This window comes from Teichococcus oryzae, assembly GCF_008386565.1.
In the GTDB taxonomy this organism is placed as follows: domain Bacteria; phylum Pseudomonadota; class Alphaproteobacteria; order Acetobacterales; family Acetobacteraceae; genus Pseudoroseomonas; species Pseudoroseomonas oryzae.
Genome location: NZ_VUKA01000003.1, coordinates 55261 through 112931, shown reverse-complemented (window position 1 = coordinate 112931; position 57671 = coordinate 55261). Strand labels below are relative to the sequence as shown.

The 57671-nt window shown below is 70.0% G+C and carries 48 protein-coding genes (2 of these 48 only partly in view); 22 read left to right on the top strand and 26 right to left on the bottom strand.

The window, feature by feature from the left end:
- From F0Q34_RS09230 to F0Q34_RS09215, 4 genes are all read left to right on the top strand, one after another.
- Positions 1-367, top strand: partial view of an NAD(P)/FAD-dependent oxidoreductase gene (locus tag F0Q34_RS09230; RefSeq protein WP_149811919.1) — the final stretch only. 527 nt of this gene lie to the left of the window's left edge; only the last 367 of its 894 coding nucleotides appear in the window; its start codon lies off the left edge, out of view; the stop codon is at positions 365-367.
- 164 nt (positions 368-531) lie between these two features.
- Positions 532-1815 (top strand): glucose-1-phosphate adenylyltransferase, encoded by a 1284-nt coding sequence (glgC, locus tag F0Q34_RS09225; protein WP_149811918.1) that lies wholly within the window; start codon positions 532-534, stop codon positions 1813-1815.
- Between the two features lie 12 nt (positions 1816-1827).
- On the top strand, positions 1828-3270 hold the full coding sequence (gene glgA / locus F0Q34_RS09220) for a glycogen synthase GlgA (protein WP_149811917.1): 1443 nt from the start codon (positions 1828-1830) through the stop codon (positions 3268-3270).
- Between the two features lie 52 nt (positions 3271-3322).
- The gene (locus tag F0Q34_RS09215; protein WP_149811916.1) at positions 3323-5761 is read left to right on the top strand and encodes a glycogen/starch/alpha-glucan phosphorylase; all 2439 of its coding nucleotides are present in this window, start codon (positions 3323-3325) and stop codon (positions 5759-5761) included.
- 33 nt (positions 5762-5794) lie between these two features.
- Here the strand turns inward: F0Q34_RS09215 and uvsE are convergent, their stop codons facing one another.
- From uvsE to F0Q34_RS09160, 11 genes are all read right to left on the bottom strand, one after another.
- On the bottom strand, positions 5795-6838 hold the full coding sequence (uvsE, locus tag F0Q34_RS09210) for a UV DNA damage repair endonuclease UvsE (RefSeq protein ID WP_149811915.1): 1044 nt from the start codon (positions 6836-6838) through the stop codon (positions 5795-5797).
- The gene (locus tag F0Q34_RS09205) at positions 6835-7902 is read right to left on the bottom strand and encodes a DHH family phosphoesterase (protein WP_206667983.1); all 1068 of its coding nucleotides are present in this window, start codon (positions 7900-7902) and stop codon (positions 6835-6837) included. Before F0Q34_RS09205 ends, uvsE begins: the two co-directional genes overlap by 4 nt.
- Positions 7899-8708: an inositol monophosphatase family protein gene (locus F0Q34_RS09200; RefSeq protein WP_149811914.1), complete on the bottom strand. Its 810-nt coding sequence runs from the start codon at positions 8706-8708 to the stop codon at positions 7899-7901. Before F0Q34_RS09200 ends, F0Q34_RS09205 begins: the two co-directional genes overlap by 4 nt.
- Entirely contained in the window at positions 8705-9580 is an 876-nt protein-coding gene (locus F0Q34_RS09195) for a diacylglycerol/lipid kinase family protein (RefSeq protein WP_149811913.1), read from the bottom strand. The genes F0Q34_RS09200 and F0Q34_RS09195 overlap by 4 nt, the downstream gene beginning before the upstream one ends.
- Positions 9581-9673: 93 nt before the next feature.
- Positions 9674-10783 (bottom strand): c-type cytochrome, encoded by a 1110-nt coding sequence (locus F0Q34_RS09190; protein WP_149811912.1) that lies wholly within the window; start codon positions 10781-10783, stop codon positions 9674-9676.
- Positions 10780-11382: a cytochrome c oxidase assembly protein gene (locus F0Q34_RS09185; protein WP_241665406.1), complete on the bottom strand. Its 603-nt coding sequence runs from the start codon at positions 11380-11382 to the stop codon at positions 10780-10782. Before F0Q34_RS09185 ends, F0Q34_RS09190 begins: the two co-directional genes overlap by 4 nt.
- Positions 11382-11789, bottom strand: coding sequence for a hypothetical protein (locus F0Q34_RS09180; RefSeq protein ID WP_149811911.1), 408 nt, complete (start codon positions 11787-11789; stop codon positions 11382-11384). The genes F0Q34_RS09185 and F0Q34_RS09180 overlap by 1 nt, the downstream gene beginning before the upstream one ends.
- Positions 11790-11798: 9 nt before the next feature.
- Positions 11799-14324 (bottom strand): cytochrome c oxidase subunit I, encoded by a 2526-nt coding sequence (gene ctaD / locus F0Q34_RS09175; protein ID WP_149811910.1) that lies wholly within the window; start codon positions 14322-14324, stop codon positions 11799-11801.
- On the bottom strand, positions 14321-15343 hold the full coding sequence (gene coxB / locus F0Q34_RS09170; protein ID WP_149811909.1) for a cytochrome c oxidase subunit II: 1023 nt from the start codon (positions 15341-15343) through the stop codon (positions 14321-14323). The genes ctaD and coxB overlap by 4 nt, the downstream gene beginning before the upstream one ends.
- An 82-nt stretch (positions 15344-15425) precedes the next feature.
- Positions 15426-15650 (bottom strand): hypothetical protein, encoded by a 225-nt coding sequence (locus F0Q34_RS09165; protein WP_149811908.1) that lies wholly within the window; start codon positions 15648-15650, stop codon positions 15426-15428.
- A 22-nt stretch (positions 15651-15672) separates the two neighbouring features.
- Positions 15673-16542 carry an SDR family oxidoreductase gene (locus tag F0Q34_RS09160; protein ID WP_149811907.1) on the bottom strand — a complete coding sequence of 290 codons (870 nt, stop codon included), beginning with the start codon at positions 16540-16542 and terminating at the stop codon, positions 15673-15675.
- Between the two features lie 211 nt (positions 16543-16753).
- Between F0Q34_RS09160 and thiM the strand changes: the two genes are divergently transcribed.
- Positions 16754-17545 carry a hydroxyethylthiazole kinase gene (thiM, locus tag F0Q34_RS09155; RefSeq protein WP_149811906.1) on the top strand — a complete coding sequence of 264 codons (792 nt, stop codon included), beginning with the start codon at positions 16754-16756 and terminating at the stop codon, positions 17543-17545.
- 15 nt (positions 17546-17560) lie between these two features.
- Here thiM and F0Q34_RS09150 read toward each other — a convergent pair whose 3' ends face one another.
- Genes F0Q34_RS09150 through F0Q34_RS09140 form a run of 3 tightly spaced genes read right to left on the bottom strand, consistent with a single transcriptional unit; the run spans position 17561 to position 20271 of the window.
- Positions 17561-17890 (bottom strand): AtuA-related protein, encoded by a 330-nt coding sequence (locus F0Q34_RS09150; protein WP_149811905.1) that lies wholly within the window; start codon positions 17888-17890, stop codon positions 17561-17563.
- A complete protein-coding gene (locus tag F0Q34_RS09145) occupies positions 17887-19281 on the bottom strand; it encodes an acyclic terpene utilization AtuA family protein (protein ID WP_149811904.1) in 1395 nt (464 codons plus the stop codon). The genes F0Q34_RS09150 and F0Q34_RS09145 overlap by 4 nt, the downstream gene beginning before the upstream one ends.
- 6 nt (positions 19282-19287) lie before the next feature.
- The gene (locus F0Q34_RS09140) at positions 19288-20271 is read right to left on the bottom strand and encodes a Bug family tripartite tricarboxylate transporter substrate binding protein (RefSeq protein WP_149811903.1); all 984 of its coding nucleotides are present in this window, start codon (positions 20269-20271) and stop codon (positions 19288-19290) included.
- A 113-nt stretch (positions 20272-20384) separates the two neighbouring features.
- Here F0Q34_RS09140 and F0Q34_RS09135 point away from each other — a divergent pair, with 113 nt between their 5' ends.
- From F0Q34_RS09135 to F0Q34_RS09110, 6 genes are all read left to right on the top strand, one after another.
- Positions 20385-21290, top strand: a complete 906-nt coding sequence (locus F0Q34_RS09135) for a LysR family transcriptional regulator (RefSeq protein ID WP_149811902.1) — start codon at positions 20385-20387, stop codon at positions 21288-21290.
- Positions 21291-21620: 330 nt separating this feature from the next.
- Positions 21621-22658, top strand: coding sequence for a ubiquinol oxidase subunit II (gene cyoA / locus F0Q34_RS09130; protein WP_370751147.1), 1038 nt, complete (start codon positions 21621-21623; stop codon positions 22656-22658).
- A 3-nt stretch (positions 22659-22661) separates the two neighbouring features.
- A complete protein-coding gene (gene cyoB, locus F0Q34_RS09125; protein WP_149811900.1) occupies positions 22662-24662 on the top strand; it encodes a cytochrome o ubiquinol oxidase subunit I in 2001 nt (666 codons plus the stop codon).
- Positions 24663-24666: 4 nt separating this feature from the next.
- Positions 24667-25287 carry a cytochrome o ubiquinol oxidase subunit III gene (gene cyoC, locus F0Q34_RS09120; protein ID WP_206667982.1) on the top strand — a complete coding sequence of 207 codons (621 nt, stop codon included), beginning with the start codon at positions 24667-24669 and terminating at the stop codon, positions 25285-25287.
- Positions 25288-25289: 2 nt separating this feature from the next.
- The gene (gene cyoD / locus F0Q34_RS09115; RefSeq protein ID WP_149811899.1) at positions 25290-25673 is read left to right on the top strand and encodes a cytochrome o ubiquinol oxidase subunit IV; all 384 of its coding nucleotides are present in this window, start codon (positions 25290-25292) and stop codon (positions 25671-25673) included.
- A gap of 178 nt (positions 25674-25851) precedes the next feature.
- On the top strand, positions 25852-26850 hold the full coding sequence (locus F0Q34_RS09110) for a siderophore ABC transporter substrate-binding protein (RefSeq protein WP_161600810.1): 999 nt from the start codon (positions 25852-25854) through the stop codon (positions 26848-26850).
- 51 nt (positions 26851-26901) lie between these two features.
- On the opposite strand, the gene F0Q34_RS09105 is transcribed toward F0Q34_RS09110, so the two are convergent.
- Together F0Q34_RS09105 and F0Q34_RS09100 are read right to left on the bottom strand one after the other, a co-directional pair.
- Positions 26902-27888, bottom strand: a complete 987-nt coding sequence (locus F0Q34_RS09105; RefSeq protein WP_149811897.1) for a Bug family tripartite tricarboxylate transporter substrate binding protein — start codon at positions 27886-27888, stop codon at positions 26902-26904.
- Between the two features lie 109 nt (positions 27889-27997).
- Entirely contained in the window at positions 27998-28642 is a 645-nt protein-coding gene (locus F0Q34_RS09100) for a TetR/AcrR family transcriptional regulator (protein ID WP_149811896.1), read from the bottom strand.
- 130 nt (positions 28643-28772) lie between these two features.
- Between F0Q34_RS09100 and F0Q34_RS09095 the strand changes: the two genes are divergently transcribed.
- The 8 genes from F0Q34_RS09095 to F0Q34_RS09060 all read left to right on the top strand — a co-directional run bounded on the left by F0Q34_RS09095 (position 28773) and on the right by F0Q34_RS09060 (position 40283).
- Entirely contained in the window at positions 28773-29939 is a 1167-nt protein-coding gene (locus F0Q34_RS09095; RefSeq protein WP_161600809.1) for an efflux RND transporter periplasmic adaptor subunit, read from the top strand.
- A 28-nt stretch (positions 29940-29967) separates the two neighbouring features.
- Entirely contained in the window at positions 29968-33072 is a 3105-nt protein-coding gene (locus tag F0Q34_RS09090; protein ID WP_149811894.1) for an efflux RND transporter permease subunit, read from the top strand.
- Positions 33073-33150: 78 nt separating this feature from the next.
- Entirely contained in the window at positions 33151-34626 is a 1476-nt protein-coding gene (locus tag F0Q34_RS09085; protein WP_149811893.1) for a protein adenylyltransferase SelO, read from the top strand.
- Positions 34627-34843: 217 nt separating this feature from the next.
- Positions 34844-36124 (top strand): D-amino acid dehydrogenase, encoded by a 1281-nt coding sequence (locus tag F0Q34_RS09080; protein ID WP_149811892.1) that lies wholly within the window; start codon positions 34844-34846, stop codon positions 36122-36124.
- 54 nt (positions 36125-36178) lie between these two features.
- Positions 36179-37195: a threonine ammonia-lyase gene (locus tag F0Q34_RS09075; protein ID WP_149811891.1), complete on the top strand. Its 1017-nt coding sequence runs from the start codon at positions 36179-36181 to the stop codon at positions 37193-37195.
- 222 nt (positions 37196-37417) lie between these two features.
- Complete coding sequence (locus F0Q34_RS09070; protein WP_149811890.1) at positions 37418-38590, top strand: hypothetical protein; 1173 nt, start codon at positions 37418-37420, stop codon at positions 38588-38590.
- Between the two features lie 105 nt (positions 38591-38695).
- Complete coding sequence (locus tag F0Q34_RS09065; RefSeq protein WP_149811889.1) at positions 38696-39322, top strand: LysE family translocator; 627 nt, start codon at positions 38696-38698, stop codon at positions 39320-39322.
- Positions 39323-39350: 28 nt separating this feature from the next.
- Positions 39351-40283 carry an alpha/beta fold hydrolase gene (locus tag F0Q34_RS09060; RefSeq protein ID WP_241665404.1) on the top strand — a complete coding sequence of 311 codons (933 nt, stop codon included), beginning with the start codon at positions 39351-39353 and terminating at the stop codon, positions 40281-40283.
- Positions 40284-40305: 22 nt separating this feature from the next.
- Here F0Q34_RS09060 and glpK read toward each other — a convergent pair whose 3' ends face one another.
- The 9 genes from glpK to F0Q34_RS09015 form a co-directional block, all read right to left on the bottom strand.
- A complete protein-coding gene (gene glpK / locus F0Q34_RS09055) occupies positions 40306-41805 on the bottom strand; it encodes a glycerol kinase GlpK (protein WP_149811888.1) in 1500 nt (499 codons plus the stop codon).
- 58 nt (positions 41806-41863) lie between these two features.
- On the bottom strand, positions 41864-43636 hold the full coding sequence (locus F0Q34_RS09050; protein WP_456316240.1) for an ABC transporter substrate-binding protein: 1773 nt from the start codon (positions 43634-43636) through the stop codon (positions 41864-41866).
- A gap of 53 nt (positions 43637-43689) precedes the next feature.
- A complete protein-coding gene (locus tag F0Q34_RS09045) occupies positions 43690-43971 on the bottom strand; it encodes a DUF2160 domain-containing protein (RefSeq protein ID WP_149811886.1) in 282 nt (93 codons plus the stop codon).
- Between the two features lie 4 nt (positions 43972-43975).
- Positions 43976-44857 (bottom strand): carbohydrate ABC transporter permease, encoded by an 882-nt coding sequence (locus F0Q34_RS09040; RefSeq protein WP_149811885.1) that lies wholly within the window; start codon positions 44855-44857, stop codon positions 43976-43978.
- Entirely contained in the window at positions 44854-45762 is a 909-nt protein-coding gene (locus F0Q34_RS09035) for a carbohydrate ABC transporter permease (protein WP_149811884.1), read from the bottom strand. Before F0Q34_RS09035 ends, F0Q34_RS09040 begins: the two co-directional genes overlap by 4 nt.
- On the bottom strand, positions 45759-46847 hold the full coding sequence (locus tag F0Q34_RS09030; protein ID WP_149811883.1) for an ABC transporter ATP-binding protein: 1089 nt from the start codon (positions 46845-46847) through the stop codon (positions 45759-45761). The genes F0Q34_RS09035 and F0Q34_RS09030 overlap by 4 nt, the downstream gene beginning before the upstream one ends.
- Entirely contained in the window at positions 46847-47929 is a 1083-nt protein-coding gene (locus tag F0Q34_RS09025) for an ABC transporter ATP-binding protein (RefSeq protein WP_149811882.1), read from the bottom strand. Before F0Q34_RS09025 ends, F0Q34_RS09030 begins: the two co-directional genes overlap by 1 nt.
- Positions 47930-48485: 556 nt before the next feature.
- Positions 48486-49619 (bottom strand): ribonucleotide-diphosphate reductase subunit beta, encoded by a 1134-nt coding sequence (locus tag F0Q34_RS09020; protein ID WP_277755272.1) that lies wholly within the window; start codon positions 49617-49619, stop codon positions 48486-48488.
- Between the two features lie 10 nt (positions 49620-49629).
- Positions 49630-52518, bottom strand: a complete 2889-nt coding sequence (locus tag F0Q34_RS09015; RefSeq protein WP_149811881.1) for a ribonucleoside-diphosphate reductase subunit alpha — start codon at positions 52516-52518, stop codon at positions 49630-49632.
- Between the two features lie 372 nt (positions 52519-52890).
- Between F0Q34_RS09015 and F0Q34_RS09010 the strand changes: the two genes are divergently transcribed.
- From F0Q34_RS09010 to pdxA, 3 genes are all read left to right on the top strand, one after another.
- A complete protein-coding gene (locus tag F0Q34_RS09010; protein ID WP_149811880.1) occupies positions 52891-54474 on the top strand; it encodes an aldehyde dehydrogenase (NADP(+)) in 1584 nt (527 codons plus the stop codon).
- A 121-nt stretch (positions 54475-54595) separates the two neighbouring features.
- On the top strand, positions 54596-55903 hold the full coding sequence (locus tag F0Q34_RS09005) for a four-carbon acid sugar kinase family protein (RefSeq protein WP_149811879.1): 1308 nt from the start codon (positions 54596-54598) through the stop codon (positions 55901-55903).
- The gene (gene pdxA, locus F0Q34_RS09000) at positions 55900-56937 is read left to right on the top strand and encodes a 4-hydroxythreonine-4-phosphate dehydrogenase PdxA (RefSeq protein WP_149811878.1); all 1038 of its coding nucleotides are present in this window, start codon (positions 55900-55902) and stop codon (positions 56935-56937) included. The genes F0Q34_RS09005 and pdxA overlap by 4 nt, the downstream gene beginning before the upstream one ends.
- Before the next feature lie 46 nt (positions 56938-56983).
- Here the strand turns inward: pdxA and F0Q34_RS08995 are convergent, their stop codons facing one another.
- Positions 56984-57671: the 3' portion of a tellurite resistance TerB family protein gene (locus F0Q34_RS08995; protein WP_149811877.1), read on the bottom strand. It continues 143 nt past the right edge of the window; only the last 688 of its 831 coding nucleotides appear in the window; its start codon lies beyond the right edge, outside the window; the stop codon is at positions 56984-56986.

Genomic DNA, 57671 nt, shown 5'->3' with positions numbered 1-57671 from the left:
CGACCGGCGGCGCCTCGCCGCCCTCGGCATCGGGCTGCGGGAGGAGCGCGTGGCCCGGTTGCGGGTGGAGGAAGGGCGGCTGCGGGCCCTGGTTTTCGCTGATGGCAGCGAGCTGCCGCGCCAGGGCCTGTTCCTGGCGATCGCGCAGAAGCCGCGCTCGGCGCTGGCGGAAAGCCTGGGCTGCCGCCTGACCGCGGCGGGGCAGGTGCGGACCGACCGGCATGGCGCCACTGGCATCCCCGGCCTGTTCGTGGCGGGGGACGCGGCGCCGGGGCTGCAGATGGCCATGGTGGCGGCGGCGCAGGGCAGCGTCGCGGCCTTCCACCTCAACGCCACCCTGCTGCGGCAGGAAACCCGGCCGGCTTAGCGATGGCTTGGCATTTTTATCGCAACTTTTCCCTTACCTTGTTCGTCTGTTTCCTGTGTCGTGCCGTTTCGTTGGCGGTCCGGTCCGCGCGCGGTCGCGCGGGCCGGGCCGGCCTCCGCTCGGGGAGCGGTTGGTGAGGCAGGGCGGGGAGGAGAGAGTTTATCATGACGACGCGACAGCCGATCCAGGCGCCCTTGGCGCGCCATGCCATGGCCTATGTTCTGGCAGGCGGCCGCGGCACCCGGCTGATGGAGCTGACCGAGCGCCGGGTGAAGCCCGCCGTGTTCTTCGGCGCCAAGGCCCGCATCATCGACTTCGCCCTGTCCAACGCGCTGAACTCCGGCATCCGCCGGATCGGTGTCGCCACCCAGTACAAGGCGCACAGCCTGATCCGGCACCTGCAGCGCGGCTGGAACTTCATGCGCGCCGAGCGCAACGAAAGCTTCGACATCCTGCCCGCCAGCCAGCGGGTGGAGGGCAGCGGCTGGTATTCCGGCACCGCCGACGCGGTGTACCAGAACCTCGACATCATCGAGGCGCATGGTTCGCGCTACATGGTCATCCTGGCCGGCGACCATGTGTACAAGATGGATTACGAGGTGATGCTGCAGCAGCACGAGGCCTCGGGCGCCGATGTCACCGTGGCCTGCGTCGAGGTGCCGCGCCTGGAGGCAAGCGCCTTCGGCGTCATGGCGGTGGATGATGCGGGCCGCATCCAGTCCTTCCTGGAAAAGCCGGCCGACCCGCCGGCCATGCCGGGCAAGCCCGACAAGGCGCTGGCCAGCATGGGCATCTATGTCTTCAACACCGACTTCCTGGCCGAGGCGCTGCGCCAGGACGCGGCCGATCCGGACTCCGAGCATGATTTCGGCAAGAACATCGTGCCCCGCATCGTGACCCATGGCCGCGCCGTGGCGCACCGCTTCACCGATTCCTGCGTCACCTCGGGGGAGGAGGCGGAGCATTACTGGCGCGATGTTGGCACGGTGGATGCCTATTGGCAGGCCAATATCGACCTGACCGACGTGGTGCCCTCCCTCGACCTGTATGACCGCGACTGGCCGATCTGGACCTATAGCGAGGTCACGCCCCCGGCCAAGTTCGTCTTCAACGATGAGGGGCGGCGCGGCACGGCGCTCGATTCCCTGGTGTCCGGCGGCTGCATCGTGTCCGGCTCGCGGGTGAACCGCTCGGTGCTGTGCAGCAATGTGCGGGTGAATTCCTTCTGCCAGGTGGAAGGCGCGGTGTTGCTGCCGGGCGTGGTGGTGCGGCGGCACAGCCGGCTGCGCGATGTGGTGGTGGATAGCGGGGTGGAATTGCCGGAAGGGCTGGTGGTCGGCGAGGATGCGGCGGAGGATGCGCGCCGCTTCCGCCGCACGGAGCGCGGCATCACCCTGATCACCCAGCCCATGGTGGAGGCCCTGAAGCAGGCTTCGCCGGGCGCCTGAGACTGGCCTTGCATGACCCTTTCCGTTTTGTCCGTAGCCTCGGAACTGTATCCGCTGATCAAGACGGGGGGGCTGGCCGATGTGGCGGGGGCGCTGCCCCGCGCGCTCGCGGCCGAGGGCGTTTCGGTCCGCAGCCTGCTGCCCGGCTACCCCGCCGTGCTGCGGCAGGTGCCGGGAGCGGAGGCCGTGCTCGACCTCGGCTGGATGTTCGGCGGCCCGGCGCGCCTGCTGGCGGCCGAGGCGGCGGGGCTTGCCTTGTTCGTGCTGGACGCGCCGCACCTGTTCGCGCGGGAAGGCGGCCCCTATGCCGGGCCGGAGGGCGACTGGCCCGACAACCCGCAGCGCTTCGCCGCCCTGGCGCAGGTGGCGGCGAGGCTGGGGCGCGGCGCGCTGGAGGGCTTCCGCCCGGCGGTGGTGCACGCGCATGACTGGCAGGCCGGGCTGGTGCCCGCCTATCTCCATTACGGGGAGGGGCCGCGCCCCGGCACGCTGATGACGGTGCACAACCTGGCCTTCCAGGGCCAGTGCGCGCCGGAATTGCTGGGCGAGCTGGGCCTGCCGCCGGAATCCTATTCCATCCACGGGGTCGAATATTACGGCGCCATCGGCTTCCTGAAGGCCGGGCTGCACCTGGCCGACCGGGTGACCACCGTTTCCCCCACCTATGCCGCCGAGATCCGCACGGAGGCCGGCGGCATGGGCCTCGCGGGCCTGCTGCGGGACCGTGGCACCAGCCTTTCCGGCATCCTGAACGGCATCGACATGGCGGTGTGGAACCCGGCATCCGACGCCGCGCTGGAGCAGCCCTTCTCCATCGACGACATGGCGCCGCGCGAGGCCAGCCGCGCCGCCCTGCGGCGGCATTTCCGGCTGGACGACGACCCGGCCGCGCCCGTGCTGGGCATCATCAGCCGGCTGTCCTGGCAGAAGGGCATGGACGCGGTGGTGGAGGCCTTGCCGGCGCTGCTCGGGCACAACATGCGGCTGGTGGTGCTGGGCACCGGGGACCGCGCCATCGAGGCGGGCCTCACCCGGGCGGCCGAGGCGCATCCGGGCCGGGTCGGCCTGCATCTCGGCTATGACGAGGCGCTGGCGCACCGCATCCAGGCCGGCTGCGACGCCCTGCTGGTGCCGTCCCGCTTCGAGCCCTGCGGCCTGACGCAGCTTTGCGCGTTGCGCTACGGCGCGCTGCCGGTGGTCGCGCGGGTGGGGGGCCTTGCGGATACGGTGATTGACGCCAATGAGATGGCACTGGCCACGGGCGTCGCCACCGGCGTGCAGTTCGCCAGCGCGGAGCGCGATTTTCTGGAAGCGGCACTCAACCGGCTTGCGCTGCTGTGGAGCGATCAGGCAGGCTGGCGCAGCATCCAGCGCAACGCCATGGCCTGCGATGTCAGCTGGGCCCGCCCGGCGGCGCAATACGCGGCGCTCTACAGGGCGATCGCATCGCGCTGACATGGCCAAGCCACGGCCCAGCGCGCCATACGGAACTGCAAGGAGCCGGCGCATGAATGATTCTGGCCAGACGGTGGCACCTGTTGACGATGCCGTGCTGCATGAACTGATTGTCAACAAGCTGATCTATTCCGTCATGGCGCGCGAGGAACGGGCCGGGCCGCGGGATTGGTTCCTGGCCACCACCCTCGCCGTGCGCGACCGCATCATCGACCGTTGGCGGCTGAGCAACGCCGCCATCGCGGAGCAAGGCCGCAAGCAGGTCTGCTACCTGTCGATGGAGTTCCTGATCGGCCGCCTGCTGGGCGACGCGCTGGGCAATCTCGGCATGACCGAGCAGGTGCGCCGTGTTCTGGCCGGGCTTGACGTCAATCTGGACGAGGTGCTGGGGCAGGAACCGGATGCGGCGCTGGGCAATGGCGGCCTCGGGCGGCTGGCGGCCTGCTTCATGGACAGCATGGCAAGCCTCGGCATTCCCGCCATCGGCTATGGCATCCGCTACGAGCACGGCCTGTTCCGCCAGCTGATCCGCGACGGCCAGCAGCAGGAGGTGCCGGAAGACTGGCTGTCCCTCGGCAATCCCTGGGAGTTCGAGCGCTCCGGCGTCACCTATGACATCGGCTTCGGCGGCCATGTGACGCAGGATGCGGAAGGGCGGCTGGAATGGGTGCCCGGGGAAACGGTGCGCGCCATCGCCTATGACACGCCCGTGGTGGGCTGGCGCGGCCGCTGGGTGAACACGCTTCGTCTGTGGTCGGCGCGCTCCACCGATCCGTTGCACCTGGATGCCTTCAACAGCGGCGACCATGTGGGCGCGCAGCTGGCGCGGGTGCGGGCGGAAGCGATCTCCCGCGTGCTATATCCCGGGGACGACACGGCATCGGGGCAGGAATTGCGGCTGCGGCAGGAATATTTCTTCGCCTCCGCCTCCCTGCAGGACATGATCCGCCGGCATCTGCGGCTGCATGGCGACCTGCTGACCCTGGCGGAAAAGACCTCCGTGCAGCTCAACGACACCCATCCGGCGGTGGGCGTGGCCGAGCTGATGCGGCTGCTGGTCGATGTGCATGGGCTGGACTGGGACCAGGCGTGGGAGATCAGCCGCGCCACCTTCTCCTACACCAACCACACGCTGATGCCCGAGGCGCTGGAAACCTGGGCGGTGTCGCTGATGGAGCGGCTGCTGCCGCGCAACATGCAGATCATCTATCTGATCAACGCCCGGCACCTGGAGGCGGCGCGCCTCGGCGGGGCGGGGGATGCGCTGCTGTCCGCCGTGTCGGTGATCGACGAGCATCATGGCCGCCGCGTCCGCATGGGGCACCTGGCCTTTGTGGGCTCGCACCATGTCAACGGCGTTTCGGCGCTGCACACGGCGCTGATGAAGACCACCGTCTTCACCGAGCTGAACCGCGTCCTTCCCGGCCGCATCACCAACAAGACCAACGGCATCACCTTCCGCCGCTGGCTGCTGCGGGCCAATCCCGGCCTGACGCAACTGATCGTGGACACCATTGGCCCGCGCGTGCTGGACGATCCGGAGCGGCTGGCGGATCTCGTGCCCCATGCGCGCGACGCCGGATTCCAGCAGGCCTTCGCGCAGCAGCGCCAGGTGGCGAAGCAGGCCCTGGCGCGGCTGGTGCAGGAACGCACCGGCGTACAGCTCGACCCGCAATCCCTGTTCGACGTGCAGATCAAGCGCATCCACGAATACAAGCGCCAGTTGCTGAACATCCTGCACACGGTGTGGCTGTACAACGCCATGCGCGCGCAGCCGACCTTCCCCTGGGTGCCGCGCGCCAAGATCTTCGCCGGCAAGGCGGCGCCGAGCTACCGCCAGGCCAAGCTGATCATCCAGCTGGCGAATGACGTGGCGCGGGTGGTCAACAGCGATCCCACGGTGCGCGGCCTGCTGAAGGTGGTGTTCCTGCCGAACTACAACGTCACCCTGGCGGAAAGCATCATCCCGGCCGCCGACCTGTCCGAGCAGATCTCCACCGCGGGGCTGGAGGCCTCGGGCACCGGCAACATGAAGTTCGCCCTCAACGGCGCGCTGACCATCGGCACGCTGGACGGCGCCAATGTGGAGATCGGCGAGCGCGTCGGCCCCGACAACATCTTCATCTTCGGGCTGGAAGCCGGGCCCGCCTCGCTGCTGCGCCGGGAGGGCTATGACGCGCGCGCCGCCATGTCCGACGATCTGGACGGCGTGCTGGAGGCGATCAGCTCCGGCGTCTTCTCACCCGGGGCGCCGGATCGCTACCGCGGCCTGGTGGAAGGACTGCTGGCGCATGACAGCTTCCTGGTCACCGCCGATTTCGACAGCTATGTGCGGGCGCAGCGCCATGTCGAGACGCGCTGGGCCAGCCCGTCCGACTGGTGGCGCAGCGCGGTGATGAACACGGCGAATGTGGCCTGGTTCTCCTCCGACCGCACCATCCTCGATTATGCGGAGGAGATCTGGCAGGTGAAGGCGGCACCGCTCGGCTGAGGGGAGGGGGCGGGCGCCGTTCCGCCCACCGCCTCAGGCCTCGGCTTCCTCCTCCAGCAGCGCATCCTCCTCCGCTTCCAGGGAAGGCGCCGCGGAAGGCTCCAGCCCGAAGCGGCGCGCCACGTCGGGCGCGTAGCGCAGCAGGTCGGGGCGCAGGCGGATCAGCGCCAGGTCCTTGACCTTGGCTTCCAGCATCACGTCGAATTCCAGCCCCTCGGCGATGCGCATGAAGGTGATGAACTCGAACGGGTTGCAGAAATCGGCGTGGCCCGTGTTGACCGGTGCGACCAGCACCGTTTTCAGCTTCCGCGTGCCCTTTTCCTTGCGCTTCAGTTCCCGCATCTCGGTGCGGGGGGAGGAGAAATGCACCTTGGGCCGCTGCCCTTCCGGCCAGCTCCGCAGCACCTTTTCCAGCGCCTGCCGCATGTCGAGCCGGTCGGGGTTCAGGCACCAGAAATGCTGGTGGTCGAAGATCAGCCGCACCCCGGTGTGCTCGTGGATCCACAGGATGTCGGACACCGAGAAGCGGAGGTCGTCATGCTCCAGCACCAGGCGGCGCTTCACATGCTCGGGCAGCTTGTTGTGCCAGGTTTCCACCCAGCGGGCATTGGCGGAAGGGCGGTCGCCATAGGTGCCGCCGACATGGATCACCATCACCGCCTCGGGGCCCAGCTCCATGCGGTCCAGCATCTCCGCCTGGGAGGACAGGTCCCAGATGCTTTTCTCCACCAGCACTGGGTCGGGGCTGTTCAGCACCACGAATTGCGAGGGATGGAAGGAAAGCCGGATGCCGAGCCGCCGCGCCTTGGCGCCGAAGGCCCGCAGTTCCGCATCGCTGTCGCGCACCATGGAATGGAATTGCGGCATGTCCGGATGGGTGGCGTAGGGCGCCAGGTCGGAGGACATGCGATACATGCGGATGTCGTGCCGGTCGAGATAGTCCAGCGCCCGGTCCATGTATTCCAGCGACACCTTGAGGTGCGGGTTCTGCTGCCAGCGCCGCGTGTCGTTGCTCTTGATCGTGGGGTCGCCCATCAGCTTCACGGGAAAGCCGAGGCGCAGCGGCATGGCGGTCATGCCATCCCCCGCGCCTCACGGCCGAAGCCGAGTCCGGACAGGAAGCGGTTCCAGGCCTCCGGCCGGAGCGCGCCGCCTGAGGCCGCGGCGTGGCCGTTGCCGTATTGCTCCGGATCGGCGCCCTCCGGACGGTGGTCGCGGAAGAACGCGATCAGGTCATGGTTCCGGTCCGAGCGCGCGGCGAAATGCACCCAGCCGGGGCGGTAGCCGGTGTTGGCTGCGATCACGATCTTGTCCTTCAACCGGCTTCTCCATTGCTGCGCCACCAGGGGATGGATCTGGCAGGGCGAGTGCAGCGCGATCAGCGCCACTTCGCCCTGGATGCGCGGGGCGGCGCGGCGGCCTTCGGCCAGGGCCTGCTGCACCTCCTCGCGCGCCGCCAGCAGCAGCGCCGTTTCCGGATGCGCGCCGGACAGGACGTCCTTGGGGCCATCGGCCTTCATCAGCAGCGCCAGGGCGGGGGTGGCGTCACCCGCGCTGGCGCGGCGCGGGGCGTTGACCAGGGCGGTGGCGTTGCGCAGCGCGGTGATGCCCCAGCGCCGCCGCGCGGCGTCCAGCTCGGCGAAGCCGGATTTCTCCGCCATGTCCCCGATCAGCCCGATGGCCGCCAGCCAGAGCAGGTCCTCCGCATCGGCCACGGCCCCGGCGCACCACCAGGCGAGCAGCGAGGTGGTCGGCACCGGCTCCAGCCCGTGGCCGCTGAGGAGCAGGGCGCCTTCGGGCCGGCCAGTGGGGACATGGTGATCCAGCACGATGGTCGGCGTCCCGGGGTGCGGCAGGCCGGCGCGGGTGCCGAGATCGGCCAGGATCAGCCCGCCCATCTCGCGGCCCGCCAACTCCGCCGCCATGTCGGGGGACCAGGGATTCTCGCCCCGCCCGAGGATGCGGCATTCCACGGCGCGCCCGGCGGATCGCAGCGCCCGCGCCAGAAGGGCGGTGGCGGACAGCCCGTCGGCGTCGTGGTGGCCCAGGATCAGCAGCGGGCGCGCGGCATCGAAGCCGCCCAGCGCCGCACGGAAGCTGTCCCGGCATCGGTCGATCCAGCCCTGGTCCGGATCGCTCATGCGTCCAGCGAGCAGAGCCGCTCCACCGCCTCCGCCCGCCCGAGGATGACGGGGTGGCGCCATTCGCCCGGATCGCCCTCGGCATCGAAGCGGGTGAAATCCTGCCAGCCCTTCTCGCCCAGGATGCGGATGATGCCGCCGGTCGCCCGCACCAGGGCGAAGCCGCCCGCGACATCCCAGACATTCGGCCGCTCGAACCGCGCCACCTCCATGAGGCCGGCGGCGATGAAGGCGCATTCGATGGCGGCCGAGCCGGTGCGCCGCGCTTCCCAGCCTTCCGGGGAGCGGGGGGAGGCATCGACGAAGCCGCCGATGCGGCGCCGCACATCGGGGTTGAAGACCGGCCGCACCGGCTCCCCATCGAAGAACAGGCCGCCGCCTTCCGCCGCGTGGTACACGCCGGCCCTCAGGGCGTGGCTGGAGGCGCACCATACCGCCCCCGCGACCGGCACGCCGTCCCGCAACAGGCCCACCGACCCGGAGAACAACGGAAAGCCATTGATGTAGTTGGCGGTGCCGTCCACCGGATCGACCGCCCAAAGATAGCGGCTGCCGCGTGCCGGGCGCCCGGCCAGTTCCTCGCCCAGAACGTCATGGTCCGGGAAGGCGCCGGACAGCCGCTCGCGGATCATCACCTCCACCGCCTGGTCCACCTCCGAGACGGGGTCGCGCAGGCTTTCGCCGCCGCCGGCGCCCGGCTTGTAGCTGACGGCGGGGTTGCGCCGCAGGCCTTCGGCCATTTCCCGCCCGGCCAGATCGGCCAGTTCGCGGGCCATGGCGGCGATGGCGGAAAGATCCTCGGTCATGCGTTCCACCTCCTGGAATGCGGGGGGGACAGAACCCGCACCCTGGCGCCATTGGCGCCGATGCGGACGGGGCCGCCGAGATCGGGTGACAAGGGTTCGTCATCCAGCCGGATGGGGCCGCCGGGCCAGTTGAACGCCACATGCTGCGCCGGGCGGCAATCGCAAGGGGGCGGGCCGGATTCCGGCTGTTCCAGCCAGTCCAGCATGGCGGCGCGGCAGGCCGGGGCCAGCGTCACCACGGCCAGCCGGCCATCGCCGGGCGCGATGCAGGGCGCCAGCCGCAATTGCGGTCCGAAGCCGGGCATGGTGCTGACTTCCAGCAACAGGGTTTCCACCTCCGTGGCGGCGCCATCCACCTGCAGGGAAAGGCGCAGCACCGGCGCGCTTGCGAGGCTTTCGCGGAAGGCGGCGCGGCCTTTATCCACGCCCTTGATCCCGATGCGGTCGGCGCGGCGCACCCCATGGGCGAAGGCGCCGAAGCCCGCCGCCTCGACGATCCGCTGTTTTCCCCATGGTCCATCGGCGTCGGCCAGGTCCAGCCCGCGATGCGAGCCTTCGCGCCAGCCTTCGGCCAGGGCGGCGGCATCGGCCCAGCCCCCGACCGCGCCGGCCAGGTTGTTGGCGGTGCCGAATGGCAGCACGGCGAGGGGCGGCGCGTCAGGCGGCAGCGTCAGCGCCACCTGCGCCACGGTGCCGTCGCCACCCGCGACCACCACAAGCTCGGTCGGCTCGCGCAGGGCATCGGACCAGTTCTCGGGCACGGTCAGGTGGGGCTCCACGATGAAGCCGCCCTGGCGCAATGCGTCCGCCACATGTTCGGGAGTGTGGTCGGCATCGCCGGATTTGGGATTCAGGATCAGGATCGCGCGCATGTCCGGTGATGAACACCCGAGCTGGCTTCCCGTTCCAACAGGCGGCGCCGGTCCGGCCGCCTTTCAGGCCCGGAAAGGTCCGTCCGGGTGGCGTCAGCGAACGCCCCGGGCGGCGAACCAGGCCGACACCGCCCCGACCTGATCGGGCGTCAGCCGGTCGGCCACGGTCTGCATCAGGATGTGGCGCGACCCGCCGCCCCGCGCCCCGGCCTGCCAAGCTTCGAGCTGGCGCCGCAGATAGCCGGCATGCTGGCCATCGAGGCGCGGCCAGGACGGGTTGCGGCGCAGCGCGTCGTCACCGTGGCAGGACAGGCAGGCTGGAACCTGCTGGGCCGGTATGCCCTCGCGCGCGATGCGCTCGCCCTGTGCCAGCAGCTCCGGATCGGCCGGGGCGGGGGCCGGGGCCCGCGGCTGCGCGGCGTAATGCGCCGCCACGGCGCGCAAGGCCTCGTCGCCCGCCCGCGCCGCGGGGGGCTGCATGATGCCGCTGTGCCGCCGGCCATCGGCGAAGGCACGGAGCGTGTCGAGCAGATAGGCCTCGGATTGCCCGGCGATGATGGGAAAAGCGTCCCCGTCGCGCCCCAGCCCGTCGCGGTTGTGGCAGCGCGCGCAATCCGCCAGCACCGGCCCCGCCGGATCGGACAGCCCGCCCAGGGCGGCGCTGCCGCCCGGCGCCGAACGGGCGGCTTCCTCGCCATGGGCCAGCCGGCGGTATTCCCCGGGCGAAAGGGAAGGCAGCGCCTCCAGAAGCGCGACAAGGCTCCACACCTCGTCCCGCCGCTCCGGCTTCGGCCAGGCGGGCATGCCGGAATAGCGCACGCCATGCTGCACGATCTGGAAGAATTGCTGCGGGCTCCAGTCATCCAGCCGCTCGGAGAAATCCGGCGGCGCCGGCAGGCTGTGCGCCACCACGGGGTTCTGCTTCTCGCCCGGGGCGCCATGGCAGGGGGCGCAGCCCGTGGCGTAATGCCCCGCGCCCCGCGCCAGCAGCGCCGGATCGCCAAGGTCCGGCGGCGCTTCCACCTGCAAAGCATAGGTGCGGACCGAGTTCTGCATCACCCAGTGCAGGAACCAGTTGGTGACGCCCCAATGGCCTCCTGTCGCGCCGATGTAGAACAACCCCGACCAGGCAAACAGCAGGCCGCCCAGGATCAGGGCCGCCACCGCGATCCCGATGCGGCGCCAGGTCAGGCGGATGGTCATGCGGCATCTCCCTGCCGGTTCATGAGGCGGGCGGCGAGCGCCACGCCGCCCGCCAGATAGGCGGTGCCGCCCACCAGCAGCATCACCACGCCGCCGAGCGCCTGATCATCCTGCGCGGACAGCCACAGGCCATGGCCATGGCCATGGTCGTAGAGCGGGCGGGGCGCCAGGGTCAGCAGCACGCCCAGCAGCGTCATGTGCATGGAGGTCAGCAGCAGCCCGATGATGCCGGCGGCCTGCCGCCCCGGCTGCAGGCAGGCGAGCCAGAGCAGCAGCCCGGCGACCAGGAAGCTGAACTGCTCCAGCACCGCGAAGCCGGCATGGTGCCTAGCGAGGTTGTGCGGCACCGGCAGGTGCCATCCCCAGACCGCCACGAATTCCAGCAACGAGGCGCCAAGTGGGCCGATCCAGATCAGGCGCCGCAGCGGATCGGCCGCCGTGCCGAGGATCGCCACCGCCAGGAGCGGCGCCGCCACCGCCACCACCGCCATATGAGTAGTCATGCCGGCGGTGAAGCCATGGCCGAACAGCATGTTCACAGGCCCGCCCCAGGCCAGCGCCAGCACCAGCACGCCCCCGCCGAGCATCATGCCGCGCATCAGCGGCAATCCAGGATCAGATAGGCCGGCAAGGCGATGAAGATGACGCTGACAAAGGACAGGGCGGACAGCAGCAGCGTGGCATAGCCCAGGAAGCGCTGCCGGTCCTCCGGCGTCGCGGCGTCATGCGGCGGATCTTCCAAACCGAAGCCCCAGTGGCGCCAGGCCTGCCGGGCGGAGATCGCGATCAGCAGCAGGGCGACGGCCGTGCCGCCCGTCACCCAGATCTGCAATCCTTCCAGCGTGGCGAAGCTGACGCCGGGATTGGGCTTGGTCAGGATCACGCCGCCCCGCTTGGCGCAGGTCACGGCGGCCACGAGGTAGCAGAACAGGAAATGCAGCGCCCAGATGGTGGGCGGCATCATCAGGGTCCAGAGATCGGCGCGCTTGCGCAGGCGGAGGACCATGGCGTTCCCTCAGGCCAGCAGCGGAACCAGGGTGACGACGGCGATGGTCGTCAGCCCGGTCAGCGCCGCGAAATGCCAGAACAGCACCACATTGTGGATGTCGATGTCCCAGCGCGTGGTCAGCTTGCCGGCGAAGGAACGCGCCAGGCAGTAGAACTGCATCAGCACGCCCAGCGCCAGGTGCAGCGCGGTCCAGATCAGCAGCACCCAGACGATGCCGTCATAGGCATGGTCGGTGGGTTGCAGCCCGGCCTGCCACGGCGCCCAAAGCATGCAGGCGCCGCTGCCCAGCGCCAGCAGCACCGAGGCCGCCAGCGAAAGCCGCAGGCCGGCGGCGCTGCCGGCGGCGTTGCGCGCCCGCGCCAGCAGCATGGCGCCCCAGGCCGCGGCCACCAGCAGAAGCGCGAGCGCCGGCCAGAGCAGGCCGGGGCCGCGCGGCAGGCCGTCCATGCCGAGTGGGGGAAACTGCTCGTGGATCGTCCAGTAGTAGAAATAGCTGAAGACCAGGCTGACAAAGGCCGTCATGTCGCCGAACATGGTGATGAACATGGCCCACCAGCCGACGGATTTCGTGCCCGACACGTAAAGCGGCAGCACGACGCCGCGGCCGATATCCTTGGCTTCGGCTTCCGGAATGACCGCCGTGCCGCGCCACAGCCACACCATGATGGCGAACACGCCAAGCAGGCCCAGAACCAGCGACGTCCAGTAAAGATGGAAGGCCGTGCCGATGAAGCTGGCGCCGATCAGGATCGCGCAGATCATCGGCATGAAGCTGTTGCCCGGCACCCGCAGGCATTGCAGCGGACGGGAATCGAGCACCGATGTCACCAGGGTCTCGCGCTTTCCTTCCTCCGCATCGGGGAGGTACCAGCGGCCTTCCGCCACTTCGCGCGCCAGATCGGGCTGGTCCCAGAGGGGATAGCGGGAGGCGACCTCTGGCACGGAGCGGATGCCGTAATTCTGCGCCGGCAGGGGTGAGATCCATTCCATGGTGCCGGCGTTCCAGGGATTGGTTTCGCAGGTCTTGCGGCGGCGCACGCCGAACAGGCAGTCCCAGGTGAACAGCAGCACGCCCGCGGCGAAGATGAACGCACCAACCGTGGAGACCAGGTTCAGCCAGTCCAGGCCGATGCCGCCCGGATAGGTGAAGACCCGGCGCGGCATGCCCCGCAGCCCGGTGAAATGCATGGGCAGGAAGCCGATGTTGAAGCCGGTGAACATCAGCCAGAAGACCCAGCGCCCGAGCCGCGCGGAAAGCGGCTTCGCCGTCACCAGCGGCATGTAGTAATATGCGCCGGCGAAAAGCGGCATCAGCATGCCGCCGATCAGCACGTAATGCAGGTGGGCCACCACGAAATGCGTGTCATGCGCCTGCCAGTCGAAAGGCGCGATCGCCACCATCACGCCGGTCAGCCCGCCGATCACGAAGATGGCGAGCGAGCCGGACGCGAACAGCATCGGCACGGAAAAGGTGACCCGGCCGGCCAGCATGGTGGCCAGGAACACGAAGATCTGCACCCCGGTGGGGATCGCCACCGCCTCCGACGCGGCGGAGAAGAAGCCGAGCGAGATCGCCGGCAGGCCGGTGGTAAACATGTGGTGGACCCAGAGCCCGAAGCTCAGGAAGCCGGTTCCCACCGCCGCCAGCACGATCCAGGAATAGCCGATGATGGGCCGCCGCGCGAAGGTCGGCACGATCATCGCCATCAGCGCGATGGAGGGCAGGAAGATGATGTAGACCTCCGGATGGCCGAAGATCCAGAACAGGTGCTGCCACAGCAGCGGGTCGCCGCCGCGCGCCGGATCAAAGAATGGCCAATCCGCGAGCCGCTCCAGCTCGAACAGGATGTCACCGGCGATGAGCGGCGGAAAGGCGAACAGGATCATCCCGCCCACGATCAGCACGTACCAGCAGTAGAGCGGGATGGTGTTGATGCGCATGCCCGGTGGGCGGCATTTCAGCACGCCGACGATAAGCTCCACCGCCGCGGCGATCGACGCCACCTCGATAAAGGACAGGCCAAGCAGCCAGATGTCGGCGCCGATGCCGGTCAGCTTCGGATCGGTGGTGAGCGGCGGGTACATGAACCAGCCGCCATCCGGCGCCGCGTTGAAGAAGATGGAGCCGCAAACGAACACGCCGCCGATCAGGAAGCACCAGTAGCCGAAGGCCGAAAGGCGCGGAAAAGGCAGGTCGCGCGCGCCGAGCATGGTGGGCAGCAGCAGGATCGCCACCGCCTCAAAGATCGGCACGGCGAACAGGAACATCATCGCCGTGCCATGCAGCGTGAAGGCCTGGTTGTAGAGGCTGGGGGAAAGCAGATCGTTGTCCGGCACGGCAAGCTGCGCGCGCACCATCAGCGCCAGCGCGCCGGCGAACAGGAAGAAGGCGAAGGAGGTGACCGTGTACCACACGCCCACCTCCGTGTTGTTCACGGCCGACCAGTAGCGCCATCCCTTGTCGCTGTCCCAGACCTTGTTGAGCCGCTCTTCCTGGGCCTCGCGGCGGGTCTGGCTGTCGGTCTGGCTCATGGCGTTTCCATCCGCGTCCCGGCGGGGGCACTCAGCCAGCGGGCGATGCTGGCGCTGTCCTCCGGCGACAGCATGGCGAAGGAGGGCATGCGGGCGCCAGGCTTGATGTCCCGCGTGTGGCGGATGAAGCGGGCGATGTTGTCCACGTCATTGGGCAGGATGCCCGCGGCGATCGAGGGCCGCTCCGACAGATGGGTGAGGTCCGGGCCGATGCGCCCGGCGGCGGGCGTCCCGGCCACGGTGTGGCAGGCGCCGCAGCCATTGGCCAGAAACAGCGTGGCCCCTTCCTGCGCCCCTGGTGGTGGTGGCGCCGGGTCGCGGCGGGACCGCAGCCACGCCTCGAAGGCGTCCGGCTCCATGACTTCCACATCCAGGGCCATCAGGGCATGGGAGGCGCCACAGAACTCGGCGCAGGCGCCACGGAAGCGGCCGGTGCGCTCCGGCTCCAGCACCAGGCGGTTGGTCATGCCGGGGATCATGTCCATCTTGCCGCCGAGCGGCGGCACCCAGAAGGAATGGATCACGTCCTGCGCGGTGAGCACGAATTCGGTGCGGCGGCCGCGCGGCAAGCGGACCTCGTTGGCGCTGCTGACGCGGCTGCCATCCGGCAGCTCATAGGTGACGCGCCACCAGAATTGCTGGCCTTCAACGGCGATGCGCAGGTCTTCGCCTGGCGCGCGCAGGACCGGCATCAGCCGCAGGCCGAACACCAGCAGCACGGCCAGGGCGATTGTAGGCAGGATGGCGCCGCAGATCAGGATCAGGCGGGCGGCGGCGCGGCCGCTCCAGGGCTCGCGGCGCCGCCGGGTGGCGTAAAGCGAGAGTGCCATCACCAGCACCCAGATCACCACCGAGGCTGCGAGCATCCACCAGAAAAGCTCGCCCACCACCCGGGCTTCGTAGCCCGCGGTATCGAGCGCGGATTGCCGGCCCGAGCAACCGGCGAGCGCAAGCGCGGACCCTGCCGCAGCCAGCCCGCCCCAGGGGCGGGAGGCACTGAAACCTGGCAAAACCGTCATGTCGCTCCCCGTCCTGCCGGGAACGTCAGGCTTCAGCCAGGGTTTCGCGAAAACATCCCTGGCCCAGGGATTAACACGGGCGTTATTCCTTGCCCTTCACCGGGATGTTCACCGGCCCGCCCGGGCCAGGGGAATCCTTGGTGCGGTTGTTGTTGTCGCCGGGGCGCAGATTGTATTCCGCAGGGTCGATGCCTGGATCATTGGGATCGATCTGCCCTTCCAGCGGATCATGCTGCCCGACGCTCTTGGGGCGCGCCGTGGGCGGGCCGCTGCCGACATCCTTCAGTTCCTCGTGCTTATCCGCCATGGCGGTTCTCCTTTTCCGGGTGTCAGAGCATCGGCCTTCCGCCGGTGACGGGGATCAACGCGCCGGTGATGTAACTGGCTTCATCCGAGGCCAGCATGACATAGGCCGCCGCCAGCTCGGCGGGCTGGCCGGCGCGCCCGATGGGCGTGTTCTCGCCAAAGGTCTTCACCGCCTCCTCCGGCATGGTGGAGGGGATCAGCGGCGTCCAGATCGGGCCGGGCGCGACGCAGTTCACGCGAATGCCTTTTTCCGCCACCATCTGCGCCAGCCCGGCGGTGAAATTGGCGATGGCGCCCTTGGTGGTGGCATAGGCCAGCAGGCTCGGGCTCGGGCTCTTGGCATTGATGGAGGTGGTGTTCACGATGGAGGCGCCCGCCTTCATCACCTTCAGCGCCGCCTTCGACAGGTAGAACTGCGAGTAGATGTTGGTGCGGAAGGTGAGGTCCCATTCCTCGGCGCTGATGTCCTGGATGTCCTCGTGGCTGCGCTGCATCGCCGCGTTGTTTACCAGGATGTCAAGCTTGCCGAACTGGTCCACAGCCTTCTGCACCAGGGACCGGCAATGCGCCTCGGAGGTGATGTCACCAGGCAGCACCACGGCCTTGCGGCCGGCCTCCTCCACCCAGCGGGCGGTTTCCCTGGCGTCCTCATGCTCCTCCGAATAGGAGATCAGCACATCGGCGCCTTCCCGCGCGAAGGCGATGGCCACGGCGCGGCCGATGCCGGAATCGCCGCCGGTGATCAGCGCGACCTTGTCCTTCAGCCGGCCGCTGCCCTTGTAGCTTTGTTCCCCGTGATCGGGGGTGGGAGACATGGCCCTGGTTTCGCCCGGCGGGTTTTGCTGTTGTTCGGGCTGGGGCGGCTTGGGGTAGCGGCTGGCGTCGTGATCCATGGCGAAAAGCCCTCCATTCTGGCGGAAGCTGGGGCGTAAGCTGCGGAAAATCCTCGGCTTCCCCTGCGCAGGGAAAGCGCGGCGCGGCCACGGGATGCCTTTCCTCCGATCACAAGGACCGTGAGCAGGAGCGCCAGGATGGCTGGCGGGGGTCAACGGAGGCATGGGCAGCGGCTATGCCCGATGATCCGTCCACCCGTGGAGGCGCCGCATGAACCCCACCGAGCTGTCCACCGCCCTGGCGATGCTGCGGGACGCGGCGCCACTGGTGCACAACATCACCAACCAGGTGGTGGCCAACCTCACCGCCAATGCCCTGCTGGCCATCGGTGCCTCGCCCGCCATGGTGCAGGCGGAGGAGGAGGTGGAGGAATTCGTCGTCCAGGCCGCCGCGCTGGTGGTGAATATCGGCACGCTGCTGGCGCCGCAGCGCCGCGCCATGCACCTGGCCGCGCGGCATGCGGGTCAGGCCGGCATTCCGTGGGTGCTGGACCCGGTTGCGGCGGGCGCCACCGCCTTCCGGCGCGAAACCGCGCAAGACCTGCTGGCGCTGCGCCCCGCCGTGCTGCGCGGCAACGGTTCCGAGATCCTGGCCCTGGCGGGGGAGGATGGCGGCGGCAAGGGCGTGGACAGTGGCGCCGCCACCGGTCGGGCGGTCGCCGCGGCGCGGGCGGTGGCGCGGCGGGAAGGGGTTGTGGTGGCCGTCACCGGCGCCATCGACCATGTCACCGATGGCACTCGCATGGTGACCGTGGGAAACGGCCACCCGCTGCTGACCCGCGTCACCGGAACCGGCTGCACCGCCACGGCCTTGATCGGCGCCTTTCTCGGGGCCGGGCTGCCGCCCCTGACGGCGGCGGTGGCGGGCCTCGCCACCCTCGGCGTCGCGGCGGAGCAGGCCGCCGGGGCCGCCGCCGGCCCGGCCAGCTTCCAGGTGGCCCTGCTCGACCGCCTGCACGGCCTGGACGGCGCCACCCTGGCGGCGCGCGCCCGCCTGGGCTGAACAGGCGCGCCTCGTTCAGCCGGCCGCTTCGGGAAGGGCGACCTCCAGGCCCAGCAACAGGAAGGACAGCGTCTTGCCATGCCCGTCTAGGTTGAGGGCCCCGTTGACGCCGCCTTGCAGAACATCCTCCACCACGAAGTTGAAGGCCCGCAGGCCGGGCAGATCGTAGCGGCGCACGGCGGTGGCGCCGCGATGCGCGAACAGCGCCAGCACCCGCGCCTCGGTCACCTGTTCGGCCAGCAGGGGCCAGTCCTCGGCCCGGTGGGCGATCAGCGCCAGGTTCAGCCGGTTGCCCTTGTCGCCGGCGCGGGCATGCGCCAGCCGGTGCAGCGGAACGGCGCTCATGCGGCATCCTCCAGCGACAGCAGCGTGACCCGCGGCGCCAGGCGGGCACGCGGCACCAGGAAGGACAGGGTGCGGATGCGGTCGGTGACGCGCGATCGCACCCCACCGCCGCCGGCCGGGCCGCAGCAATACAGCGACAGCACCTCGCGCGCCGCCCGCTCGGCGGCGGCGCGGCTTTCGCTGGCGAAGGCGAGGCGCAGCCGGACATCGCCGGGTGACGTGGCATTGGCCTCGCGCAGCGCGCCGCCATCGCCATCGAACACGCTGACCACGCCGATCAGGTCCAGCCGCGCCTGCCCTTCCAGGCCGAGATGCCGCAGCCGTTCCAGCAGGGTGCGGCCCGCCAGCTCGGCGCGCGCCCGGGCGTTCGGGCCGGCATAAGAGATCTCGCCTTCCCCGAGCCAGCCGCCGGGCAGGCTGACCGTCGCCTTCAGCCGTTCCGGCCGCGGATGACCGCGCGCGCCGGCAAGCCGCACCCGGTCGGGCGCTTCCTCGGTGATGGCGACCCCGGTGATGTCGAGCACCACATCAGGGGTGAGGTAGGCCGCCGGATCGTGCAGCTCATACAGCAGCTGTTCGGTGACGGAACGGCGGTCCACCCGGCCGCCCGTGTTCTCCGGCTTGGTGATCAGCACCGCGCCATCGGCGCCGATCTCGGCGATGGGGAAGCCCAGCGTCGCCATGCTGGGGATGTCCTTCACCCCCGGATCGGCGAAATAGCCGCCGGTGACCTGGGCGCCGCATTCCAGCAGGTGCCCGGCCATGGTGCCGGCGGCCAGCCGGTCCCAGTCGGTTTCGGACCAGCCGAAATGCGCCAGCATCGGCCCCAGCGCCAGAGCGGGATCGGAACAGCGGCCGGTGATCACCAGATCGGCGCCCCGGCGCAGCGCCTCGGTGATCGGGGCGGCGCCCAGATACACATTGGCGGCGATCACCCGTTCCGGCTCCAGCACCGCGCCGGCATCGCCTTCCCAGGGGTCGAGGTCGCTGAGCGCCCCGGTGCCCCGGATGTCATCCCCTTCCACCACAGCGACGCGGAGGGCGGGCAGGCCAAGCTCCCGCGCCAGGTGCAGCGCCGCCATCGCCGCACCGCGCGGATTGGCCGCGCCGCCATTGGTGACGATGGGAATGCCGGCCGCCGCGCAGCGGCCCAGGATCGGGCGCAGCAGGTCGAGCAGGGCGGGCTCGAACCCCGCCTCCGGCTTGTGCAGCCGCTCGCGCTGGGCCAGGGCCAGGGTGCGTTCCCCGAGCACCTCCAGCATCAGCGCGGCCGGGCCGCCGGAGGCGATCAGCGCGTCGGCCACCGGCCCCGGCGCGTCCAGCCGGTCGCCGGAAAAGCCGGAGCCGCAGCCGATGCGCAGCAGGGCGGAAGGATCGGAACCGAGGGGCACGGCCGCTCAATCCGCCGTGGCGCCGGAAACGCGCACCACCTCGCGCCACTTGGCGATGTCCTGCTCCAGCCAGGGGCGGAACGCATCGGGGGTCAGGCCCACCGGGATCAGGCCCTGATTGCGCAGCTGTTCCGCCAGCTCGGGCGCGAACAGCGCTTCACGCAGCGCCGCGTAGATCCGGTCCCGCACCGGCGCCGGCAGCTTCGCAGGGGCGAACAGGCCATGCCAGGCGGCGACGTCGAACTCGGCGACGCCCTGCTCGATGGCCGTTGGCACCTCGGGCGCGATCTCCAGCCGCTTGGCGGAGGTGGTGGCCAGCGCCTTCAGCTTGCCATCCCGCACGAAGGGCAGCACGGCGGTCACCTGATAGATGGTCATCGGCACGGTGCCGCCAATCACGTCCGTCACCGCCTGGGCGCCGCTCTTGTAGGGCACATGCACCAGCGGGGCCCCGGTCTTCATCTTCAGCAACTCGCCTGCCAGATGGGAGGAGGTGCCGTTGCCGGCCGAGGCATAGCTGACGCCGCCGCGCTGCTGCTTCGCCCATTCGACGAACTCGGGCAGGGTCTTTGCCGGCACGGAAGCCGAAACCACCAGCAGGTTCGGCGCCTCGGTCACCAGGGAAAGGGGGGTGAAGTCGCGCAGCACGTCGTAAGGCATCTGCGGCATCAGCGACATGTTCACCGAATGCGACGCGATGCTGCCGAGGCACAGCGTGTAGCCATCCGGGGGCGATTTGGCGACGGCATCGCTGCCCACCACCCCGCCGGCGCCCGGGCGGTTTTCCACCACGATGGGCTGGCCCAGGCTCTGCGACATGCGCGGCACCAGCAGCCGCGCCACGATGTCAGTGGAGGTGCCGGCGCCAAAGGGCACGATCAGGCGGATCGGCCGGCTGGGCCAGCCATCCTGCGCCCTGAGAGGAAGGGGCGACAGCGTGGCGGCGAACAGGCCGCCCAGCAAGGTCCGGCGTGACGGGGAGAGGGTCATGGATGTTCCTGCAGCGTTTCCGTTCGGGCCTTTCCGGCCCCTTGCCGCCATGGAGCCGCACCACAGGCCATCATGCAATTGATATGTTTCAGGGGCAGTCATAGGGTCCGGTTATGACCATCTCCCTGCGCCAGCTGCGCGCCCTGACCGCGGCCGTGGAAACCGGCAGCTTCGGCCGCGCGGCGGCCAGGCTCCATCTGTCGCAGCCGGCCCTGACGGTGCAGATCCGCAGCCTTGAGCAAAGGCTGGGGCTGACCCTTTTCGACCGCTCGGCCCGTGGCGCGCGGCCCACAGAGGCGGGGCGCAACCTGGCGCAATCCTTTGGCCGGGTGCTGGAGGAGGTGGACCAGCTTGTCGCCGGCGCCCGCGAGCAGGCGGCGCGGCGCTCCGGCACGGTGCATCTGGCGGTGCTGCCTTCGGTGGCATCCACGCTGCTGCCTGCCGCCCTGACGAGGCTGCGCCAGGCGCATCCGGCGATCCGCGTCCTGCTGCGGGACGCGGTGGCGCGCCATGTCGCGGACCAGGTGAAGGCGGGGGAGGTGGAACTCGGCATCGGCATCCTGCAAGGCGCCGATGCCGAGCTGGAGGCGGAATCGCTGTTCGAGGACAAGCTGGTGGCGGTGCTGCCGCCCGGCCACCGCTTCGGCGCCCTGCGCCGCCTGTCGCCCGAGGCCCTGGCCCGCGAGCCGCTGATCCTGACCGATCCCGGCAGCAGCGTGCGGGCCCTCGCGGAACGCGCCTTCGCGGAAGCCGGGCTGGTGCTGCGGCCCGCCTATGAGGCGACCTACATGAGCACGGCGGTGGCGCTGGTGCGCGCGGGCCTCGGCATCGGCGTGCTGCCCGCAACGGCGCTCGACCTGCGTCTGACGCCCCTGCTGGACACCAAGCCTATCGATGCCGCCGCGATGCGCCGCCGCATCCTGCTGCTGCGGCGGCGTGGCGCCAGCCTTTCGCCCGCGGCGGAGGCATTGGCCGAGGCGATCCATGTCGCGGTAGGCGGCGGCGCGCATATCCGGTGACGCGCGGCAAGGCGGGTTCGTGTGACCTTTCGCAACACAGCGCGGCGTCTTGTTCTGTGTCATATACAGAAACCTTGTGAAACACCCTCTCCGCATACAAGACGCGGGGAGATGCTTGTCCTGAGCGTCACAGCGGTGTAGTCATCCTGAAACCAGGGCATGGCCCGTCATGCGCCGGGAAAAGGCGTTCGCCAGTGGCTGCCGTCCGCAAAACGGCAATGCTGTGCAGGCAACTTTCCGTCCGGACGACGCGGCCCGCTAAAGCCCACCCAACGTCCATGATCGAAACAGCGGAATTTCGGGGCGCGGCCGCGTGCGGCCGGTGCAGCGATGCGCATGCGCGGCGTTGCGGCCCGTTTGGCGATGGGATCGTGGATGCGAAGCTGGTTCAAACATTCCAGGCATGCGCTGCTGCCATCTTGCCTGGCGCTGCTTCTGACAGGATGCGCGGGCGGCGTGCTGGACCCGAAAGGCCCGATCGGCCTGGCCGAGCGGTCGCTGATCTGGACGGCCACCTGGATGATGCTGCTGGTCGTGGTGCCGGTGATCGGCATGACGATCTGGTTCGCCTGGCGGTACCGCGCCTCCAACAAGGCCGCCCGCTACGAGCCCAACTGGGACCATTCCACCAGGATCGAGGCGGTGGTGTGGGCGATCCCCTGCGTGATCATCCTGTTCCTGGCGATCATCACCTGGAAAACGACGCACGAGCTCGACCCCTACAAGCCGATCGAGGCGGAGGTGCCGCCGGTGCAGGTGCAGGTGGTGTCGCTCGACTGGAAATGGCTGTTCATCTATCCCGAACTGGGCATCGCCACCGTCAACGAGATGGCGATGCCGACCAACGTGCCGGTGCAGTTCCACATCACCTCCGGCAGCGTGATGAACGCGTTCTTCATCCCGCGGCTCGGCAGCATGATCTATTCCATGGCCGGCATGACCACCAAGCTGGCCCTGCTGTCGAGCGAGGACGGCATCTATGACGGCATGTCGTCCCATTACAGCGGCGCCGGCTTCTCGGGCATGAAGTTCAAGGCCCATTCCACCGACCAGGCCGGCTTCGACGCCTGGGTGGAAAAGGTGCGGGCCAGCGGCGCCACGCTCGACATGGCCGCCTATGAGCGCCTGGCGGAGCCGAGCGAGAACAACCCGGTTGCCTATTACGGAAACGTCACGCCCTCGATCTTCGGCGCCATCCTGCATCACAGCGCCCCTGGCATGCTGATGCATCCCCCTGCCGCGGCGGACCCCGCCGCGCCGGCCAGCCCCCATGCCGGGGGACATGCCGAGGGCCATGAAGGCCATGAAGGCCACGCCATGCGGGCCGCCGATGCCGGCGCCCATGGCCATGTCGGGCACAAGGAGTAGGCCATGCTCGGTAAGCTCACCCTCGACGCCGTTCCCTTCCACGATCCCATCATCATGGTCGCGCTGGGCGTCACCGGGCTGGCCGGCCTGGCGCTCGCGGCATGGATCACCCGGGCCGGCCGTTGGACCTGGCTGTGGAAGGAGTGGCTGACCTCGGTCGACCACAAGAACATCGGCATCATGTACGTCATCCTCGCGGTGGTGATGCTGCTGCGCGGCTTTTCCGACGCGCTGATGATGCGCCTGCAGCAGGCGATGGCCACGGCCGGCGCCGCGGGGTACCTGCCGCCCGACCATTACGACCAGATCTTCACCGCGCATGGCGTGATCATGATCTTCTTCGTGGCCATGCCGTTCATCGTCGGGCTGATGAACCTGGTGGTGCCGTTGCAGATCGGCGCGCGCGACGTCGCCTTCCCGATGCTGAACAATCTCAGCTTCTGGCTGACGGCCGCCGGCGCCGCGCTGATCAACATCTCGCTCGGCGTCGGGGAATTCGCCAAGACCGGGTGGCTGGCCTTCCCGCCGCTGTCGGGCCTGCAATACAGCCCCGGCGTCGGCGTCGATTATTACATCTGGTCGCTGCAGATCTCGGGCGTCGGCACCACGCTGGCCGGCGTGAACATGATCGCCACCATCCTGCAGATGCGCGCGCCGGGCATGACCATGTTCCGCATGCCGATCTTCGCCTGGACCTCGCTCTGCTCCAACATGCTGATCGTGGCGGCCTTCCCGGTGCTGGCGGCGACGCTGGCGATGCTGACGGTGGACCGCTACCTGGGCTTCCACTTCTTCACCAATGACGCCGGCGGCAACGCCATGATGTACATCAACCTGATCTGGATCTGGGGCCATCCGGAGGTCTACATCCTGATCCTGCCGGTGTTCGGCGTATTCTCCGAGATCATCTCCACCTTCTCGACCAAGCGGCTGTTCGGCTACACCGCGCTGGTCTGGGCCACGGTGTGCATCACCGTGCTGTCCTTCATCGTCTGGCTGCACCACTTCTTCACCATGGGATCGGGCGCCAACGTGAATGCCTTCTTCGGCATCACGACCATGCTGATCTCGATCCCGACTGGGGTGAAGGTGTTCAACTGGCTGTTCACCATGTATCGCGGCCGCGTGCGGCTGGAGACGCCGGTGATGTGGACCATCGGATTCATCATCACCTTCGTCATCGGCGGCATGACCGGCGTGCTGCTGGCGGTGCCGGGCGCCAATTTCGTGCTGCACAACTCGCTGTTCCTGGTGGCGCATTTCCACAACGTCATCATCGGCGGCGTGCTGTTCGGCTGCTTCGCCGGCTTCGTCTACTGGTTCCCGAAGGCCACCGGCATCAAGCTCGACGAGAAATGGGGCAAGCGCTCCTTCTGGTGCTGGCTGGGCGGCTTCTACCTGGCGTTCATGCCGCTCTACGCGCTCGGCTTCCTGGGCATGACGCGGCGCATGAACCATTCGGACAATCCGCTCTGGACGCCCTATCTGTATGTCGCGCTGCTCGGCGTTCTGGTGATCATGGCGGGCATCGCCTGCCAGGCGATCCAGCTCTGGGTCAGCATCCGCGACCGCGAGAAGAACCGCGACCTGACGGGCGACCCCTGGGGCGGCCGCACGCTGGAATGGGCCATCGCTTCCCCGGCGCCGTTCTACAACTTCGCCGAAACCCCGCATGTGCGCGACATCGACGCCTACTGGGACATGAAGGAACAGGGCCTGTCGCCGAAGACGCATGACTTCAGGCCCATCCACATGCCGAGCAACACGGCGACCGGCGTGGTGGTCGGCGCCATCTCCACCGTGCTCGGCTTCGCCCTGGTGTGGCACATCTGGTGGCTGGCGGCGGTGAGCCTGCTCGGCATCATCGTCACGCCCATCATCCATTCCTTCACGGCCAGCGATGGCTATGAGGTTTCGCCCGAAACGATCGAGGCATTCGAGCGGGAGCACGCGGCGCGGCTGAGGCAGGCGCAGCGTTCCCCGGCGGAACTGGTGGGGGCCTGATCCGATGTCCGCACATGCCATGAACGCGCAGGCCCATGCCAGCCATTCGGCGCGGGAGGCGCATCACGACGCAGGCCCCACCACCGCGCTGGGGTTCTGGATCTACCTGATGAGCGACTGCATCCTGTTCGCGGCGCTTTTCGCGGCCTATGCGGTGCTCAGCCCCGCCACGGCCAACGGCCCGACCGGGGCGGAGCTGTTCGACCTGTCCTTCGTGCTGGCCGAAACCTTTCTGCTGCTGCTGTCCTCCGTCACCTTCGGCTTCGGGATGCTGGCGGCGGTGGGGCAGGACCGGCCGCGGGCGATGCGCTGGTTCATCGCCACCTTCCTGCTCGGCGCCGGCTTCCTGGCGATGGAGTTGTATGAGTTCAACCACCTGATCCAGATGGGCGCGGCGCCGGGCACCAGCGCCTTCCTGTCGGCCTTCTTCACCCTGGTCGGCACGCATGGCCTGCACGTCGCCTTCGGTATGATCTGGCTGGCGACGATGATGGCGCATGTGATGAAGGACGGGCTGACCGACACCAACCTGACGCGCCTGAACTGCCTCAGCATGTTCTGGCACTTCCTGGACATCATCTGGATCGGCGTCTTCACCATCGTCTACCTGATGGGAGCCCTTTGACCATGGCCACCGCTTCCCGACATCCCGCGCGCCCCGGGCCCGATCCCTCGGCGGCGCAGGCCGCGCAGGCGCATGGCAGCGCGGCGTCCTACCGCAAGGGCTTCATCCTGGCCCTGGTCCTGACGGTGATCCCCTTCGCCCTGGTGATGGGGGAGTTCCTGCCCAGGACCGCGACGGTGGCGATCGTCCTCGGCGCGGCCGTGGTGCAGATGGTGGTTCACCTGATCTACTTCCTGCACCTGAAGACCGGCGAAGGCGAGCGCTGGAACCTGGTCGCCCTGGTGTTCACCGCGATCGTGGTGGGCATCGTCATGGCCGGCTCGATCTGGGTCATGCACAACATGAACTATTACATGATGGTTCCCATGCCGATGCCGGCCCACTGAGGCCGCTGCGCCGGAAAGGAAGGGCCAGACCATGCCATGGGCGTGTTCCGGCCCTTTTCACGTCATCTGCGTGCCGCCCTTGTATTGCGATTGCGAGGAACTTGCATTAACCCGCGAAAAACCGTGCCGCGCTTCCTCATTGGGGGGAAAGCCGCGGTGTCCGAACAGGGAAACCCAGATGATCCGCTTCGCTTCTCGCCGTTCCGCCTTGCGCGGCGTGCTTGGCCTCGCGCTGATCCCCGCGGGGCTGGCCGCCTGCGCCCGGAACGGGGGCATGGTTGTTCCGCATGCCCAGGGCGAGGCCCGCCTGTCCGCTCCGCCGCGCCGCATCGTCAGCTATGACCTCGGCGCGCTCGACATGTTGCAGGCGCTGGGCGCCGGCGTCGCGGCGGTGCCCGCGGTTCGTATGCCGTCCTATCTTTCCGGCTTCGAGGCCGACACCTATCCGCGCGTCGGGACGCTGTTCGAGCCCGATCTCGATGCCCTGCGCGCCGCCCGGCCTGACCTGATCCTGGTGGGCGGCCGCTCCAGCCGCCAGTTCGAGGCCCTCAGCGCCATCGCGCCGACCCTCGACCTCAGCGCCCGGCCGACGCATTTCCTCGCGGATGTGGAGCGCAATCTCCGCTCGCTCGGCCAGGTGCTCGGGCGTGAGGCGGAGGCCGAGGGCCTTCTCGCCGCCTTTGCGGGGGAAAGGGCGGCGCTGCACGCCAGATCGGCCGGGGCCGGCACCGGGCTGATGCTGTTCGTCGCGGGGCAGGGCATGTCGGTGCAGCCGCCGGGCGGCCGCTTCGGCTATATGTACGACCTGTTCGGCATCCGCCCGGTTGTGGCGGCGGAGGAGGCACCGGCCGCGCCGGCCCAGGCCGCCGCCGAAGGAAGCCCAGAGGCCGCGGCGCAGGCGCAGGCGCGCCGCGAGGCCGGCGCCGCCCAGGCCAGCTTCCTGTTGTCGGCGCTGCGCCGCAATCCGGACTGGATCTTCGCGCTCGACCGTCCGGCCGCCACCGGAGGGGAGGCCGTGGCGAATACCCGCCTGGCGGCCAGCGAGGCCGTGCGCGGCACCACCGCCTGGCGGCGCCAGCAGTTGGTGATGCTCGATGCGCCGGCCTGGTACCTGGCCGGCAACGGCATCACCGCGCTGCGCTCCGCCGTGGCGCAGTTCTCCCGCGTGCTGGGCTGAGCGCGATCGGGCTCCGCCCGGCCCGGCGCATGCGCCGGGCCGGGTTCGGCCTCAGCCGGCCTTGGCGCCGGAGGTCCGCACCAGGTCCCGCCACATCGGCCGTTCCCGGTCGATGCGGGCCACCGCTTCCTCCGGCGTGCTGGACAGGGCCAGGGCGCCACCGTCCAGCAGGCGCTGCTGGAAGGCGGGATCGGCGGCGATCTGCCGCAGGGCGGCGTTCACCCGCTGCACCACCGCTGGCGGCGTGCCGGCGGGCGCGATCAGGGTGCCCCATACCGTGACCACGAAATCCAGCAGCCCCGCCTCGGCCATGGTGGGCACATCGGGCAAGGTGGGCCAGCGCGCGGCGCTGGTCACCGCCAGGGCGCGGATGCGGCCTTCCTTGATCAGCGGGATATAGGAGGCGAGGTTGTCGAGGGTGAAATCCACATCGCCCGCCAGCAGCGCCGGAATGGTCTGCGACGCGCCGCGATAGGGCACATGCGTGGCCTCCACCTTGGTGCGGCCGAACAGCAGCGCGCTCGACAGATGCGTCGTCTGGCCGATGCCGGTGGAGCCATAGGTGATCCCCTGCGGCCTTTCGCGCGCCCAGGCGATGAACTCGGCCAGGGTCCGCGCCGGGGACCGGCCCGCCGCCACCACCGCGACATTGGGCATCTCATAGACCATGCCGAGCGTGACGAGGTCGCGCGCCGGGTCGAAGGGCATGCTGTCGAACAGGAAGGGGTTGATGGCCAGTCCGCTGACATTGGCCACGCCGAGGGTGCTGCCATCCGGCGCCGCCTTGGCCACCGTGTCGGTGCCGATATTGCCGCTGGCGCCCGGCCTGTTCTCCACCACCACCGGCTGGCCGAGCAGCGTTCCCAGGCGCTCGGCGTAAAGCCGGGCGATCACGTCGGTGGAGCCGCCGGGCGGGTAGGGCACGATCAGCCGGACCGGGCGGTCTGGCCAGTTGCCTTGTGTGTTGCCCTGAGCCCGCAGCGGCAGGGGACTGGCAGCCAGCGCGGCGGCACCGAGCAGCCCACGGCGTCGGATCATGGAGGAACTCCCTTGGGATATCTGCTTGCTTGCATGGGAGCGCCGGAAGGCGCCCGGATGGATCATGCGTCAGCGTCGCCGTTCCGGCCAGGGGCCTCCGCCCGGAGCCTCAGCTTGAGGGGCGCAGCAGCGCGGCCAGCAGCAGGTCGCGATGCGCGGCCCGCATGGCACCGGCATCCGGCGCCTCGGCATCGCCCAGGATGATGCGCCACACCGCCAGCATCAGCACGGGGGCCAGCACCACCTCGGCGAAGCCAGGGGCGTTCACCTCGGGGCGGAACTCGCCGCTCGCCGCGCCGGCGGCCAGCAGGCGGCGGGCGATGCCGGTGCTGCGTTCCAGCATTTCCGCCCGGTAGAAGCGGGCCAGTTCCGGCACGTTCGCCGCCTCGGCGATAATCAGGCGGAACATCACCCGGTCCCGCGCATCCTGGCACACGGCGCGGTAGCCCAGCTCCAGCATGCCGGCGAGCAATTCGCTGAAGGGACCGGTGTGCTGGTTCAGCTGCCGCTCGGCCGCCTCGAAATCGGCACGGGTGCAATCGCGGACCACCGCCTCGAACAGCGCGGTCTTGGACAGAAAGTAGTGGTAGATCAGGCCCTTGGCGATGCCGGCGCGGCGCGCGACCTCGGCCATGCGGGCGCCGGCGAAGCCGCGGGCCGAGAACTCCTCCAGCGCGGCTTCGAGGATCTGCGGGCCACGCTCGGTGGGTGGCAGGCGGCGGCGGGAAGGCGGAGAGGGAAGCGCTTCGTCCAAGGTGATGCCTGTGTTGCCGGTCTCGGGAAGCGGCCTTGACCGCAGGGCCGCCACGCCCCAAGAATGATGCTCTATTGACTAAATGGTCAATAAGACAATCTTCCCCTTGATCCCTTCCAGGCCCCAGAGCATGCCGGACCAGGTCCAAGACCGAACCCTTCTCAGCCCCTCGGCACCCCCGCGCCGGCGGCGCAGGATCTGGCTGGCGGGGCTTGTGCTGTTCGGCCTGGCGGCGGCCGGTGGCGCGAACTGGCTGCGCGCGCCGTCCCAGCCGCCTTCCTCGGCCCTGGCGGATGTGCCCGCGCCCGAGGCGGCGCCCGCCCTGACCGTCACGCTGGCGCCCGTGCAGCGCCGGGAGCTGGCGCGGGTCATCATCGGCGATGGCTCCGTGGTGGCCTGGCAGGAGCTGGTGATCGGCGCCGAAACCAGCGGCCTGCGCGTTCTCGCCGTGCCGGTGGAGGAAGGTGACCAGGTGCGCCAGGGCCAGATGCTGGTCGAGTTCGACGCCGCGCTGCCCGCCGCGCAACTGGCCCAGGCCCGCGCCGCCCTGGCGGAGGCGGAGGCCGCCCTGTCCATCGCCGGCCGCGACCTGCGCCGCGCCAGCGAATTGGCGCGCACGGGCAATATGGCGCGGGAAATCCTGGAACAGCGGCAATCCGCCGTGCAACAGGCCGAGGCGAGGCTGCTCGCCGCCCGGGCCCGCCAGCAGGAGGCGGAAGCGCGGCTGGCCCAGGCCCGCATCGTGGCGCCGCATGACGGCATCGTGGCGCGCCGTTCCGTGCTGCCGGGCGCCGTGGCGCAGCCCGGGCAGGAGATGGTGCGGCTGATCCGCGACGGCCGGCTGGAACTGGATGCCCGCGTGCCGGAACTCGACCTCGCCCCGCTGCAGCCCGGCCAGCCGGTGCGCGTGCTGCATGGCGAGCGGGAGATCGCCGCCCGCATCCGCGCCGTGGCGCCCACGGTGGCGGGGGATACGCGGCTTGGCATTGTGCATGTGGAGTTGCCGGCGGATTCCGGGCTGCGCCCCGGTATGTTCGCCCGCGCCGAGTTCCGCCCCGGTGCCGCGCCCAGCCTGGCCGTGCCGCAGGAAGCGGTGGTGTATCGCGGCGGACAGGCCACTGCCTTCGTCGTGCCCGAGGGCGGGGACCGCGTGGCGGCGCGGGAGGTGGTGCCCGGCATCCGCCAGGACGGGCTGGTGGCGGTGACCGCCGGCCTGTCGGCGGGGGAGCGGGTGGTGGCCTCCGGCGCCGGCTTCCTGTCCGATGGCGACCGCGTCCGTGTCGCCGCGCCGCGCTGAAGAACCGGTGCCCCAGGGGAGGCCGATCATGGAACACCGCAACATCTCCGCCTGGGCGATCCGCAACCCGATCCCGACCTTTGTGCTGTTCCTGCTGCTGACGCTGGCCGGGCTGGTCGCCTTTCCGACGCTGCGCATCAACAACACGCCGGACATCGACCTGCCGGCCGTGGTGGTCACGGTGATGCAGCCCGGCGCGGCACCCTCAGAGCTCGAGACCCAGGTGACGCGGCGGGTGGAGGATGCCGTTTCCGGCCTCGGCGACGTCAAGCACATGACGTCCATCGTCAATGACGGCACCTCCACCACCGTGATCGAGTTCAACCTCGGCAAGGATGTGGACCGCGCCACCAATGACGTGCGCGACAAGGTGTCGCAGATCCGCGCCGACCTGCCGGCGGCGATCCGCGACCCCATTGTCAGCCGCATCGAGGTGACGGGGGGCGCCATCGTCACCTACACCGTCGCCAATCCGGCGATGAGCACGGAACAGCTTTCCTGGTTCATCACCGACACGGTGGCGAAGTCGCTGCTGGCCATTCCCGGCGTGGCCGAGGTCAACCTCGTGGGCGGCGTCGAGCGCGAGATCCGCGTGGCGCTGAAGCCCGACCGCCTGCTGGCGCTCGGCATCACCGCGCTTCAGGTGAACCAGCAGCTGCGCGACGCCAACATCAACCTGCCCGCCGGCCGCGGCATGCTGGGGCAGAGCGAGCAGAGCATCCGCACCCTGGGCTCGGCCCCCAGCGTCGAGGCGCTGCGGGCGCGGCCGATCATCCTGCCCGGCGGCCGCACCGCGCGGCTGGAGGAGATCGCCGAGGTATCCGACAGCACCGCCGAGATCCGCACCGCCGCGCGGCTGGACGGCCTGCCGGTGGTGGCGTTCGAGGTGATGCGCACCCGCGGCTCCTCTGAGGTCGCGGTGGCGGAGGCCGTGGCGAAGCGCGTCGAGGCGTTGCAGGCGGCGCATCCGGGCACCGAGATCCGCCGCGTCACCTCCACCGTCGCCTTTGTCGAGGCCGGCTACCATGGCGCGCTGGAGGCGCTGCTGGTCGGCACGCTGCTGGCCGTGCTGGTGGTGTGGCTGTTCCTGCGCGACTGGCGCGCCACCATGGTGGCGAGCGTCGCCATGCCGCTGTCGCTGATCCCGACCTTCCTTGTGCTGCACTGGCTCGGCTACGCGCTGAGCAACGTGACGCTGCTCGGGCTGACGCTGGTGGTCGGCGTGCTGGTCGACGATGCGATCGTCGAGATCGAGAACATCGTCCGCCACCTGCGCGCCCATCCGGAACGCGGCGCCTTCCGCGCGGCGCTGGATGCCTCGGCCGAGATCGGGCTGGCGGTGATGGCCACCACCGGCGCCATCCTGGCCGTGTTCGTGCCGGTCGCCTTCATGCCCGGCATTCCCGGCCAGTTCTTCCGCCAGTTCGGCCTGACCGTGGCGGCGGCGGTGTTCTTCTCGCTGGTGGTCGCGCGGCTGCTGACGCCGCTGATGGGCGCCTACCTGCTGAAGCCGCCGCAGGGCGCGCATGCCGATGAGGTGGGGGAAGGCGCGGTCGGCCGCCGCTATCTGTCGCTGCTCGGCTGGTGCCTGAAGCATCGCTGGGTGACGCTGGGCGCCGCCACAGGCTTCTTCGCGCTGTCCCTGGCGCTGGTGCCGCTGATCCCCTCCGACTTCATTCCCGCCGCCGACCGGGGCCGCTCCGCCGTGGCGCTGGAGCTGGAGCCGGGCGCGACCCTGGCCGACACCGACGCCGCCGTGCAGCGCGCCACCGCCATCCTGAAGGCGCGGCCGGAGGTGGAATCCGTCTTCGCCTCGCTCGGCACCTCCAGCGTGGTGGGCGGGCCCGGCATGGGTAGCTCCACGGCGCAGGGCGATCCGCGCAACGCCAACCTGATCGTCACGCTGAAGCCGCGCGGGGAACGGAACCTGAAGCAGCAGCAATTCGAGGCGGCGCTGCGCCCGCAGCTCGAAGCCATCCCCGGCGTTCGGGTGCGGTTCGGCGCCGACGGCATGAGCGGCTCCAAGGCTGAAATCACGCTGGTGGGCGACGATGCCGCCACCCTGGCCGGCGCGGCGCGGGAGCTGGAGCGGCAGATGCGCGGCATCCCGGCGCTGTCCGGCGCCCGCTCCACCGCCAGCCTGGAGCGGCCGGAACTGCAGATCGCGCCGCTGGAGGCGCGCGCCGCCGAGCTTGGCGTGTCGGCCGCTGCGATTGGCATGACGGCGCGCATCGCGACGATCGGCGACATCGACCAGAACCTGGCGCGCTTCAACCTGCCCGACCGGCAGATCCCGATCCGCGTCATGCTGGACGAGGCCGCGCGCGACGATCTGGCAGCCCTGCGCTCCCTGCGCGTCGCCGGCCGGGCCGATATGGCGGTGCCGCTGGAAGCGGTGGCCGAGATCCGCCACGGCGCTGGCCCCGCACAGATCGACCGGCTGGACCGTACCCGCAAGGCGACGGTGCAGGCCGAGCTGAACGGCATGCCGCTGGGCGAGGCGACGGCGCTGGTGGCGCAGCTTCCGATCATGCGCGACCTGCCGCCCGGCGTGCGGGAACAGCCGGTGGGGGATGTGGAGGTGATGGCCGAGCTGTTCTCCGGCTTCGTCCTCGCGCTCGGTTCCGGCGTGCTGCTGATCTACATCGTGCTGGTGCTGCTGTTCGGCGGCTTCCTGCAGCCCCTGACCATCATGTCGGCCTTGCCGCTGTCTCTTGGCGGCGCGCTGATGGCGCTGCTGCTGGCTGGCGGCGCGCTCAGCGTGTCGGCGGTGATCGGCGTGCTGATGCTGATGGGCATCGTTGCCAAGAACTCCATCCTGCTGGTGGAATACGCCATCGAATCCCGCCGCGCCGGCCATTCCCGGACCGAGGCGCTGTTCGAGGCGGCGCGCAAGCGGGCCCGCCCCATCATCATGACCACCATCGCCATGACCGCCGGCATGGTCCACATCGCCGCCGGCATCGGCGCGGATTCCGAGTTCCGGTCGCCGATGGCGCTGGTGGTGATCGGCGGGCTGATCACCTCGACCCTGCTGAGCCTGGTGGTGGTGCCGGTGGTTTATACGGTGGTGGACGATTTCGGGGGCTGGGCGCTGCGCCTGGTCCGCGGGCGCCGGGCGCGGGCGGCCTGATGGCAGGGGAAGGGGTCCGGCACGGCCCGGTGCCGGCCCCACTTGTTACGCGTCCATCCCGGCCCAATCTGCCGCTGCATGGATGCCATCACCGCCACTGAGCCGCGCTTCCGCTTCGACAATTCCTATGCCCGCCTGCCAGGGCGCTTCTATGCCCGGCTGGACCCGACGCCGGTGGCCGCGCCGAAGCTGGTGCGGGTGAACGCGGCGCTGGCGGAGCAACTCGGGCTGGACCCGGAGGCGCTGCGCTCGCCCGAGGGCGTCGCGGTGCTCGCCGGCAACCGCGTGCCGGAAGGGGGGATACCGCTGGCCATGGCCTATGCCGGCCACCAGTTCGGCGGCTTCGTGCCGCAGCTCGGCGATGGCCGGGCCATCCTGCTGGGTGAGCAGGTGGCGCCGGATGGCACCCGCCGCGACATCCAGCTGAAGGGTTCCGGCCCGACGCCGTTCTCGCGCCGCGGCGATGGCCGCGCCGCGCTGGGCCCGGTGCTGCGCGAATACCTTGTCAGCGAAGCCATGGCGGCGCTCGGCATTCCGGCGACCCGGGCCCTGGCCGCCGTGACCACGGGCGAGACGGTGCTGCGCGAGCGGGAATTGCCGGGCGGCGTGTTCACCCGCGTCGCCGCCAGCCATCTCCGCGTCGGCACCTTCCAGTATTTCGCCGCCCGGCGGGACGAGGAGGGGCTTCGCATCCTGCTGGACTACGCCATCGCCCGGCACGACCCGCTGGCGGCCGAGGCGGAGAACCCGGCGCAGGCCTTCTTCGCCGGCGTGGTGCGGCGGCAGGCGGCGCTTGTCGCGCAATGGCTGCTGGTCGGCTTCGTGCACGGCGTGATGAACACCGACAACACCAGCATTTCCGGCGAAACCATCGATTTCGGCCCCTGCGCCTTCATGGAGGCCTATGACCCGGCGACGGTGTTCAGCTCCATCGACAGCTTCGGCCGCTACGCCTACGGCAACCAGCCGCGCATCGTGCAATGGAACCTGGCGCGGCTGGCCGAATGCCTGCTGCCGCTGCTGGCGCTGGACGAGGAAGCGGCGGTGGAGCGGGCCCAGCAGGCCCTGTCCGGCTTCGCGCCGGCCTTCGAGGCCGCCTATCATGCCGGCCTGCGACGCAAGCTCGGCCTGCTGACGGAGGAGGAGGGCGACATCGCCCTGGTGCAGGACCTGCTCACCCGCATGGCGGAGAACGGCGCGGATTTCACCTTGGCCTTCCGCCACCTCGCCGATGCCGACCAGGCCCGCGCCCTGTTCCGCGATCCGGCCGCCTTTGATGGCTGGGCCGGGGATTGGCGGCGGCGGCTGGAGCGGGAAGGCGCTTCCCCGGAAACTCGCCGCGCCGCCATGAACGCGGTGAACCCGGCCTTCATCCCCCGCAACCACCGGGTCGAGGCCGCCATCGCCGCGGCGGTGGAGCGGGAAGACTTCACCCTGTTCCACGAAATGGCCGACCTCCTGGCCCGCCCCTATGACGACCAGCCCGGCTTCGAGCATTACGCCCTGCCCGCCGCGCCGGGCGAGGAAGTGCGGCAAACCTTCTGCGGCACCTGAGGCGGCGGCCAGCGTGGAATGATCGGCGCGGAACCGCTTCCGGCGCCGATTAACCGCGGGGGCGAAGTGCTCTAGGTTGGCGGCCCAGGGCGCGGCGCGGCGATTCCGCCGCCGCGCCGCGCGGTTCTGCCCTCCGGGGCAGCGCATCCTCGGAAGGCCAGGGCAATATGCGCAGATCGATCTTTCCCTCCCCCCGCCTGCTGCGGCAGGACGCGCCATGAAGGTTTGCGTCATCGGCGCCGGCATCGCCGGGCTGTGCGCCGCCTGGCACCTGGCGGATGATGGCCACGAGGTGGTGGTGCTGGACCGGGAGGACGGCCCCGGCCTCGGCACCAGCCGCGCCAATGGCGGGCAGCTCAGCTACAGCTATGTGGCGCCGCTGGCGGCGCCCGGCGTGCCGCGCAAGGGCCTGGGCTGGATGCTGGATGCCGAGGCGCCGCTCCGCCTCCGGCCGCAGATGGACCCGCGGCTGTGGCGCTGGCTGCTGGGCTTCCTGCGGGCCGCCCGCCCGGAGAATTTCGAGGCCGGCACCCGCGCCATGCTGCGCCTCGCCTATCACAGCCGCGACGTGCTGGCGGAGATGATGGCCGGGGAGCGGCTGGATTTCAGCTATCGCCGGAACGGCAAGCTGGTGGTGTTCCGCGACGCGGAGGAACTGCGGGGCGCGGCCGCCGTGGTGGCGCTGCAGGCGAAGGAAGGCGCGCGGCAGCAGGTGCTGGATGCGCGGGAATGCCTGGAGCTGGAGCCGGCCCTGGCGGCCATGGGCGGCGAACTGGCCGGCGGCGTGTTCACCCCGGAGGAGGCGGTGGGCGATTCCCTGGCCTTCTGCCTGGCGCTGAAGAATGCCCTGGCCCGGCGCAGCCGCGTGCAGTTCCTGTTCGGCCGCGAGGTCACCGGCCTGCGCCTGGCCGGCGGCGCGGTGGAGGCGGCGGAAACCACGGGCGGCCTGGTGGATGCGGATGCCTTCGTGCTGTCCTCCGGCATCGGCGCCATGAAGCTTGCGGAGCCGCTCGGCCTGCGCCTGCCGCTCTACCCGCTGAAGGGCTACAGCCTGACGGTGCCGACGCGCTCCTCCGACTGTCCGCCCGAGATCAGCATCACCGATGCCCACCACAAGACGGTCTATGCGCTGCTCGAAGGCGCCACGGCGGAGCGGGAAGGGCGGCTGCGGGTCGCCGGCATGGTGGACCTGGTGGGCTTCGGCACGCGGCTGTCGGAAGACCGCGTCGCCCTGCTGCAACGCCAGGCGGTGGAAGCCTTCCCGGCCGGCGGCGACTGGTCCCGCGCCGATCCCTGGGCCGGCCTGCGCCCGGCCACGCCGGACTGGAAGCCGATCCTGGGCGAAAGCGGCATTGGCCGGCTCTGGCTGCATCTGGGCCATGGCGGCCTCGGCTTCACCATCGGCTGCGGCACCGGCCACCTGCTGGCGGCGATGATCGCCGGGCGGGAGCCGGCCATCCCGGTGGGGCCGTACCGCCTGCCGCGCCGCGCCGCCTAGCCAGCCCGCGCGGCCGGGTTTATGCCGGTGGCTTCCCAGCACCGGATGGCCCCCATGGATCATGCCCCCGCTTCCGTTGAAACCCCCTGGCACCTGCAACCGCCCGGCTTCGACGAGATCGAGGCGGCGGCCGGCCGCATCGCCGGGGCGCTGGTGCGGACGCCGCTGCTGGAAAGCGAGCGGGTCAACCGCCTCCTCGGCGGCCGGCTGCTGCTGAAGGCGGAGGGGCTGCAGCGCACCGGCAGCTTCAAGGCGCGCGGCGCCTGGAACTTCATCGCGCAGATGGAGGATGCGGCGCGGGCGCGGGGGGTGATCGGCTTCTCCTCCGGCAACCACGCGCAGGCGGTGGCCTGGGCCGCGTCCCGCCACAACGCCCCGGCCGTGCTGGTGATGCCCGAGGACGCGCCCGCCACCAAGATCCGCCGCACCCGCGAATGGGGCGCGGAGGTGGTGCTGTATGACCGCCGCACCGAGGACCGCGAGGCGATCGGCCGCGACCTCGCCGCCAGCCGGGGCCTGACCCTGATCCCCCCCTTCGAGGATCGCCGCATCATCGCGGGCGCCGGCACGGTGGGGATGGAGATGGTGCGGCAGGCCCAGGAGATGGGCGCGGCGCCGGATGCGCTGCTGGTGAACTGCTCGGGCGGCGGGCTGGCGGCGGGCTGCGCCATCGCGGCCCATGCGCTGTCCCCCGCCACCGGGGTCTGGGCGGTGGAGCCGCAGGACTATGACGACTTGGCCCGCAGCCTCGCCAGCGGCGCGCGGCAAAGCAATGACGTGTCGAAGCCTTCCATCTGCGACGCGTTGCTGGCGGCGACGCCGGGCGTGATGACCTTCGAGGTGGCGCGGCGGCATCTTCGCGGCGCGCTCGGCGTCAGCGATGCCGAGGCGATGGCGGCGATGCGGCTGGCTTTCGAGGAATTCCGGCTGGTGGTGGAGCCGGGCGGCGCCGCCGCGCTGGCCGCCGTGCTGTCCGGCAAGATCGAGGCCAGGGGCCGGGTGCTCGCCGTGCTGACCTCCGGCGCCAATGTTGACGCGGCGCTGTTCCAGGAAGCGCTGTCCGGCACCTGACCACGATGGCGCCGCCGCGCGGGAGGGGGCCAGGAAGCCGGGACGCGGCGGCAAGGGCCTTTCGCGCGCGGCAGCGCCTGCGGCGGAACGGGCGGGAGCGGCGATGGGCTTCCGCCATCCTGACAGGCCATCCGGCGAAGCAACGGCTAATTTGAGCCGGGGCTTCTTGCGCGCATCTGCATTCTCCACAATAGTTATGTTATAACATTACGGATAACGCAGATGCGCGCACTGAGCTTCATCGCCGTGGCCCTGACGGTGCTGGCGGGGCCAGGATCCGTTCAGGCGGAAACGGTCTATGTCAACCGCGCCGTGATCACGGATCATGCCCGCGGTGGCGTCACCCTCGTGGACCTGCTGACCGGGCGCATTCTGCGCCGGCTGGACACCGCTTCACCCGGCAGCCTGCGCCGCGGCGCGGCGCCGGGGCAGGTCTCGCTAGCGCAGGGGCCGGCGGGGCGGGTGGATGTCATCGACCTCGGCATCACGGTGGAGAATCATGGCGACCACGCCGATCTCCGTTTGTCCGGGCCGCGCCTGATCCCTGGCGTGGCCCATGGTCCGAAGCCGTCGCATGTTCTCGCCGGCGACGGACGTCTCGCCAGTTTCTTCGACGGCGACGGGTCGGTGGTGGTGACGGGGGAGGGTGCGCCGGTCACGCTGCGTGCCAATGCCGCGCATCACGGCCTCGCCTATCCCTTCCACGCCGCGGCCGGGCCGATGCTGCTGGTGAGCCACGCCGCGGCGGCCGGGGCGCGTCCGGGCGGCGTCGTGCTGCTCGATGCCGGGGGGCGGGAAACCGCGCGCCGCGATGACTGCCCGATGCTGCATGGGGAAGCCGTCTCGAACCGGGTCATCGCCCTGGGCTGCGCGGATGGCGTGCTGTTGCTGGACACGCGCAGCCAGGTTTTCCGCAAGGTCGCCTATCCGGAGGGCACCGCCAGTGGCCGGATGGTGCGGAGCCTGGCCGGGGGCGCCGACTTCCACCTGTTTGCCGCTGATTTCGGCCCCGACGCCGTGACCATCCTGGACCCGGATGCAGGGCGCTTCATGGTGGTCGAACTGCCCGCGCGCCGCGTGGCCTATGCGCTGGATCCGGAGCGATCCGCATCGATGTTCGTGATAACCGAGGATGGCGGGCTCCACCGCATCGACACGTTGAAGGGCGAGATCCTGGCCAGCGTGCCGCTGCTCCGGCGCTATTCCATGGATGGCGGCTGGGCCCTGGCCCGTCCGCGCCTGTCAGCCGCCGGCGGGATGGTGGCGGTGACGGACCCCGCGCAATCCCGCCTGCTGGTGCTGGATGCCGGCAGCCTCGCGCTGCGGCACGAAATCGCCATCGAGGGCACCCCTTTCAACATCCTGGCCATCGCGGCATCCGGCGAGCGCCACTGACCCAACGCCGGAACGGGAACGCCAGGGGGCGGATCGCGCGGGGATTGCCAGCGCGCATCCGGCATGGATTGCTGGCCCGGCGGAAGATCCGTTGGGGGATGATCCATGCCGTTCGACAACTGGCTGGCCTTCACCGCCGCATCGCTGGTGATGCTGGCCATTCCGGGACCCACCGTGCTGCTGGTGGTGTCCTATGCGCTGGGTCATGGGCGGCGGCCCGCTGCCGCCATGGTGGCCGGGGTGGCGTTGGGTGACCTAACGGCGATGACGGCCTCCATGCTCGGCCTGGGCGCCGTGCTGGCGGCCTCGGCCACGCTGTTCACCGCCTTGCGCTGGATCGGCGGCGCTTATCTGATCTGGCTCGGCATCCGGCTCTGGCGGGCGCCGGTGCTGGATACGAGGTCCACGCAGGCGCCAGCTGCCAGCCTGCGCCGCATCTTCGCCCATGCCTATGCCGTGACGGCGCTGAACCCCAAGAGCATCGTCTTCTTTGTGGCCTTTGTGCCGCAATTCATCAGTGCGGGGGCGCCGTTCTGGCCGCAGGTCGCGGTGATGGAGGTGACCTTTGTCACCCTGGCCGCGCTGAATGCAGGGCTTTACGCGCTGCTGGCGGCCTCGGCCCGGCGCGGCTTGCGGCGGCCTTCCCTGCAGCGGGCGGTGAACCGCGCCGGGGGCGGGCTGCTGATGGGCGCGGGAGTGCTCGCTATGGGCTGGCGGCGGGCGGCGCCCTGACCGCACCAGCCTGCGGCGGCCTTGCCGCATGTCCCTGTCCGCACCCTCGACACACCACCCGCCGCGCCGCAAGCTGCGCCCCACGCATTGCGAGGACGCCGCCATGACCGAATACCCGACCCAGCCCCTGGCGCTGCCCGGCGGCAGCGCGCCCCGGCGCCGCGGCTTCGTGGACCGGCCCGATGCCCGGCTTTACTTCGAGGCGGTGGGGGAGGGGCCGGCGCTGGTGTTCGGCCATGGGCTGGGCGGCAACCACCTGTCCTGGTGGCGGCAGGTTGGTCATTTCGCGACGGGGCATTGCTGCATCACCTTCAGCCATCGTGGATTCTTTCCGTCCGAGGCGGCGGCCGCGCCCGATCCGGCCGCCTATGCCGATGATCTCGCCGCCCTTCTGGATGCGCTGCGGATCGAGGCGCCGGTTTTCGTGGGGCAATCCATGGGAGGATGGACGGGCATCGACTTCGCCCTGCGCCATCCAGGCCGGCTGCGCGGGCTGGTGCTGTCGGCCACGTCCGGCCCCATCGATCCGCGCAGCGCCGGGCCGGAGGCGGAAGCCCTGCTGGCGGAATGGGCATCGCGCGCCGAGGCGGCGAAGGCGGCCGGCGCGGCGCGCGGCGTGCATCCGGCGGCCGGCGCCCGCATGGCGGAGGAGCAGCCGGCGCTGCACCTATTGTACCGCGCCGTGGATGAGTTGAGCGCCGGCCTGGACAAGGAGGCGCTGCGCCGCCGCATGTTCGCCGCGCGCACCCGCCCCGCCAGCGACCTCGAAGGCCTGCGCCTGCCGACGCTGTGGATCACCGGCGCGGAGGACGTGGTGTTCCCCGCCCCCATGGCGCCGCTGCTGGCGGCACGGATGCCGGATGCCCGGCATGTGGAGATCCCCGATGCCGGCCATTCGCCTTATTTCGAGCGGCCGGAGGCCTTCAACGCCGCATTCGGGGAGTTCCTGAACCGGATCTAGCGCGCCGCCTTCGGGCCGGTGCTCAGGCGATGTCCGACAGGGTCCGCCGCACCGCGCGCTGCCAGCCGGAATAGGCGGCCTCGCGCGTTGCCTCCGGCATGGCGGGGAGGAAGCGCCGCTGCAACTGCCAGCTTCGCGCGAAGCCATCCGGGTCGGGGCACAGCCCCGCCTGCAATCCCGCCAGATAGGCGGCGCCCAGGGCGGTGGTTTCCTGCAGCACAGGGCGGTCCACCGGCGCGCCCAGGATGTCCGCCAGGAACTGCATCGTCCAGTCCGAGGCCACCATGCCGCCATCGACGCGCAGCACCGCCTCCTCCGTGCCGGCGGCCATGTCGGACTGCATGGCGCTGAGCAGGTCGCGGGTCTGGTAGCCCACGCATTCCAGGGCGGCGCGCGCGAAATCCGCCGGCCCGGAGGCGCGCGTCAGGCCGTGGATGGCGCCGCGTGCCGCGGCATCCCAGTATGGCACGCCAAGGCCAACAAAAGCCGGCACCAGGTAGAGCCGCGCCGCCGGATCGGATTGCGCCGCCAGCTGCCCGGTTTCCGAGGCATCGCGGATCAGCCGCAGCCCGTCCCGCAACCATTGCACGGCGGCGCCCGCGACAAAGATCGCGCCTTCCAGCGCATAGGTGCGGCGCCCGCCGAATTGATAAGCGATAGTGGTCAGCAGCCGGTGCCGGGAGACGACGGGCGTTTCGCCGGTGTTCAGCAGGGCGAAGCAGCCCGTGCCATAGGTCGCCTTGACCATGCCGGGCCGGAAGCAGGCCTGGCCCAGTGTTGCCGCCTGCTGGTCCCCCGCGATGCCCAGCACGGGAATGCGGCCGCCGAGTGCCGTGGTGACGCCGAATTCCGCGGCGCAGTCGCGCACCTCGGGCAGCATCGCGGAAGGCACGCGGAACAGGGCGCATAATTCCTTGTCCCAGGTGCCGCCATGGATGTTGAACAACAGCGTGCGCGCGGCGTTGGTAGCGTCGGTGGCGTGAACCCGCCCTTCCGTCAGGCGCCAGAGCAGGAAGCTGTCCACCGTGCCGAAGGCCAGCTCGCCGCGCTCGGCGGCCGCGCGCGCGCCGGGCACCGCGTCCAGCATCCAGGCGATCTTGGTGGCGGAGAAATAGGGGTCGATCAGCAGGCCGGTGGCAGCCGCGACGCGCCCGGCATGGCCGGCCTCGCGCAGCGCGGCGCAGGTTTCCGCCGTGCGGCGGTCCTGCCAGACAATGGCGCGATGGATCGGCTGGCCGCTGCGGCGGTCCCATACCAGCGCGGTTTCCCGCTGGTTGGCGATGCCGATGCCGGCGATGTCGGCTGGACCAAGGCCGGCTTTCGCCATCGCTTCCCGCATAACGGCCAGGGAGCTTTCCCAAAGATCCTCCGCCTCATGCTCCACCCAGCCGGAAGCGGGGAAATGCTGCGGAAACTCCCGTTGCGCCGAGGCCACCGGCATGAGGTCCGGCGTGCGGTAAAGAATGGCGCGGGTCGATGTGGTACCCTGGTCGAGGGCCAGGACATGGCCATTGGCCGGCATGCATCACTCCCCTGTCGGAAAAGGCGGCGGGGGCGGCTTGCCCGTCCCCGCCCGGCGGTCAGGCGCGCTTCGGCGGCGTTGCCGGCCAGGAGCGGATCAGCGTGTCGTAATCCACTGTTTCCCCCTGCGGCTTTTCATTCGCCAGCTTGCGCTGCGGGGCGATATTGCCGTCCTTCTCGGCGCGCGCATACCATTCCTCGGCGCTGCCGCGCGGATTGAGGCGCGGGCCGCAATCGCCCTGCACATTGGCGCGCTGCAGGCGCTCCATCACGCTGTCCTGCGCCGCGGCCAGGGAATCCATGGCGGCCTGCGGCGTCTTGGCGCCGGAGGAGGCATCGCCGATGTTCTGCCACCAGAGCTGCGCCAGACGCGGATAATCGGGGATGTTGTTGCCCGTCGGCGTCCACTGCACCCGCGCGGGGGAGCGGTAGAACTCGATCAGCCCGCCCAGCAGCGGCGCCCGCTCGCTGAAGGAACTGTGCCAGATGTCGCTTTCGCGGATGAAGGTCAGGCCGACATGGCTTTTCTTCAGGCTGGTCGATTTGGCGACGCAGAACTGGGCGTAAAGCCAGGCGGCGCGACGGCGGTCCACCGGCGTCGATTTCAGCAGCGTCCAGGAGCCGCAATCCTGGTAGCCGAGCTTCATGCCCTCCTTCCAGTAAGATCCCTTCGGGGAGGGGGCCATGCGCCATTTCGGCGTGTTGTCGGCGTTCACCACTGGCAGGCCGGGCTTCACCATGTCGGCGGTGAAGGCGGTGTACCAGAAGATCTGCTGCGCGATGTTGCCCTGCGCCGGCACCGGCCCTGATTCCGAGAAGGTCATGCCGGCGGCTTCCGGCGGCGCGTATTTCTTCAGCCATTCGACGTACTTGGTCACGGAATACACGGCGGCCGGGCCGTTGGTGTCGCCGCCGCGCTCGACCGAGGAGCCGGTGGGGCGGCAGCCTTCCATGCGCACGCCCCATTCATCCACCGGCTTGCCATTGGGGATGCCGCGATCGCCATTGCCGGCCATGGACAGCCAGGCATCGGTGAAGCGCCAGCCCAGGGACGGGTCCTTCTTGCCGTAATCCATGTGGCCATAAACCTTGACCCCATCGATCTCCTTCACCGTGTTGGTGAAGAACTCGGCAATGTCCTCATAGGCGGACCAGTTCACCGGCACGCCCAGATCGTAATTGAACTGCTTCCTGAAGGCGTCGCGGATGGCGGGGCGGGTGAACCAGTCGTAGCGGAACCAGTAAAGATTGGCGAATTGCTGGTCCGGCAGCTGGTACAGTTTGTTGTCCGGGCCGGTGCCGAAGGAACGGCCGATGAAATCCTCGATGTCGAGGCTGGGCAGCGTCTGGTCGCGCCCTTCGCCGGTCATCCAGTCGCTCAGCGGCACCGCCTGCTGGTAGCGGAAATGCGTGCCGATCAGGTCGCTGTCATTCACCCAGGCATCATAAACATTGCGCCCGGACTGCATCTGGGTCTGGATCTTCTCCACCACATCGCCTTCCTGCAACAGGTCGTGCCGCAGATTGATGCCGGTGATCTCGGAAAAGGCACGGGCCAGGGTGCGGGCCTCATATTCATGCGTGGTGATGGTTTCCGACACCACGTTGATCTCCTGCCCGCGCCAGGGCTGCGCGGCGCGGGCGAACCATTCCATTTCCTGCATCTGCTGGTCGCGGCTCAGGGTGGAAGGCTGGAATTCCTGTTCCACCCAGCGCCGCGCCGCATCGGTGCCCTGCGCCAGGCTGTGTACCGGGCGCAGAAGCGCAGGCGCGGCGAGAAGCGCGGCACTGCCGAGCAACACGTCACGGCGGCCGAAGACGACGTCTTTCACGTTCATTCCCTCCAACACGCTTGGCGCCCGGAACGCCGGCGGGCGCGGCCGGTTCAGGCCCAGCGGAACATCGCCGCGCCGAAAGCCAGGGACAGCAGGCTGGCGCCCCACAGCGGCGCATCCCCCGCCAGGGCCAGCCAGCCGAGATGGATGAAGGCGCTGCCCACCAGCGTCAGGAACAGCCGGTCCCCGCGCGTGGTGGGCAGGCGCAGCACGCCGATGCGCTCTGTTTCCGGGAAGCGGATCGCCAGCAGCGTCATCACCAGCAGTGCCAGGAACAACGCCGAGAAGAACAGCGCCGATTGCCAGGTCCAGGCCATCCAGGACAGGTCCATGGCGCTACACCCGCCCCAGCGCGAAGCCGCGCGCGATGTGGTTGCGGACAAACCAGATCACCACCGCGCCGGGGATGATGGTCAGCACGCCGGCCGCCGCCAGCAGCCCCCAATCCATGCCCGCGGCGGAAACCGTGCGTGTCATGGTGGCGACGATCGGCTTGGCGTTGACGGTGGTCAGGGTGCGCGCCAGCAGAAGCTCCACCCAGGAGAACATGAAGCAGAAGAAGGCGGCGACGCCGACGCCGCCCGCCACCAGCGGCAGGAACAGCCGGATGAAGAAGGCAGGAAAGGACCAGCCATCGATCGCCGCCGTTTCGTCGATCTCGCGAGGCACGCCGGACATGAAGCCTTCCAGGATCCACACGGCGAGTGGCACGTTGAACACGCAATGCGCCAGCGCCACCGCCCAGGGGGTGTCGAACAGGCCGACCGCGCCGTAGAGCTGGAAGAAGGGCAGGGCGAAGACGGCGGGCGGCGCCATGCGGTTGGACAACAGCCAGAAGAACAGGTGACGGTCGCCCAGGAAGCGGTAGCGGCTGAAGGCGTAGGCCGCCGGCAGCGCCACGGCGAGCGAGATCAGCGTGTTCAGCAACACGTATTTCAGGCTGTTGATGTAGCCGCCATACCAGGAAGCATCGGTGAAGATGCGCCGGTAGTTCTCCAGCGTCGGCTCGCGCGGCCACAGTGTCATGGCCGAGCTGATTTCCAGGTTGGTCTTGAAGCTCATATTGACCAGCCAGTAGATCGGCACCAGCAGGAACAGCAGGTACAGGCCGAGCACGAGGCGCGGCAGGGCGGCGCGCAGCGCGCCGCCGCGCGGCCGGGCCCAGGACGCGGGCAGGGCGGGCGCCGCCGACACGGTGCGGGGCTGCGCCTGGCTCATGGCCCTTTGCCCCCGGCATCCGTGACGGCGTCGTTCTGGTCCCGCGTGGTGGTGGCGAAGAACACCCAGCACACCGTCAGGATGATCAGGTTATAGACGATCGACATCGCCGCCGCCTTGCCGAGGTCGAACTGGCCCAGCGCGATCTTCACCAGGTCGATGGACAGGAAGGTGGTGGCGTTGCCCGGGCCGCCGCCGGTGACAACGAAGGGCTCGGTGTAGATCATGAAGCTGTCCATGAAGCGCAGCAGGATGGCGATGGTCAGCACGCGCTGCAGCTTGGGCAGCTGGATGGCGCGGAACACCGCCCAGCCATTGGCGCCATCGACCCGCGCCGCCTGGTAATACGCGTCGGGAATGGCGCGCAGCCCCGCATAGCAGAGCAGCACCACCAGCGAGGTCCAGTGCCACACATCCATCAGCACCACGGTGAACCAGGCGTCCAGCGGGTTCTGCGCGTAGTTGTATGACAGCCCCATGCCGTTCAGCGCGGCGCCCAGCAGCCCGATGTCGCGCCGCCCGAAAACCTGCCAGATGGTGCCCACCACGTTCCACGGGATCAGCAGCGGCAGCGCCAGCACCACCAGCGACGCCGCGACGCCCCAGCCCCGCCGCGGCAGCGTCAGGGCGACGCCGATGCCAAGCGGGATCTCGATCAGCAGGCAGAGCGCGCTGAACAGCAAGGTCCGCCACAGCGCATCCAGGAAGCGGCCGCCGAGATCCGTGGAAGGGTCCAGCAGCTCGCGGAACCAGCCGACGCCGTTCCAGAAGAATTCGTTGTTCCCGAACGTGTCCTGCAGCGAGTAGTTGACCACGGTCATCACCGGGATCAGCGCCGAGAAGGCAACCAGGACCACCACCGGCAGCACCAGCAGCCAGGCCCGCTCGTTGCGCGGCTTGCTCATGGCCCTGCCTCCCGCGCATCCCGTGCTGCTTCCCCGCGAGCCAGCCGCCCGTCGGCATAGACATGCAGCCGCGCCGGGTCGAAGGCGAGGCGCGGCTCGGCCGGCACCGGCATTCCCTCGGGCAGGGTCGCGGCGACCGGCACGCCATCCAGCTCCAGCCGGGCGATGCGGCGGCGGCCAAGATCCTCCACGCGCCGAAGCCGCGCGGCGAGGCCACCTTCCGCCACCATGGTCGCGAATTCGGGGCGGATGCCGAGCTCCACCGTGCCGGCCAGCGGGCCATAGGCGCGCGGCAGGGCCACGCGCTGGCCGCCGGGCAGCACCGCCTCCCGCCCGCTGATGGCGCAGGGCAGGAAGTTCATGCCCGGGCTGCCGATGAAATGGCCGACGAAGCGATGCGCCGGATGCTCGAACAACGCCTCAGGCGTGCCGATCTGCACCACCTCGCCATCCAACATCACCACGACACGATCGGCGAAGGTCAGCGCCTCGGTCTGGTCGTGGGTGACGTAGATCATGGTGGTGGGCACCTGCCGGTGCAGTTCCTTCAGCCGTGACCGCAGCTCCCATTTCAGATGCGGGTCGATCACGGTCAGCGGCTCATCGAACAGGATGGCGGCCACGTCATCGCGCACCAGCCCGCGGCCCAGCGAGATCTTCTGCTTCTCGTCGGCGCCGAGATTGCGGGCGCGCCGGTCCAGCCGTGCAGTCAGCCCGAGCAGCGCCGCCACCCGCTCCACCCGTGTCCGCGCCGCGGCGGCGGGCACGCCGCGGTTGCGCAGCGGAAAGGCCAGGTTCTCCCGCACCGTCATGGTGTCGTAGACCACCGGGAACTGGAACACCTGCGCCACGTTGCGCCGCTCGGTCGGCAGGGCGGTGACATCGGCGCCATCGAACAGCACCCGCCCCTCGCTCGGGCGCAGCAGGCCGGAGACGATGTTGAGCAAGGTCGTCTTGCCGCAGCCGGACGGGCCGAGCAGCGCATAGGCGCCGGCATGCTCCCACACCATGTCCATCGGCTTCAGCGCCGGGAGCGTGGCGCCGGCATAGCGGTGGCCAAGGGCCTCGAAGGCGATGCGGGCCATCAGGCAGCCTCCGCCAACTCGGCCACCGCCGCCAGCCGGCCATCGGCGCCGAACAGCAGCACGCGGCGCGGGTCGAAGTGAACCATGGCGCTGCTGCCCGGCTCCGGCCGCCGCACGCCGGGCACCAGCGCCACCCAGCGGAGATCGCCCATCACATCCAGATGCACATAGCTTTCGGAGCCGGTCACCTCGGCCAGCCGCACCTTCGCCGGCAGGGCCACCGCGCCCGGAAGGGGATCGAGGGAGATCTCATGGGCGCGGATGCCCAGGGTGCAACGCCCGGATTGCGGTGCGCCGGGCGGCGCGGGCAGGGTGATCTCTCCGCCCAGATGCAGCACGCCGCCGCGAAGCTCCGCCGGCGCCTCGTTCAGCGGCGGGTCGGAAAACACCCGCGCCGTGGCGAGATCCACCGGGCGGCGGAACACCGCCCCGGCCGGGCCGGATTGCGTCAGGCGGCCTTGCGAAAGCGTTGCCACCTGCCCGCCCAGCAGCAATGCCTCGGCCGGCTCGGTGGTGGCGTAGACGAAAACGCTGCCGGTGCCGGCGAACAGGCGGGGCAGTTCTTCCCGCAGTTCCTCGCGCAGCTTGTAGTCCAGATTGGCCAGGGGCTCGTCCATCAGCACCAGCGCCGCGCGCTTCACCAAGGCGCGGGCGATGGCGGTGCGCTGCTGCTGGCCGCCAGACAGTTCCAACGGCCGCCGGGCCAGATACGGCTCCAGCCGCAGCAGCCGCGCCGCTTCCCGCACCCGGCCCTCGATCTCGGCACGCGGCAGGCGGGCGACGCGCAAGGGCGAGGCGATGTTCTCGAACACCGTCAGCGTCGGGTAGTTGATGAATTGCTGGTACACCATGGCGACGCTGCGCCGCCGTGGCGGCAGGCCCGTCACGTCCTGTCCTTCGGCAAGCAGCCGGCCGGCGCTAGGCCGGTCCAGCCCCGCCAGCAGCCGCAGCAGGGTGGTCTTTCCGGCGCCGGTGGGGCCCAGCAGCACATGGGGCCGGCCCGGATGAAGCTCCAGCGTCACCGGATGCAGCGTTGTTCCGCCATTGGCCGAGGCGGCGATGCCATGGAGCGCCACGCTCATCCCGCGGCCCTCCCGGCCACGGCCAGGCTCTGGCAGAGGCCTGGATCAGGCGGGGCGTCCCGTGCCAGGGCAGGCCGGGCCAGCCGCCGGACGATGGTGATCCTGCCGCCAATGACCGACAACAATGGCGCCTCCCCCGTTCCGGCTGGTCCAGCATCGGGACGTCATCGCGGTTCGGCGCCGGGGCCGTGCCCGCGCCATCATCATAGGGCGGGCGGCGGCCGGCGTAACTCCAAACCGCATCCGGAACGGAATTGCGCCGGCGAAAACCGGCATCGGGGCAATGTGGCGCGGCCTCCGCCACCGGAATGGCGTCAATCAGGGCGAGGGGAAGGCCGGGGTTCGCCGCGTCCTGACGGAGCCTTGGCCGTTCAGTCCTCCGCCAATAGCGGGAAGATCCCTGGCCGCGCAACCTGACAGGCCCCGGCGAGGCGGGTGGGGCGGAAAAGCCCGGAAAGGAAAGGCGTCATGGCGGGCGGGACGATGTGCCGGCCGCCCAGGGGGAAGTCAGCCGGCGGCGCGGTGCGCCGCCGGATCGGGAAGCGGGCGCCGCGCCTTATTCCCAGCTCAGCGCGCCGCCATTCTGGTATTCGATGACGCGTGTCTCGAAGAAGTTCTTTTCCTTCTTCAGGTCCATCACCTCGGACATCCAGGGGAAGGGGTTGTCGCTGGGCGGGAACACCGGCTCCAGCCCTAGCTGGGCGCAGCGGCGGTTGGTGATGAAGTGCATGTACTGCTCGCACAGTCCGGCATTCAGGCCCAGGAAGCCGCGCGGCATGGTGTCGCGGCCATAGGCCACTTCCAGCTCGCAGGCCTCGTGCAGCATGGTGCGCACTTCCTCGGCGAACTCGGCCGTCCACAGGCCGGGATTCTCCGCGCGGATCTGGTTGATCACGTCGATGCCGAAGTTCAGGTGGATGCTCTCGTCGCGCAGGATGTACTGGTACTGCTCGGCGATGCCCACCATCTTGCCGCGCCGGCCGAGCGACAGGATCTGCGCGAAGCCGGTGTAGAACCACATCCCCTCAAACACGACATAGAAGGCGATGAGGTCGCGCAGGAAGGCGCGGTCCTTCTCGGGCGTGCCGGTGCCGAAAGCGGGATCGGACAGGTTCTGCGTGTATTTCAGCGCCCATTCCGCCTTGTCGGTGATGGACGGCACCTCGCGGTACATGTTGAACAGCTCGCCCTCATCAAGGCCGAGGCTTTCCACGATGTACTGGAAGGTGTGGGTATGCACCGCTTCCTCGAAGGCCTGGCGCAGCAGGTACTGGCGGCATTCGGGATTGGTCAGGTGGCGGTAGACGGCCAGCACGATGTTGTTGGCGACCAGGGATTCGCTGGTTGCGAAGAAGCCCAGGTTGCGCTTGACGGCGTGGCGCTCCTCCTCCGTCAGCCCGTCGCGCGACTTCCACAGCGCGATGTCGGCCTGCATGGACACCTCGGTCGGCATCCAGTGGTTGTTGCAGCCCGCCAGGTACTTTTCCCACGCCCAGCGATACTTCAGCGGCAGCAGCTGGTTCACGTCGGCGCGGCAATTGATCATCGCCTTGTCGTCAACCGAGATGCGCGCGGCGCCATGGTCGATCTGCCCGAGGCCGGTGGCGTCACCGGCCGGCAGCGCCGGGGCATCCGCCGCCTTGCCCTCGTTCCAGTCCAACATCGTGTTCTCCATGGTCGTGTGCTTCACGTCGAGTGCTTCACTGGCAGGCTTCGCAGCCGGGATCGTCGATCGAGCAGAATTGCGGCGTGGCGGCGGGGGCGGGGGGCGGCACCGGCACGGCCTGCGCCACGGGGGCGGGGGCCTGCACCTGCACCGCGTTCAGCTTGCCGTCCGACTTCTTCAGCGTGGACTTCTCCACATGCGTGGCGCTCTGGGTGCGCAGGTAATAGGTGGTCTTCAGCCCGCGCTGCCAGGCCAGACGGTAGATCGCGTCCAGCTTGCGGCCATTCGGATTGGCCAGGTACAGGTTCAGCGACTGCGCCTGGTCGATCCATTTCTGCCGCCGCGCCGCAGCCTCGACCAGCCATTGCGGCTCGATCTCGAAGGCGGTGGCGTAGAGCGCCTTCAGGTCCTCCGGCACGCGGTCGATGGCGCCGAGGCTGCCGTCGTAATATTTGAGGTCGCTCACCATGGCCTCGTCCCACAGCCCGCGTGCCTTCAGGTCGCGCACCAGGTAGGGGTTCACCACGGTGAAGTCGCCCGACATGTTGGCCTTCACGTAGAGGTTGCGGAAGGTCGGCTCGATCGACTGCGTGGCACCGACGATGTTGGAGATCGTGGCCGTGGGCGCAATCGCCATGGTGTTGGAGTTGCGCATGCCGACGGTCTTCACCCGTTCGCGCAGCGCGCCCCAGTCCAGCGTCTGCGAGCGGTCGAGGTCGAGGTTGCCGCGCGCCTCGGCGACGTATTCGATGCTGTCGACCGGCAGCACGCCCTGGCTCCACAGCGAGCCAGGGAAGGAGGCATAGGCGCCGCGCTCCGCCGCCAGCTCCACCGACGCCTCGATGGCGTGGTAGGAGATCACTTCCATGCTTTCATCGGCGAAGCGCACCGCTTCCTCCGAGGCGAAGGGGATGCGCAGCGCGTGCAGCGCGTCCTGGAAGCCCATCAGGCCCATGCCGATCGGCCGGTGCTTCAGGTTGGAGCGCCGCGCCTGCGGGATGGTGTAGAAATTGACGTCGATGACGTTGTCCAGCATCCGCATGGCGGTGCGGATGGTGCGCTGCAGGCGCTCCCGGTCGAGGCCCTTCCCGGTGACATGCCGGCCGAGATTGATGGAGCCGAGGTTGCATACCGCCACTTCGTCATCCGAGGTGTTCAGCGTGATCTCGGTGCACAGGTTCGAGGAATGCACCACCCCGGCATGGCGCTGCGGCGAGCGCAGGTTGCACGGGTCCTTGAAGGTCATCCAGGGATGGCCGGTCTCGAACAGCATGGTCAGCATGCGGCGCCACAGGTCCACGGCGCGCACCCGCTTGTGGACCTTGATCTCGCCGGCGGCGGCCAGCGCCTCGTAGCGGAGATAGGCGGCCTCGAAGGGCTTGCCATAGAGGTCGTGCAGGTCCGGCACCTCGTCCGGGGAGAACAGCGTCCAGTCGCCATTCGCCTCGACCCGCTGCATGAACAGGTCCGGCACCCAGTTGGCCGTGTTCATGTCATGCGTGCGGCGGCGGTCGTCGCCCGTGTTCTTGCGGAGGTCGAGGAACTCCTCGATGTCGATGTGCCAGCTTTCCAGATAGGCGCAGACCGCACCCTTGCGCTTGCCGCCCTGGTTCACCGCGATGGCGGTGTCGTTGGCCACCTTCAGGAACGGCACCAGCCCCTGCGACTGGCCATTGGTGCCCTTGATGTGGGCGCCCAGGCCGCGCACCCGCGTCCAGCTGTTGCCGATGCCGCCCGAGAACTTGGACAGCATGGCGTTGTCGCGGATGGCATTAAAGATGCCCTCCAGGTCGTCCGGCACGCTGGTCAGGAAGCAGGAGGAGAGCTGCGAATGCCGCGTGCCGCTGTTGAACAGCGTGGGCGTCGAGCACATGAAATCGAAGGAGGACAGCAGCTCGTAGAACTCGATCGCCCGCGCCTCGCGGTCGATCTCGCGCAGGGCCAGGCCCATGGCGATACGCATGAACAGCGCCTGCGGCATCTCGTAGCGCACGCCGTCCTGTTGCAGCAGGTAGCGGTCATACAGCGTCTGGAAGCCGAGATACTGGAACTGGAGGTCGCGTTCCGGCTTCAGCGCGGCGCCGAGCCGGGCGAGGTCGAACTGCGCCAGCTCCGGGTTCAGCATGCCGGCCTCGATGCCGCGCGCCACGAAGGCGGCGAAATAGGCGGGGTAGCGTTCCGCCATCTCCGCCTGGGTCACGGAATGCGCGGGCGCGCTGCCTTCCACATGTGCCAGCGCCTCGCGCCGCAGCTCGGCCAGCAGCAGCCGCGCGCTGACCTCGGAATAGTTCGGCTCCTGCTCGATCAGGGTGCGGGCGGCCAGGATCGGCGCCTGCGCCAGCTCGGCGGTGCTGATCCCATCGTAAAGGTTGCGGGCGGTTTCCGTCAGGACCGGCTCGGGCGAAACATCGGCCAGGCCCTCGCAGGCTTCCCGCACCACCCGCGCCAGCGCGGCGCGGTCCAGCGGGCGCAGCGTGCCGTCGGCGTCGCGCATCTGCAGCGCCGGCTCGGCCGGCTTGGCGGCGGCGTGCGCCGCGCGCTCCTTCGCGCGCTCCTCGCGGTACAGCACATAGGCGCGGGCGACCTTGTGATGGCCGCCGCGCATCAGCGCCAGCTCCACCCGGTCCTGGATGTCCTCGATATGCAGCGTCAGGCTGGGGCCGGAAAAGCGCGTCAGCCCTTCCACCACCTGCTGCGTCAGCTCATCGGCGATCTCGTGGATGCGCTGGGAGGCGGCGACGGAACGGCCTTCCACCGCCAGGAATGCCTTGGTCAGGGCGATGGTGATCTTGCCGGCGTCGAACGGGGTGGGGCGGCCGTCGCGACGGATGACCTGGATCTGCCGCTGCTCCGGCGGCGCGGCACGCTGGTCACGCCCGGAATGGTCGCGCAGGGCCTCCTCGGGCATCGGCAAAGTGGTCATGGGACGGGATTCTCCGGCTTCGTGGTGATGCGGCGCGCAGGGCGAGTCGAGGTGCCGGGCGCGCCGGCAAGATGCCTAAAGCGGATCGCAACGGTCAATACGCGGCGGTCAATATATAGCGTTAAAATGACAGTGGATAACTAGATGTGGTGTTTGTGGGTAAGTCTGGATTATCCCACGGAAACAGCGTGCTCGGGCCGGAAGTTGCTATTTGGTGTGCTCATAGCCTCGTGCGTCGGCTGGCTCAGCCAAAAAATTCATACGATGGTCAGATGTTTCAAGGATGCGGGGTTGCGCCCCGGCGCCAAACCCCGCTTACCTCCCCGCAAAAGGGCCGGGCGCCGCGCCCAGCCGGCAAGAGGAGACAAGGCGATGACCCTGACAGGCGAGATGCTGATCGGCGGCAGCGCGGTGCGGGGCGGCGATTCGCCCGTGCACGGCATCAATCCCGCCACCGGCGAAACCCTGCAGCCGGGCTATGGCGGCGGCGGCGCGGCGGAGGTCGAGCGCGCCTGCGCCCTGGCGGCCGCGGCCTTTGACACCTATCGCGAAACCGGGCCCGAGGACCGCGCGGCGTTTCTGGAAGCCTGCGCCCAGGGCATCCTCGACATCGGCGACGAGCTGATCGAGCGCGCCTGTGCCGAAAGCGGCCTGCCGCGCGGCCGCATCGAGGGCGAGCGTGGCCGCACCGTGGGCCAGTTCCGCATGTTCGCCCAGGTGGTGCGCGATGGCGGCTATCTGGACGCCCGCATCGACCCGGCGCAGCCGGAGCGCAAGCCGCTGCCGCGCTCCGACATCCGCCAGCGCCACGTGGCGGTGGGCCCCGTCGTGGTGTTCGGCGCCTCCAACTTCCCGCTGGCCTTCTCGGTGGGCGGCGGCGACACGGCCTCGGCCCTGGCGGCCGGCTGCCCGGTGATCGTCAAGGCGCATTCGGCGCATCCCGGCACCTCGGAACTGGTGGGCCGCGCCATCCAGGCCGCGGTGAAGAAATGCGGCCTGCCGGAAGGCGTGTTCTCCATGCTGTTCGGCTCCGGCGCCAAGGTGGGCTCGGCGCTGGTGGCCGATCCCCGCATCAAGGCGGTGGGCTTCACCGGCTCCCGCGCCGGCGGCACGGCGCTGATGAAGATCGCGCAGAACCGCCCCGAACCGATCCCGGTTTATGCCGAGATGAGCAGCATCAACCCGGTCTTCCTGCTGCCCGGCGCGCTGCGCAAGCGGGCGGAGGCGATCGGCAAGGGCTTTGTCGGCTCGCTCACCATGGGGGCGGGGCAGTTCTGCACCAATCCCGGCCTGGTGATGGGCGTCGAGGGCGAAGCGCTGGACAGCTTCCTGGCCTCCGCCAAGGCGGCGCTGGAAGGCGCGGCGGCGCAGACCATGCTGACCCCCGGCATCCACAAGGCCTATGCGGAGGGGGTCGCGAAGCTGTCCTCCAACAACCGGGTGCAGACCGTGGCGGAAGGCCTTCCCGGGGAAGGCGGCCCCTATATGGGCCGCGCCGCCCTGTTCTCCACCACCGCCGAGCATTTCGCCGCCGACGAGGCGCTGCTGGAGGAAGTGTTCGGCTCCTCCTCCCTGGTGATCCGCTGCCCGGACGAGGCCACCATGCTGCGGCTGGCGGAAGGGCTGGAAGGCCAGCTCACCGCCACCATCCAGATGGAGCCGGAGGATCTGGAGATGGCCCGGAAGCTGGTGCCGGTGCTGGAGCGCCGGGTCGGCCGCATCCTGGTCAATGGCTATCCCACGGGGGTCGAGGTCGGCCATGCCATGGTGCATGGCGGCCCCTATCCCTCCACCTCCGACAGCCGCACCACCTCGGTGGGCAGCCTGGCGATCGAGCGCTTCCTGCGTCCCGTCGCCTATCAGGACTTCCCGGCCGAGCTGCTGCCGCCGGCGCTGCGGGACGAGAACCCCCTGAAGCTGTGGCGCCGCAAGGACGGGGTGCTCGGGCAGAACTGAGCCCGGCCCCGGAAGCCGGAGCCATGCCCGGCGCGGCGACCCGCCGGGTTCTTCATGCTGCCGTTCCGGCGGCCCGGCATGGCCCGGGCCTCCGGCGGCGCGAACCAGGATCGGAACACCCTTGCCAGCGCAGCACGGACCGGACCGGCCTGATGGTCCTCTCCCCTCCGAATGGCTGATCCTGGCGGATGACCTGACGGGGGCGGCGGATTGCGCCATCGCCTTCGCGCGGCGCGGGCTGGGCGCGGCGGTCGGCTGGCACGCCGCGCCGGCAGGAGATGGCGCGATGGCGGCCTTCCCGGTGTTGGCCATCGACGCCGACAGCCGTCGCCTGTTGCCCGAAGCCGCCGCCGCCCGCCATGCCGCGCTGCTGCGCCGGCACCTGTCCGGCCGCGCCCACCCGGCCCTGATCAAGAAGATTGATTCCACCTTGCGGGGCCAGCCCGCGGCGGAGCTTGCCGCCACCCTGGCCGCGCTGCGGGAGATGGGGCGGGGGCGGCTTGCCCTGCTCGCGCCGGCCTTTCCCGCCACCGGCCGCACCACGGAAGGCGGCCATGTGCACCTGGAAGGCGTAAGGCTGGACAGCACGGCCCTTTGGGCGCGCGACCACAGCTATGACAGCGCCGACCTGTTGGTGGTGCTGGCCTCGGCGGGGCTGAAGGCGCGGCTCCTGCCGCTGGAACGGGTGCGGAAACAGCCTTCGGCCCTGGCCGCCGCGCTGCATGCCGCCCATGCCGAAAGGCTCGACGCGCTGGTGTGCGACGCGGTGGAGGTGGCGGATCTCGACAATCTGGCCCGGGCCAGCCTGCCTTTGGCGGAGAACGTCCTCTGGGTCGGCTCGGGCGGCATCGCGGCCGCCCTGGCCGCCGCCCTGCCGGCTGCCACCGGTGTGCCGCCGCCCGCCTTGCCGCGCCGCCCCGGCGGCGTGCTGGTGGTCGTGGGCTCGGTGGCCGAGGCGTCCCGCGCCGCGGCGGCGGCGCTGGCCGGAACCGGCGTGCCGCGCTTCGCCATCCCCGCCGAACTTCTGCGCGCCGGGGAGGGCGACCCGCGCTGGCGGCCGCTGGGGCGGGAGATCGCCGCCGCCATCGCCGCCGGACGCGACACGCTGGTGGAGATCGCCGCCGACCCCGCCGCCGAACTGCGCCAGGGCGCGGCGCTGGCCGAGGCGCTGGCCCTGCTGCTGGCCCCCGCCGCCAGCCGGATGGGCGGGCTTTTCGCCACGGGCGGCGAAACCGCCTGCGCGCTGTTGAGCCGCCTCGGCGTGCATGGCATCCACCTGCTGGAGGAGGTGGAGCCGGGCGTGCCGCTGGGCCTCACCCTTGGCGCGCTGCAGGTGCCGGTCATGACCAAGGCGGGCGCCTTCGGCCGGAACACCACCATCCTGCGCAGCCTGGCGCGGCTGCATCACCTGCTCGGAGCCCCATCATGACCCAGACGCCCACCGCCCGCCCCGAGGCACGCCCGGCCGAGACCTGGCCGGTCATCGCCATCACCATGGGCGACGCGTCCGGCATCGGCCCCGAGATCATCCTGAAGGCGCTGGCCCGCCCCGAGGTTTATGCCATCTGCCGCCCACTCGTGGTGGGCGACGCCGGGCGGCTGCGGGAGGTGGCGGGGCTGATCGGCGCCAGCCTCACTGTGCGGGCGGTGGAGGAGCCGGCGGATGGCGGCTTCGCCTGCGGCACGGTGGATGTGGTCGATCTGGGCCTGATCCCGCCCGGCCATCCCTTCGGCAAGGTGCTGCCGCTCTCGGGCGAGGCCGCCTTCCGCTACATCGAGCGCGCGACGCGGCTGGTCGAGGCGGGGGAGGCAGACGCCATCTGCACCGCGCCGCTGTCGAAGGAGGCGCTGCACGCCGCCGGCCACAAATATCCCGGCCACACCGAATTGCTGGCGACGCTGACCAACACGCCGGAAGTGTCGATGATGCTGGTGGCGCCGAAGCTGCGCGTCATCCACGTCACCACCCATATTGGCCTGGTCGATGCCATCCGGAAGATCGAGCCGGGCCTTGTTTTCCGCGTCATCGAGCGCGGGCGGGCGACGCTGGTGAAGGCCGGCATCGCCGATCCGCGCATCGGCGTCTGCGGCATCAACCCGCATGCGGGGGAGAACGGGCTGTTCGGCCATGGCGAGGAGGAGGAGAAGATCATCCCCGCCGTGGCGAAGTGCCGGGAGCAGGGCTGGGCGGTGGAAGGCCCGCTGCCCGCCGACACGCTGTTCTTCCGCGCCACCCGCGGGGATTTCGACCTGGTGGTGGCGATGTATCACGACCAGGGGCACGGCCCGGTCAAGGTGATGGGGCTGGAGGCCGGGGTGAACATCACCATTGGCCTGCCGGTGGTGCGCACCTCCGTCGATCACGGCACCGCCTTCGACATCGCAGGCAAGGGCATCGCCGATGATGGCAGCCTACTGGAGGCGCTGAAGCAGGCGGTGGAGCTGGCGCCCCGGCGCGGCTGACGGCCTGCAAGTCCGTCAGGCGCGGCCCTGGCGGGCGCCCGCCGCCTCAGCCGGCGGTGGCGTCGGCCTGCCGGTCGAGATGAGCCACCAGATCCGGCGCCAGCTTCAGCCGGTGCGCCAGGGCCTGCAGATAGGCGCGCTCGGCCGGATCATCGGGGTCCATCGCCAGGCGGGACACGAGGTAAAGCTCCGCCGCCTGTTCCGCCGTGGTGGCGGCCGCCGCCACCTCGCTGACGCCGATCGGCGCATCCAGCGTGTCGAAAACAAAGGCCTTGGCCTCGGCGTCCAGCCCGGCTTCCTCCACCTGGGCGAAGATCCGGCGCCGCTCCTCGGCGTCGATATGGCCATCGGCGCGCGCGGCGCCGATCATGGCGCGGATCAGCGCCAGCTCGAAAGGCTCGCCGCCCGCCGCGGGCCGGGCTTCCGGCAGGAAGCGCGCATCCACCTGCCGGGCGTCGCTCGCTGTCGCCGCCGGCGCCGAGGCCGGCTGCCGCCCCGCCTGCCAGTTCTGGAAGGCGCGGTCCGCCAGCGCCCCGAGCAGCGCCGCGCCGCCATGGCTGAGCATCCCGCCGCCGCGCTTCTTGCCCTTCTTGCCCATCAGCACGGACATCAGCCCGCCCGCCGCCGCGGCGCTGGCCAATCCGCCGATGCCGCCCTTGTTCTTCTTCTGACCGGCGCCCTGGCCCAGCACCTGACGGGCAGCCTCGGCCAGTCCGCTCATGTTGCCGCCGCTC

Coding starts and splice junctions, on each gene's coding strand:
- glgC (WP_149811918.1), top strand. CDS start 532: ATGACGACGCGACAGCCGATCCAGGCGCCCTTGGCGCGCCATGCCATG.
- glgA (WP_149811917.1), top strand. CDS start 1,828: ATGACCCTTTCCGTTTTGTCCGTAGCCTCGGAACTGTATCCGCTGATC.
- F0Q34_RS09215 (WP_149811916.1), top strand. CDS start 3,323: ATGAATGATTCTGGCCAGACGGTGGCACCTGTTGACGATGCCGTGCTG.
- uvsE (WP_149811915.1), bottom strand. CDS start 6,838: ATGACCGCCATGCCGCTGCGCCTCGGCTTTCCCGTGAAGCTGATGGGC.
- F0Q34_RS09205 (WP_206667983.1), bottom strand. CDS start 7,902: ATGAGCGATCCGGACCAGGGCTGGATCGACCGATGCCGGGACAGCTTC.
- F0Q34_RS09200 (WP_149811914.1), bottom strand. CDS start 8,708: ATGACCGAGGATCTTTCCGCCATCGCCGCCATGGCCCGCGAACTGGCC.
- F0Q34_RS09195 (WP_149811913.1), bottom strand. CDS start 9,580: ATGCGCGCGATCCTGATCCTGAATCCCAAATCCGGCGATGCCGACCAC.
- F0Q34_RS09190 (WP_149811912.1), bottom strand. CDS start 10,783: ATGACCATCCGCCTGACCTGGCGCCGCATCGGGATCGCGGTGGCGGCC.
- F0Q34_RS09185 (WP_241665406.1), bottom strand. CDS start 11,382: ATGCGCGGCATGATGCTCGGCGGGGGCGTGCTGGTGCTGGCGCTGGCC.
- F0Q34_RS09180 (WP_149811911.1), bottom strand. CDS start 11,789: ATGGTCCTCCGCCTGCGCAAGCGCGCCGATCTCTGGACCCTGATGATG.
- ctaD (WP_149811910.1), bottom strand. CDS start 14,324: ATGAGCCAGACCGACAGCCAGACCCGCCGCGAGGCCCAGGAAGAGCGG.
- coxB (WP_149811909.1), bottom strand. CDS start 15,343: ATGACGGTTTTGCCAGGTTTCAGTGCCTCCCGCCCCTGGGGCGGGCTG.
- F0Q34_RS09165 (WP_149811908.1), bottom strand. CDS start 15,650: ATGGCGGATAAGCACGAGGAACTGAAGGATGTCGGCAGCGGCCCGCCC.
- F0Q34_RS09160 (WP_149811907.1), bottom strand. CDS start 16,542: ATGGATCACGACGCCAGCCGCTACCCCAAGCCGCCCCAGCCCGAACAA.
- thiM (WP_149811906.1), top strand. CDS start 16,754: ATGAACCCCACCGAGCTGTCCACCGCCCTGGCGATGCTGCGGGACGCG.
- F0Q34_RS09150 (WP_149811905.1), bottom strand. CDS start 17,890: ATGAGCGCCGTTCCGCTGCACCGGCTGGCGCATGCCCGCGCCGGCGAC.
- F0Q34_RS09140 (WP_149811903.1), bottom strand. CDS start 20,271: ATGACCCTCTCCCCGTCACGCCGGACCTTGCTGGGCGGCCTGTTCGCC.
- F0Q34_RS09135 (WP_149811902.1), top strand. CDS start 20,385: ATGACCATCTCCCTGCGCCAGCTGCGCGCCCTGACCGCGGCCGTGGAA.
- cyoA (WP_370751147.1), top strand. CDS start 21,621: ATGCGCATGCGCGGCGTTGCGGCCCGTTTGGCGATGGGATCGTGGATG.
- cyoB (WP_149811900.1), top strand. CDS start 22,662: ATGCTCGGTAAGCTCACCCTCGACGCCGTTCCCTTCCACGATCCCATC.
- cyoC (WP_206667982.1), top strand. CDS start 24,667: ATGTCCGCACATGCCATGAACGCGCAGGCCCATGCCAGCCATTCGGCG.
- cyoD (WP_149811899.1), top strand. CDS start 25,290: ATGGCCACCGCTTCCCGACATCCCGCGCGCCCCGGGCCCGATCCCTCG.
- F0Q34_RS09110 (WP_161600810.1), top strand. CDS start 25,852: ATGATCCGCTTCGCTTCTCGCCGTTCCGCCTTGCGCGGCGTGCTTGGC.
- F0Q34_RS09105 (WP_149811897.1), bottom strand. CDS start 27,888: ATGATCCGACGCCGTGGGCTGCTCGGTGCCGCCGCGCTGGCTGCCAGT.
- F0Q34_RS09095 (WP_161600809.1), top strand. CDS start 28,773: ATGCCGGACCAGGTCCAAGACCGAACCCTTCTCAGCCCCTCGGCACCC.
- F0Q34_RS09090 (WP_149811894.1), top strand. CDS start 29,968: ATGGAACACCGCAACATCTCCGCCTGGGCGATCCGCAACCCGATCCCG.
- F0Q34_RS09085 (WP_149811893.1), top strand. CDS start 33,151: ATGGATGCCATCACCGCCACTGAGCCGCGCTTCCGCTTCGACAATTCC.
- F0Q34_RS09080 (WP_149811892.1), top strand. CDS start 34,844: ATGAAGGTTTGCGTCATCGGCGCCGGCATCGCCGGGCTGTGCGCCGCC.
- F0Q34_RS09075 (WP_149811891.1), top strand. CDS start 36,179: ATGGATCATGCCCCCGCTTCCGTTGAAACCCCCTGGCACCTGCAACCG.
- F0Q34_RS09070 (WP_149811890.1), top strand. CDS start 37,418: ATGCGCGCACTGAGCTTCATCGCCGTGGCCCTGACGGTGCTGGCGGGG.
- F0Q34_RS09065 (WP_149811889.1), top strand. CDS start 38,696: ATGCCGTTCGACAACTGGCTGGCCTTCACCGCCGCATCGCTGGTGATG.
- F0Q34_RS09060 (WP_241665404.1), top strand. CDS start 39,351: ATGTCCCTGTCCGCACCCTCGACACACCACCCGCCGCGCCGCAAGCTG.
- glpK (WP_149811888.1), bottom strand. CDS start 41,805: ATGCCGGCCAATGGCCATGTCCTGGCCCTCGACCAGGGTACCACATCG.
- F0Q34_RS09045 (WP_149811886.1), bottom strand. CDS start 43,971: ATGGACCTGTCCTGGATGGCCTGGACCTGGCAATCGGCGCTGTTCTTC.
- F0Q34_RS09040 (WP_149811885.1), bottom strand. CDS start 44,857: ATGAGCCAGGCGCAGCCCCGCACCGTGTCGGCGGCGCCCGCCCTGCCC.
- F0Q34_RS09035 (WP_149811884.1), bottom strand. CDS start 45,762: ATGAGCAAGCCGCGCAACGAGCGGGCCTGGCTGCTGGTGCTGCCGGTG.
- F0Q34_RS09030 (WP_149811883.1), bottom strand. CDS start 46,847: ATGGCCCGCATCGCCTTCGAGGCCCTTGGCCACCGCTATGCCGGCGCC.
- F0Q34_RS09025 (WP_149811882.1), bottom strand. CDS start 47,929: ATGAGCGTGGCGCTCCATGGCATCGCCGCCTCGGCCAATGGCGGAACA.
- F0Q34_RS09015 (WP_149811881.1), bottom strand. CDS start 52,518: ATGACCACTTTGCCGATGCCCGAGGAGGCCCTGCGCGACCATTCCGGG.
- F0Q34_RS09010 (WP_149811880.1), top strand. CDS start 52,891: ATGACCCTGACAGGCGAGATGCTGATCGGCGGCAGCGCGGTGCGGGGC.
- pdxA (WP_149811878.1), top strand. CDS start 55,900: ATGACCCAGACGCCCACCGCCCGCCCCGAGGCACGCCCGGCCGAGACC.